This window comes from Pseudomonas fuscovaginae SE-1 (assembly GCF_000364705.1).
Lineage (GTDB): Bacteria > Pseudomonadota > Gammaproteobacteria > Pseudomonadales > Pseudomonadaceae > Aquipseudomonas > Aquipseudomonas fuscovaginae_A.
In genome coordinates, this window is the sequence record NZ_AQOH01000067.1 from 1 (window position 1) to 55,695 (window position 55,695).

At 64.3% G+C, this 55,695-nt stretch carries 53 protein-coding genes and 1 riboswitch (1 of these 54 only partly in view); of the genes, 30 read left to right on the top strand and 23 right to left on the bottom strand.

The window, feature by feature from the left end; translation table 11 throughout:
* Nucleotides 1-100: 100 nt before the first annotated feature.
* The 7 genes from K675_RS0107655 to gshB form a co-directional block, all read right to left on the bottom strand.
* On the bottom strand, nucleotides 101-1,372 hold the full coding sequence (locus K675_RS0107655) for a dihydroorotase (RefSeq protein ID WP_017902921.1): 1,272 nt from the start codon (nucleotides 1,370-1,372) through the stop codon (nucleotides 101-103).
* The gene (locus K675_RS0107660) at nucleotides 1,369-2,373 is read right to left on the bottom strand and encodes an aspartate carbamoyltransferase catalytic subunit (RefSeq protein ID WP_017902922.1); all 1,005 of its coding nucleotides are present in this window, start codon (nucleotides 2,371-2,373) and stop codon (nucleotides 1,369-1,371) included. The genes K675_RS0107655 and K675_RS0107660 overlap by 4 nt, the downstream gene beginning before the upstream one ends.
* A 15-nt stretch (nucleotides 2,374-2,388) precedes the next feature.
* On the bottom strand, nucleotides 2,389-2,904 hold the full coding sequence (pyrR, locus tag K675_RS0107665) for a bifunctional pyr operon transcriptional regulator/uracil phosphoribosyltransferase PyrR (RefSeq protein WP_017902923.1): 516 nt from the start codon (nucleotides 2,902-2,904) through the stop codon (nucleotides 2,389-2,391).
* Between the two features lie 67 nt (nucleotides 2,905-2,971).
* A complete protein-coding gene (ruvX, locus tag K675_RS0107670) occupies nucleotides 2,972-3,412 on the bottom strand; it encodes a Holliday junction resolvase RuvX (RefSeq protein WP_017902924.1) in 441 nt (146 codons plus the stop codon).
* Nucleotides 3,412-3,981 carry a YqgE/AlgH family protein gene (locus K675_RS0107675; RefSeq protein ID WP_017902925.1) on the bottom strand — a complete coding sequence of 190 codons (570 nt, stop codon included), beginning with the start codon at nucleotides 3,979-3,981 and terminating at the stop codon, nucleotides 3,412-3,414. Before K675_RS0107675 ends, ruvX begins: the two co-directional genes overlap by 1 nt.
* A gap of 48 nt (nucleotides 3,982-4,029) precedes the next feature.
* Nucleotides 4,030-4,929 carry an energy transducer TonB gene (locus K675_RS0107680; protein ID WP_017902926.1) on the bottom strand — a complete coding sequence of 300 codons (900 nt, stop codon included), beginning with the start codon at nucleotides 4,927-4,929 and terminating at the stop codon, nucleotides 4,030-4,032.
* Nucleotides 4,930-5,006: 77 nt separating this feature from the next.
* A complete protein-coding gene (gene gshB / locus K675_RS0107685; protein ID WP_026145014.1) occupies nucleotides 5,007-5,960 on the bottom strand; it encodes a glutathione synthase in 954 nt (317 codons plus the stop codon).
* A 236-nt stretch (nucleotides 5,961-6,196) separates the two neighbouring features.
* Between gshB and pilG the strand changes: the two genes are divergently transcribed.
* From pilG to madM, 15 genes are all read left to right on the top strand, one after another.
* Nucleotides 6,197-6,604 (top strand): twitching motility response regulator PilG, encoded by a 408-nt coding sequence (gene pilG / locus K675_RS0107690; protein WP_026145015.1) that lies wholly within the window; start codon nucleotides 6,197-6,199, stop codon nucleotides 6,602-6,604.
* A gap of 45 nt (nucleotides 6,605-6,649) precedes the next feature.
* Nucleotides 6,650-7,015, top strand: coding sequence for a twitching motility response regulator PilH (pilH, locus tag K675_RS0107695; protein WP_017902929.1), 366 nt, complete (start codon nucleotides 6,650-6,652; stop codon nucleotides 7,013-7,015).
* Nucleotides 7,016-7,027: 12 nt separating this feature from the next.
* Nucleotides 7,028-7,567, top strand: a complete 540-nt coding sequence (locus tag K675_RS0107700) for a chemotaxis protein CheW (RefSeq protein WP_017902930.1) — start codon at nucleotides 7,028-7,030, stop codon at nucleotides 7,565-7,567.
* Between the two features lie 57 nt (nucleotides 7,568-7,624).
* Entirely contained in the window at nucleotides 7,625-9,682 is a 2,058-nt protein-coding gene (locus K675_RS0107705) for a methyl-accepting chemotaxis protein (protein WP_017902931.1), read from the top strand.
* Between the two features lie 7 nt (nucleotides 9,683-9,689).
* Complete coding sequence (locus tag K675_RS0107710; RefSeq protein ID WP_017902932.1) at nucleotides 9,690-15,587, top strand: Hpt domain-containing protein; 5,898 nt, start codon at nucleotides 9,690-9,692, stop codon at nucleotides 15,585-15,587.
* A complete protein-coding gene (locus K675_RS0107715) occupies nucleotides 15,580-16,035 on the top strand; it encodes a chemotaxis protein CheW (RefSeq protein WP_026145016.1) in 456 nt (151 codons plus the stop codon). The genes K675_RS0107710 and K675_RS0107715 overlap by 8 nt, the downstream gene beginning before the upstream one ends.
* Nucleotides 16,036-16,225: 190 nt before the next feature.
* On the top strand, nucleotides 16,226-17,902 hold the full coding sequence (gene mdcA / locus K675_RS0107720; protein ID WP_017902934.1) for a malonate decarboxylase subunit alpha: 1,677 nt from the start codon (nucleotides 16,226-16,228) through the stop codon (nucleotides 17,900-17,902).
* The gene (locus K675_RS0107725; RefSeq protein WP_017902935.1) at nucleotides 17,903-18,931 is read left to right on the top strand and encodes a triphosphoribosyl-dephospho-CoA synthase; all 1,029 of its coding nucleotides are present in this window, start codon (nucleotides 17,903-17,905) and stop codon (nucleotides 18,929-18,931) included.
* Entirely contained in the window at nucleotides 18,931-19,230 is a 300-nt protein-coding gene (locus tag K675_RS0107730) for a malonate decarboxylase subunit delta (protein ID WP_017902936.1), read from the top strand. The genes K675_RS0107725 and K675_RS0107730 overlap by 1 nt, the downstream gene beginning before the upstream one ends.
* Entirely contained in the window at nucleotides 19,223-20,074 is an 852-nt protein-coding gene (locus tag K675_RS0107735; protein ID WP_017902937.1) for a biotin-independent malonate decarboxylase subunit beta, read from the top strand. The genes K675_RS0107730 and K675_RS0107735 overlap by 8 nt, the downstream gene beginning before the upstream one ends.
* Complete coding sequence (gene mdcE / locus K675_RS0107740) at nucleotides 20,071-20,874, top strand: biotin-independent malonate decarboxylase subunit gamma (RefSeq protein WP_017902938.1); 804 nt, start codon at nucleotides 20,071-20,073, stop codon at nucleotides 20,872-20,874. The genes K675_RS0107735 and mdcE overlap by 4 nt, the downstream gene beginning before the upstream one ends.
* A gap of 6 nt (nucleotides 20,875-20,880) precedes the next feature.
* Nucleotides 20,881-21,507, top strand: coding sequence for a malonate decarboxylase holo-ACP synthase (locus tag K675_RS0107745; RefSeq protein WP_017902939.1), 627 nt, complete (start codon nucleotides 20,881-20,883; stop codon nucleotides 21,505-21,507).
* Complete coding sequence (gene mdcH / locus K675_RS0107750) at nucleotides 21,504-22,433, top strand: malonate decarboxylase subunit epsilon (RefSeq protein WP_017902940.1); 930 nt, start codon at nucleotides 21,504-21,506, stop codon at nucleotides 22,431-22,433. Before K675_RS0107745 ends, mdcH begins: the two co-directional genes overlap by 4 nt.
* Nucleotides 22,434-22,498: 65 nt before the next feature.
* Nucleotides 22,499-22,909 (top strand): malonate transporter subunit MadL, encoded by a 411-nt coding sequence (madL, locus tag K675_RS0107755; protein WP_017902941.1) that lies wholly within the window; start codon nucleotides 22,499-22,501, stop codon nucleotides 22,907-22,909.
* A 1-nt stretch (nucleotide 22,910) separates the two neighbouring features.
* Nucleotides 22,911-23,675, top strand: coding sequence for a malonate transporter subunit MadM (madM, locus tag K675_RS0107760; protein WP_017902942.1), 765 nt, complete (start codon nucleotides 22,911-22,913; stop codon nucleotides 23,673-23,675).
* 53 nt (nucleotides 23,676-23,728) lie between these two features.
* Here the strand turns inward: madM and K675_RS0107765 are convergent, their stop codons facing one another.
* Entirely contained in the window at nucleotides 23,729-24,643 is a 915-nt protein-coding gene (locus K675_RS0107765) for a LysR family transcriptional regulator (protein WP_017902943.1), read from the bottom strand.
* 76 nt (nucleotides 24,644-24,719) lie between these two features.
* The gene (locus tag K675_RS0107770) at nucleotides 24,720-25,784 is read right to left on the bottom strand and encodes a TauD/TfdA family dioxygenase (RefSeq protein WP_017902944.1); all 1,065 of its coding nucleotides are present in this window, start codon (nucleotides 25,782-25,784) and stop codon (nucleotides 24,720-24,722) included.
* Between the two features lie 207 nt (nucleotides 25,785-25,991).
* Between K675_RS0107770 and trhA the strand changes: the two genes are divergently transcribed.
* A complete protein-coding gene (trhA, locus tag K675_RS0107775) occupies nucleotides 25,992-26,609 on the top strand; it encodes a PAQR family membrane homeostasis protein TrhA (RefSeq protein ID WP_017902945.1) in 618 nt (205 codons plus the stop codon).
* Between the two features lie 15 nt (nucleotides 26,610-26,624).
* Here trhA and K675_RS0107780 read toward each other — a convergent pair whose 3' ends face one another.
* Complete coding sequence (locus K675_RS0107780; RefSeq protein WP_017902946.1) at nucleotides 26,625-27,344, bottom strand: 16S rRNA (uracil(1498)-N(3))-methyltransferase; 720 nt, start codon at nucleotides 27,342-27,344, stop codon at nucleotides 26,625-26,627.
* Nucleotides 27,345-27,390: 46 nt separating this feature from the next.
* On the bottom strand, nucleotides 27,391-28,797 hold the full coding sequence (locus tag K675_RS0107785; RefSeq protein ID WP_017902947.1) for an adenosylmethionine--8-amino-7-oxononanoate transaminase: 1,407 nt from the start codon (nucleotides 28,795-28,797) through the stop codon (nucleotides 27,391-27,393).
* A gap of 344 nt (nucleotides 28,798-29,141) precedes the next feature.
* Here K675_RS0107785 and K675_RS0107790 point away from each other — a divergent pair, with 344 nt between their 5' ends.
* Nucleotides 29,142-29,693 (top strand): cytochrome b, encoded by a 552-nt coding sequence (locus tag K675_RS0107790; protein ID WP_026145017.1) that lies wholly within the window; start codon nucleotides 29,142-29,144, stop codon nucleotides 29,691-29,693.
* Nucleotides 29,694-29,724: 31 nt separating this feature from the next.
* On the top strand, nucleotides 29,725-30,303 hold the full coding sequence (locus tag K675_RS0107795; RefSeq protein WP_017902949.1) for a YceI family protein: 579 nt from the start codon (nucleotides 29,725-29,727) through the stop codon (nucleotides 30,301-30,303).
* A gap of 154 nt (nucleotides 30,304-30,457) precedes the next feature.
* Here K675_RS0107795 and K675_RS0107800 read toward each other — a convergent pair whose 3' ends face one another.
* The 5 genes from K675_RS0107800 to ahcY form a co-directional block, all read right to left on the bottom strand.
* Nucleotides 30,458-32,293: a DEAD/DEAH box helicase gene (locus tag K675_RS0107800; protein WP_017902950.1), complete on the bottom strand. Its 1,836-nt coding sequence runs from the start codon at nucleotides 32,291-32,293 to the stop codon at nucleotides 30,458-30,460.
* A gap of 306 nt (nucleotides 32,294-32,599) precedes the next feature.
* Complete coding sequence (locus tag K675_RS0107805) at nucleotides 32,600-33,358, bottom strand: substrate-binding periplasmic protein (RefSeq protein WP_017902951.1); 759 nt, start codon at nucleotides 33,356-33,358, stop codon at nucleotides 32,600-32,602.
* 69 nt (nucleotides 33,359-33,427) lie between these two features.
* Nucleotides 33,428-34,504, bottom strand: a complete 1,077-nt coding sequence (locus tag K675_RS0107810) for a hypothetical protein (RefSeq protein WP_017902952.1) — start codon at nucleotides 34,502-34,504, stop codon at nucleotides 33,428-33,430.
* Nucleotides 34,505-34,585: 81 nt separating this feature from the next.
* On the bottom strand, nucleotides 34,586-35,431 hold the full coding sequence (metF, locus tag K675_RS0107815; RefSeq protein ID WP_017902953.1) for a methylenetetrahydrofolate reductase [NAD(P)H]: 846 nt from the start codon (nucleotides 35,429-35,431) through the stop codon (nucleotides 34,586-34,588).
* Between the two features lie 155 nt (nucleotides 35,432-35,586).
* Nucleotides 35,587-36,996: an adenosylhomocysteinase gene (gene ahcY, locus K675_RS0107820; protein ID WP_017902954.1), complete on the bottom strand. Its 1,410-nt coding sequence runs from the start codon at nucleotides 36,994-36,996 to the stop codon at nucleotides 35,587-35,589.
* Nucleotides 36,997-37,017: 21 nt separating this feature from the next.
* Nucleotides 37,018-37,124: riboswitch (S-adenosyl-L-homocysteine riboswitch) on the bottom strand.
* A gap of 196 nt (nucleotides 37,125-37,320) precedes the next feature.
* Here ahcY and K675_RS0107825 point away from each other — a divergent pair.
* The 3 genes from K675_RS0107825 to K675_RS0107840 all read left to right on the top strand — a co-directional run bounded on the left by K675_RS0107825 (nucleotide 37,321) and on the right by K675_RS0107840 (nucleotide 39,244).
* Nucleotides 37,321-37,728, top strand: coding sequence for an acyl-CoA thioesterase (locus K675_RS0107825; RefSeq protein ID WP_017902955.1), 408 nt, complete (start codon nucleotides 37,321-37,323; stop codon nucleotides 37,726-37,728).
* 73 nt (nucleotides 37,729-37,801) lie between these two features.
* The gene (locus tag K675_RS0107830; RefSeq protein WP_017902956.1) at nucleotides 37,802-38,656 is read left to right on the top strand and encodes a formate/nitrite transporter family protein; all 855 of its coding nucleotides are present in this window, start codon (nucleotides 37,802-37,804) and stop codon (nucleotides 38,654-38,656) included.
* A gap of 201 nt (nucleotides 38,657-38,857) precedes the next feature.
* Nucleotides 38,858-39,244 carry an MAPEG family protein gene (locus K675_RS0107840; RefSeq protein WP_017902958.1) on the top strand — a complete coding sequence of 129 codons (387 nt, stop codon included), beginning with the start codon at nucleotides 38,858-38,860 and terminating at the stop codon, nucleotides 39,242-39,244.
* A 62-nt stretch (nucleotides 39,245-39,306) separates the two neighbouring features.
* On the opposite strand, the gene mltA is transcribed toward K675_RS0107840, so the two are convergent.
* Nucleotides 39,307-40,455, bottom strand: a complete 1,149-nt coding sequence (gene mltA, locus K675_RS0107845; RefSeq protein WP_017902959.1) for a murein transglycosylase A — start codon at nucleotides 40,453-40,455, stop codon at nucleotides 39,307-39,309.
* 146 nt (nucleotides 40,456-40,601) lie between these two features.
* Between mltA and K675_RS0107850 the strand changes: the two genes are divergently transcribed.
* On the top strand, nucleotides 40,602-41,051 hold the full coding sequence (locus K675_RS0107850) for a c-type cytochrome (RefSeq protein WP_017902960.1): 450 nt from the start codon (nucleotides 40,602-40,604) through the stop codon (nucleotides 41,049-41,051).
* Nucleotides 41,052-41,070: 19 nt separating this feature from the next.
* Here the strand turns inward: K675_RS0107850 and K675_RS0107855 are convergent, their stop codons facing one another.
* The 5 genes from K675_RS0107855 to K675_RS0107875 form a co-directional block, all read right to left on the bottom strand.
* The gene (locus K675_RS0107855; protein ID WP_017902961.1) at nucleotides 41,071-41,466 is read right to left on the bottom strand and encodes a DUF1090 domain-containing protein; all 396 of its coding nucleotides are present in this window, start codon (nucleotides 41,464-41,466) and stop codon (nucleotides 41,071-41,073) included.
* Between the two features lie 96 nt (nucleotides 41,467-41,562).
* Complete coding sequence (gene ligB, locus K675_RS0107860) at nucleotides 41,563-43,236, bottom strand: NAD-dependent DNA ligase LigB (RefSeq protein WP_017902962.1); 1,674 nt, start codon at nucleotides 43,234-43,236, stop codon at nucleotides 41,563-41,565.
* A gap of 98 nt (nucleotides 43,237-43,334) precedes the next feature.
* Nucleotides 43,335-43,718 carry a DUF1090 family protein gene (locus tag K675_RS0107865; protein ID WP_017902963.1) on the bottom strand — a complete coding sequence of 128 codons (384 nt, stop codon included), beginning with the start codon at nucleotides 43,716-43,718 and terminating at the stop codon, nucleotides 43,335-43,337.
* A gap of 190 nt (nucleotides 43,719-43,908) precedes the next feature.
* On the bottom strand, nucleotides 43,909-45,099 hold the full coding sequence (gene metK, locus K675_RS0107870; protein ID WP_017902964.1) for a methionine adenosyltransferase: 1,191 nt from the start codon (nucleotides 45,097-45,099) through the stop codon (nucleotides 43,909-43,911).
* Nucleotides 45,100-45,118: 19 nt separating this feature from the next.
* Entirely contained in the window at nucleotides 45,119-46,114 is a 996-nt protein-coding gene (locus K675_RS0107875) for an ArsR/SmtB family transcription factor (protein WP_017902965.1), read from the bottom strand.
* A 262-nt stretch (nucleotides 46,115-46,376) separates the two neighbouring features.
* Here K675_RS0107875 and tkt point away from each other — a divergent pair, with 262 nt between their 5' ends.
* From tkt to K675_RS0107910, 7 genes are all read left to right on the top strand, one after another.
* Nucleotides 46,377-48,374, top strand: a complete 1,998-nt coding sequence (gene tkt, locus K675_RS0107880; RefSeq protein ID WP_017902966.1) for a transketolase — start codon at nucleotides 46,377-46,379, stop codon at nucleotides 48,372-48,374.
* A 232-nt stretch (nucleotides 48,375-48,606) separates the two neighbouring features.
* On the top strand, nucleotides 48,607-49,656 hold the full coding sequence (epd, locus tag K675_RS0107885) for an erythrose-4-phosphate dehydrogenase (RefSeq protein ID WP_017902967.1): 1,050 nt from the start codon (nucleotides 48,607-48,609) through the stop codon (nucleotides 49,654-49,656).
* 17 nt (nucleotides 49,657-49,673) lie between these two features.
* Entirely contained in the window at nucleotides 49,674-50,837 is a 1,164-nt protein-coding gene (locus tag K675_RS0107890) for a phosphoglycerate kinase (protein WP_017902968.1), read from the top strand.
* 32 nt (nucleotides 50,838-50,869) lie between these two features.
* Nucleotides 50,870-51,094: a hypothetical protein gene (locus tag K675_RS0107895; RefSeq protein ID WP_017902969.1), complete on the top strand. Its 225-nt coding sequence runs from the start codon at nucleotides 50,870-50,872 to the stop codon at nucleotides 51,092-51,094.
* Between the two features lie 58 nt (nucleotides 51,095-51,152).
* Entirely contained in the window at nucleotides 51,153-51,488 is a 336-nt protein-coding gene (locus tag K675_RS0107900; RefSeq protein ID WP_017902970.1) for an MliC family protein, read from the top strand.
* 79 nt (nucleotides 51,489-51,567) lie between these two features.
* Nucleotides 51,568-52,632: a class II fructose-bisphosphate aldolase gene (gene fba / locus K675_RS0107905; RefSeq protein ID WP_017902971.1), complete on the top strand. Its 1,065-nt coding sequence runs from the start codon at nucleotides 51,568-51,570 to the stop codon at nucleotides 52,630-52,632.
* A gap of 187 nt (nucleotides 52,633-52,819) precedes the next feature.
* Nucleotides 52,820-53,071: a hypothetical protein gene (locus tag K675_RS0107910; RefSeq protein WP_026145018.1), complete on the top strand. Its 252-nt coding sequence runs from the start codon at nucleotides 52,820-52,822 to the stop codon at nucleotides 53,069-53,071.
* Nucleotides 53,072-53,115: 44 nt separating this feature from the next.
* Here K675_RS0107910 and K675_RS0107915 read toward each other — a convergent pair whose 3' ends face one another.
* Nucleotides 53,116-53,787, bottom strand: a complete 672-nt coding sequence (locus K675_RS0107915; protein ID WP_017902973.1) for a polysaccharide lyase family 7 protein — start codon at nucleotides 53,785-53,787, stop codon at nucleotides 53,116-53,118.
* Nucleotides 53,788-54,190: 403 nt separating this feature from the next.
* On the opposite strand from K675_RS0107915, the gene K675_RS0107920 reads away from it, so the two are divergent.
* A protein-coding gene (locus K675_RS0107920) for a putative bifunctional diguanylate cyclase/phosphodiesterase (RefSeq protein ID WP_026145019.1) crosses the window boundary here: on the top strand, nucleotides 54,191-55,695 show its 5' portion. The gene runs 619 nt beyond the window's last position; the window shows 1,505 of its 2,124 coding nt (coding positions 1-1,505); its start codon is at nucleotides 54,191-54,193; its stop codon lies off the right edge, out of view.

The following is a 55,695-nucleotide window of genomic DNA, read 5'->3' on the forward strand; positions in this document are numbered from 1 at the left end:
GCCTTGCCTGACCTTCGTCTCAAGACTTTTCAGACAAAGCCTAGCCCATTCGGCACAGGGTCATGGGAGCGGGCTTGCCCGCGAAGGGCACACTGTGGTCTTACGCCTGGTGCGTAATCCGCCCATCCATCAGCGTATAGCGCACCGTACCTGGCAGCGCATGGCCGATGAACGGGCAGTTCTCGCCACGCGACAGCCATTGCTCTCCGGCCACGGTGGAGGTACCCGGATCGAACAGCACCAGGTCCGCCGCGGCACCTACCGCCAGCTTGCCCGCCGGCAGGCGCAGGGCGTCGGCGGGGCCGGCGCTCAGGCGAGCCAGCAGGGTCGGCAGGTCGAGCAGGCCGTCTTCCACCAGGGTCAGGGCCAGCGGCAGCAGCAGCTCGACGCTGCTGATGCCTGGTTCGGTCGCACCGAACGGGGCCAGCTTGGCATCACGCTCGTGTGGTTGGTGGTGGCTGGAGATGGCACTGATCACCCCGGACTTCACCGCTTCGCGCAGGCCGTCGCGATCGGCGCGGGTGCGCAGTGGCGGTTGCACGTGGTACAGGCTGGAGAAGTCGATCAGCGCCTCGTCGGTCAGGATCAACTGATACAACGCCACGTCGGCGGTGACCCGCAGACCCTTGGCCTGGGCCTGGGCGATCAGGGCCGCGCCACGGGCGCTGGTCAGTTGGCTGAAGTGTGCGCGTACGCCGGTCTGCTCGACCAACAGCAGGTCACGGGCCAGGGCCACGGTCTCGGCGGTTTCCGGAATCCCCGGCAGGCCGAGGAAGCTGGCGGTCGGGCCTTCGTGGGCCAGGCCGCCTTCAGCCAGGTCATGATCCTGGGAGTGGAACACCACCGTCAGGTCGAACGTGGCCGCGTATTCCAGTGCACGGCACAGGGTGCGGGTGTTGCGGAAACTGTCCAGGCCGTTGCCGAACGCCACGCAGCCGGCATCGCGCAGGGCCACCAGCTCGGCCAGTTGCTCGCCTTCCAGGCCCTTGCTCAGGGCGCCGATCGGAAACACCTTGGTATTGCCGGCCTCGCGGGCGCGGTCGAGGATCAGCTCGGCGACCGCCGAGGTATCCAGTACCGGCTTGGTCCGGGGTGGGCAGCACAGGCTGGTGACACCGCCGGCGGCGGCGGCACGGGTTTCGCTGGCAATGCTGCCCTTGCGGCTGTAGCCCGGCTCGCGCAGGGCGACGTTCAGGTCGACCAGCCCGGGGGCGGCGACCAGGCCCTTGGCGTCGAGGGTTTCAGCCGGCTCGAAGCCAGCCGGAGCGGCACCGATGGCGACGATCCTGCCGGCTTCCAGGTGCAGGTCGCTGACCTGGTCCAGGCCGCTGCTCGGGTCGATGACGCGGGCGCCGATAATGCTGAGCTTCACTGGGCGTTCTCCTGCTCGAATTGGCGCTGGGCAGTCTGTCCGCTCATGGCCATGGACAGCACGGCCATGCGTACGGCGATGCCGTAGGTAACCTGGTTGAGAATGACCGAGCGCGGACCGTCGGCCACCGCCGATTCGATCTCCACGCCGCGGTTGATCGGGCCCGGGTGCATCACGATGGCATCCGGCTTGGCGCCGGCCAGGCGCGTGGTGGTCAGGCCGAATAGGCGGTAGAACTCGCCTTCGCTGGGCAGCAGGCCACCGGTCATGCGCTCGCGCTGCAGGCGCAGCATGATCACCACGTCGACGTCCTTCAGGCCTTCGGTCATGTCGGTGTAGACCTTCACGCCATACTGTTCGATGCCGATCGGCACCAGCGTCTTCGGCGCGATCACGCGGATATCCGGGCAGCCCAGGGTCTTGAGCGCGAGCATGTTCGAGCGGGCGACCCGCGAGTGCAGGATGTCGCCGACGATCGCCACCGAGAGGTTTTCGAAGCCGCCCTTGTGCCGACGGATGGTCAGCATGTCGAGCATGCCCTGGGTCGGGTGCGCGTGGCGGCCGTCCCCGCCGTTGATGATCGCCACCTGCGGGCAGACGTGTTCGGCGATGAAGTGTGCGGCACCGGAGTCGGAATGGCGCACCACGAACATGTCGGCGGCCATGGCTTCCAGGTTGCGCAGGGTGTCGAGCAGGGTTTCGCCCTTGCTCGCGGACGAGGTCGACACGTTCAGCGTGATCACGTCGGCCGACAGCCGCTGGGCTGCCAGCTCGAAGGTGGTGCGGGTACGGGTGGAGTTCTCGAAGAACACGTTGCACACGGTCTTGCCGCGCAGCAGCGGGACTTTCTTCACCGCCCGGGCACCGACTTCGAGGAACGAGTCGGCGGTGTCGAGGATTTCGGTCAGCAGCTCGCGGGGCAGGCCGTCGAGCGACAGGAAGTGGCGCAACTGGCCCTGATCATTGAGCTGCAGGGGGCGCTTGGCGTCTGAGGGCGTCATCGCAGAGGACTCTTTTTAAGGTGCTTGAAGGGCCAGATCTTGAAGTTCAAGCTGGAGCGGCGCGGGGCCGGACAATTTTACCCGTTCCGTGGGGGCCAGGGACAGGGTTGCCCCCACCACATTCGGCCGGATCGGCAGCTCGGCGGCCTCCAGGTCCAGCAGGCAGACCAGGGTCACGCTGGCCGGGCGGCCATAGTCGAACAGTTCATTGAGGGCGGCACGGATGGTCCGGCCGCTCATCAGCACGTCGTCGATCAGCACCAGGTGCTGGCCTTCGATCTCGAAAGGCAGCTCCGAAGGCCGTACCTGCGGGTGCAGGCCGTTCTGGCTGAAGTCGTCGCGGTAGAAGGACACGTCCAGGGTGCCCAGCGGCGAGTCGCTGCCCAGGGCCTTGAGCAGTGCCTGGGCGACCCAGACGCCGCCGGTGCGGATGCCGATGTAGCGCGGGGTGTCGATGGCTCGCTGCTGCAGATGGGCCTTTAGGCGGTCGGCCATCTGGTCGATCAGTTCGGCGGGATTGGGCAGGCTCATGATGGCTCCTTCAAGGGCCCCGCCCGACAGGCGCGGCGAGGCTGAGACGGTACGACGCACGGCGCCGTCAGGATTCGGGGGATACGGGGTTTTCTTCGATCCAGCTTTGCAGCAGCAGTTTGGCGGCGATGGCGTCCACCGGGTTGTCGCGGTAGCTGCCTTTCTGCCCGCCCTTGGCCATGCGCTCGCCCTTGGCCTCGAAGGTGGTCAGGCGCTCGTCCTGGGTGAAGAACGGCACGTTGTAGCGGCCATTGAGGCGGCGGGCGAATTTTTCCGCGCGGGCGCACATCTCGCTGGGCGTGCCATCCATGTTCAGGGGCAGGCCGACCACCACCGCGTCGGGTTTCCACTCCTTGATCAGGGCTTCGACCTGGTGCCAGTCGGGCACGCCGTTCTGTGCCTTGAGGGTGCACAGCTCGCGGGCCTGGCCGGTGACCATCTGGCCGACGGCAACGCCGATCTGCCGGGTACCGTAGTCGAAACCCAGCAGCAGACGAATATTGGCCATCAGGCGTGGCCCGCCTGGCTGGTGAGCAGGCTGAGGTTGACGCCCAGGTGCGCGGCGGCGGCGGCCAGGCGGTCTTCGCTATCGGTGTTGAAAAGGATTTCCGGCGAGAACGGGCAAGTCAGCCAGGCATTGTCGGCCAGCTCGGCCTCCAGTTGCCCGGCTTCCCAGCCGGCGTAACCGAGGGTGATCAGGCTGCGTTCGGGGCCGACGCCATCGGCGATGGCGAACAGCACGTCCTGGGAGGTCGACAGCGCCAGCCCTTCGAGTTCGACGGTGGCCTGGTAGGTCTTGCCGATGGGATGCAGGACGAAGCCGCGATCGGTCTGCACCGGGCCGCCGGAGTAGATCGGAATATGCTGGCACAACGCCGGTGGGTCGATATCGGGGCGCAACTGTTCGAGGATATCGGCCAGGTTCAGCGATTGCGGACGGTTGATCACCAGTCCCATGGCACCGTTTGCGCTGTGCTCGACGATATAGGTCACCGTCTGCGCAAAGTTCGGGTCGGCCATATGCGGCATGGCGATCAGGAAGTGATGCTTGAGGTACGTCGGGGCGAGGTTTTTCATGAACCCTAGTGTGGCGTTGGGCAGCCGAACTGACAAGCACGATGGCGCTCAATTGCTGGACAGCCGGTCCCCCCGGGCGAAACGCCAGGTGCGGATGATCTCCAGGCGGTCGATGTCCGACAGGTCGCCGGTAAACGGCGCGAACGGCGCCGCCAGGCGGACGATGCGCTGCGCCGCCTGGTCCAGCAGCGGCTGGCCGGACGATTCCAGCACCAGCACCTCGTACAGCGAACCGTCGCGGTTGATCGACACCATCAGCCGCAGGCTGCCATAGATCTGCTGGCGACGGGCCTCCTCGGGGTAGTTGAGGTTGCCGATCCGCTCGACCTTCTTGCGCCATTCGTCCTTGTACCAGGCACCCTTGTCGCGCATGGTCGAGGCTGCGCTCAGGCGATGGATACGTGGCCGCTTGGCATAGAGCTGGCGTTCCTTGGCCAGTTCCGCCTCCAGGCTGGCAATGTCGCTGGACAACTGCGAGCTGTCGAAGGTCGGCGTCTCGGCCTTGGGCGTGGCTTCGGGCTTGGGTTCTTCGTGGCGGGTGACGGTTTTCTTCGGTTTGGGCGCGACGGTGGCGACCGCCGCCTTGGGCGTCGCCTCGGTGACCTGCGGCTTGGCCGGCGGTGGCGTGGCCACCTTGTTGACGGCGTTGTCCTGGAACGGCGCGACCTCGGTGGTGGTCGGGATCGCCTTTTTATCCAGGGTACCGCTGCCTTGCTGGTTTTCCTGGGCGAGGAAGTCGGCCTTGGCCGGCTTGGTCTCGCTCTTGAAGGTGGCCAGGGTGATTTCCAGGGTCCTGCTGACCTGCTTGGGCTCGACGAAGCTGAATCCCACCCCGAGCAGCAGCGCCAGGTGGATCAGCGCGGCGAGAAACAGGGTAAAGCCGAGCCTGTCGGCCGGGCGCACGCCGGTGCGGTAGAGTTCGGGAGGCAGATCGGCGGGGAGAGTCATGACCAGAAAACCAACATCACGCGTATCGGAGGCGGTGCATCATAGCGCAATGTTGGTTCCATCTCGGCTGTTCTACATCAACGGCTCTTGAGCTTCTGCTCAATGGCATCCATCAGCAGGCTGCCGATGTGGGTGCCGAAGGCGTTGTCGATCTCGCGGATGCAGGTCGGGCTGGTGACGTTGATCTCCGTCAGGTGCTCGCCGATGACGTCCAGTCCTACGAACAGCAGGCCCTTTTCCCGCAAGGTCGGTCCGACCTGGGCGGCGATCCAGCGGTCGCGCTCGGTCAGTGGCCGGGCTTCGCCACGGCCGCCAGCGGCCAGGTTGCCGCGGGTTTCGCCGCTGGCCGGGATGCGCGCCAGGCAATAGGGGACCGGTTCGCCATCGACCATCAGGATGCGCTTGTCGCCGTCCTTGATCGCCGGCAGGTAGGCCTGGGCCATGATCTGCTGGCTGCCCAGGGCGGTCAGGGTCTCGAGGATCACCGACAGGTTCGGATCGCCGACCCGGTGGCGGAAGATCGAGGTGCCGCCCATGCCGTCCAGCGGCTTGAGGATCACGTCACCGTGTTTGGCGGCGAATTCACGCAGCACGTCGGCGCGGCGGCTGACCACGGTCGGTGGCGTGCACTGCGGGAACTGGGTGGCGAACAGTTTCTCGTTGCAGTCGCGCAGGCTCTGGGGCTTGTTCACCACCAGCACGCCGGCCCGTTCGGCCTGCTCCAGCAGGTAGGTGGAGTAGACGAACTCCATGTCGAACGGCGGGTCCTTGCGCATCAGGATCACGTCCAGGTCGCTCAGGGCCGTATCGGTTTGCGCTTCCAGTTCGAACCAGTGCTCGGGGTTGGCGAACACCTTCAGCGGTTTCATCCGGGCCCGGGCCACGCCGGCGTCCTGGTAAAGGTCCTGCTGTTCCATGTAGAACAGGCTCCAGCCGCGCTCCTGGGCGGCCAGCAGCATGGCCAGCGAGCTGTCCTTCTTGTAGGAAATGCTCGCGATGGGGTCCATGACAATCCCGAGACGAACGCTCATGGGCTATATCCTCTGTAGGCCGTGATGGCCGTAATGACTTGAAAAGTGGCGTCAGAGTGGCGCTGCGAATGTTTGCGGTCAAGGAAAAGCTCGGTCTCGGGCCGCGCATGGATTGCGTAGGGAGACTGTGCTAAAAAGGTTCGCATCCTGTACGAAATCCTTCCACATCAAGGGTTTCGCGCCCGAAAACCGGGCATCCCCGGAAAACGCGTCGCTGTGGCGATGGTAGAGCAGATATGGAACAGCATTCCACAGCCTTGAAAGTCATGGTCATCGATGACTCCAAGACGATTCGTCGTACCGCCGAGACGTTGCTCAAGCATGTCGGTTGCGAGGTCATCACCGCCGTCGACGGTTTCGAAGCATTGGCCAAGATTGCCGATCACCATCCGGGCATCATCTTCGTCGATATCATGATGCCGCGCCTGGATGGCTATCAGACCTGCGCGGTGGTCAAGAACAACAGTGCGTTCAAGTCGACGCCGGTGATCATGCTGTCTTCCAAGGACAGCCTGTTCGACAAGGCCAAGGGGCGTATCGTCGGTTCTGATCAGTTTTTGACCAAGCCTTTTAGCAAGGACGAGTTGCTGAACGCGATCAAGGCGCATGTCCCGGGGTTCGCGGCAGTAGAACAAGCACTTTGACGGGCGGCCGCCGGGCCGCCTGCTTTATAAGAAATGGGGAGCACCATGGCACGCATCCTGATCGTCGATGATTCGCCGACTGAAATGTACAAACTGACCGGCATGCTGGAAAAACACGGTCATGAAGTCCTCAAGGCCGAGAACGGTGCCGACGGCGTGGCCCTGGCTCGCCAGGAAAAGCCCGATGCGGTGCTGATGGATATCGTCATGCCTGGCCTCAATGGCTTCCAGGCGACCCGGCAACTGACCAAGGACCCGGAAACCGCGGCGATCCCGGTGATCATCATCACCACCAAGGACCAGGAAACCGACAAGGTCTGGGGCACGCGCCAGGGTGCCAGGGACTACTTGACCAAGCCGGTCGAAGAGGAAACCCTGCTCAAGACCCTGAACAGCGTCCTGGCCGGTTGACGGCCGGCAGCCATGGCCGAATCGCAGACCGCCTTTGCCCTCCTGCTGGAGATCGACCAGCGCTGTCGGGCGCTGGCGGCCGACCTGCCGTCCCAGGAAACCCGTCAGGATACCTGGAGCGGCATCGGTTTCCGCTTGGGCGAGCAGTGGTACGTGGCACCCATGGGCGAAGTCGCCGAAGTGCTGCATGAGCCGCGCTACACCCTGTTGCCGGGGGTGAAGCCCTGGGTCAAGGGCGTGGCCAACCTGCGTGGACGGCTGCTGCCGATCATGGATCTGTGCGGTTTCTTCGGTCATGAATTGTCGGTGTTGCGCAAGCAGCGCCGGGTACTGGTGCTGGAGTACAAGGATGTGTTCGCCGGCTTGCTGGTGGATGAGGTGGCGGGCATGCAGCATTTTCCCCGGGACAGCCGGCAGATGCAGTCGCTCGAGTGTCCGGAACCGATGGTCGCGCCCTTCGTGCAGGGCCGTTTCGAACGTGGGCGCAACTGGTGGGTGTTCAGCCCGTTCAGCCTGGCGCAGGCTCCGGGGTTTCTTGATGTTGCAGTCTAATCATGTGTCCGGCTTTCGCGGGGCCCGTTCCCACGGCAGTACAGGCAGAGGCCTGAGATGATCAAAGGCAAAACCGGCAATCCCGAGCAGGCCTCGCGCAGTCGTTCACAGATCATCGTGCTCTTCATCGCGCTGATCGTGTTCATCATGCTGTTGTTCGCCAACTTCGCCTACCTGAACACCCAGGCCACCTACGACAAGCAGTACATCAGCCACGCCGGCGAGCTGCGCGTGCTGTCCCAGCGTATCGCCAAGAACGCCACCGAGGCGGCTTCCGGCAAGGCCGCGGCGTTCAAGCTGCTCAGCGACGCGCGCAACGATTTCGCCCAGCGCTGGGGCTACCTGAAGAAGGGCGACCCGTCCACCGGCCTGCCCGCCGCGCCGCCGACCGTGCGCAATGAAATGCATGCGGTGCAGCAGGACTGGGAAAGCCTGCTGAAAAACACCGACGCGATCCTCGCCAGCGAACAGACCGTGCTGTCCCTGCACCAGGTGGCGGCGACCCTGGCCGAAACCGTGCCGCAGCTGCAGGTCGAGTACGAGAAGGTCGTGGAAATCCTGCTGCAGCGTGGAGCGCCGGCGGCCCAAGTGGCCATGGCCCAGCGCCAGTCGTTGCTCGCCGAGCGCATTCTCGGCGCGGTGAACACCGTGCTGGCCGGCGACGAGACCTCGTCCCAGGCCGCCGACGCGTTCGGTCGCGATGCGGCGCGTTTCGGCCAGGTGCTCAATGGCATGCTGCAGGGCAATGCCGCGCTGAAGATTTCCCAGGTCGAGGACAAGGACGCCCGGGCCCGCCTCGGCGAGATTGCCGAACTGTTCGAGTTCGTCTCCGGCTCGGTCGACGAGATCCTCGAAACCTCACCGGAACTGTTCCAGGTCCGTGAATCCGCCAGCAGTATCTTCAGCCTGTCGCAGACCCTGCTGGACGAAGCCTCGCACCTGGCCAACGGTTTCGAGAACCTGGCGGGCGGGCGCTCCCTCGATACCATCGGCGGTTATGTGCTCGGCCTGCTGGCGCTGGCCTCGATCATCCTGATCGGCCTGGTGATGGTCCGCGAGACCAACCGTCAGTTGCGCGAGACTGCGCAAAAGAACGAGCGCAACCAGCATGCGATCATGCGCCTGCTGGATGAAATCGAGGACCTGGCCGACGGCGACCTGACCGTGACCGCCTCGGTGACCGAAGACTTCACCGGGACCATTGCCGACTCGATCAACTATTCGGTGGACCAGTTGCGCGACCTGGTCGCGACCATCAACCTCACCGCCGGCAAGGTCGCCGCCGCCGTGCAGGAAACCCAGGCCACCGCGATGCAGTTGGCCGAGGCCTCCGAGCACCAGGCCCAGCAGATCAGCGAAGCGTCCGCGGCGATCAGCGACATGGCCCAGTCCATCGACCAGGTGTCGGCCAACGCCGCCGAATCCTCGGCGGTGGCCGAGCGTTCGGTGGAAATCGCCAACAAGGGCAACGAGGTGGTGCACAACACCATCCACGGCATGGACAACATTCGCGAGCAGATCCAGGACACCGCCAAGCGTATCAAGCGCCTGGGCGAGTCTTCCCAGGAGATCGGCGATATCGTCAGCCTGATCGACGACATTGCCGAACAGACCAACATCCTCGCGCTCAACGCGGCGATCCAGGCTTCCATGGCCGGCGACGCCGGCCGCGGTTTTGCGGTGGTCGCCGACGAAGTCCAGCGCCTGGCGGAGCGTTCGTCCGCCGCCACCCGGCAGATCGAGACGCTGGTGCGGGCGATCCAGGCCGACACCAACGAAGCGGTGATCTCCATGGAGCAGACCACCACCGAAGTGGTGCGTGGTGCGCGCCTGGCGCAGGATGCCGGGGTGGCGCTGGAAGAAATCGAAGGGGTCTCGAAAACCCTGGCCGCCCTGATCCAGAGCATCTTCAACGCCGCCCAGCAGCAAACCTCGTCGGCCGGGCAGATCTCGTTGACCATGAACGTGATTCAGCAGATCACCACCCAGACATCCTCCGGTTCGACCGCCACCGCCGAAAGCATCGGCAACCTGGCGAAGATGGCCAGCCAACTGCGGCGCTCGGTCTCCGGCTTTACCTTGCCCCAGGCGCAAGATGCGCGTGAAACCCGGTAGTACGAGCATGAGCGACCAGCAGCATGACTACGTGGCCCTGGAGTGGGTCAAGGGCGAGATCGCCGACACCCTGAAGCAGGCCCGGCAGGCCCTGGATGGCCTCGACGAGCCGGAGCATGGGGGCGAGGAAATCGCCGATTGCCTGGCCTGCATCCACCAGGTGCATGGCAGCCTGCAGATGGTCGAGTTCTACGGTGCGGCACTGCTGGCCGAGGAAATGGAGCAACTGGTGCTGGCCCTGCAGCAGGGCCGGGTCAGCGAGCCCGCCGAAGCCGTCAGCCTGTTGCGCCAGGCGTTTGCCCAACTGCCCCTGTACCTGGACCGGGTGCACGGTGCCCGGCGTGACCTGCCGCTGGTGGTGCTGCCGTTGCTCAACGACCTGCGCAGTGCCCGAGGCGAAAGCCTGCTCTCGGAAACCAGCCTGTTCAGTCCGGTGCTGCCGGAACTGCCGCCGCTCGCTGCCGAGGCGCTGTCCCAGCGGGCTCCGGCGGAACTGCCGGGGCTGCTGCGCAAGTGGCGGCAGATGCTGCAGACCGCTCTGGTCGGGCTGTTGCGCGAACAGGACGACGCGACCAACCTGGGTTACATGGCCAAGGTGTTCAACCGTCTCGAAAGCCTTTGCCAGGACGCACCGCTGGTACCGCTCTGGCAGGTCGGCTCGGCGTTGGTCGAAGGCATGCTCGCCGGTGCGATCGGCAACAGCCCGGCACTGCGCAGCCTGCTCAAGGATGCCGACCGGGAGCTCAAGCGCCTGCTGGAACAGGGCATCGGGGGCATCAACCAGGCGGCACCGGACGAATTGCTCAAGAGCCTGCTGTTCTACATCGCCAAGGCCGAGCAGCCCACCGCGCAGATGCGCGTGCTCAAGGAGCGCTACGGCCTCGACGAAGCGCTGCCGGACACCCGCGTGGTTGACGAGGAGCGCGCGCACCTGGCCGGTCCCGACCGTGACGCCATGCGCTCGGTGGTCTCGGCGCTCTGCGAGGAACTGGTGCGGGTCAAGGAGCGGCTGGAGCTGTTCGTGCGCAGCGACCGCCAGCACGCCGACGACCTGACCGGCCTGCTGGCGCCGTTGCGGCAGATCGCCGATACCCTGGCGGTGCTCGGCTTCGGCCAGCCGCGCAAGGTGATCATCGACCAACTGGCGGTGGTCCAGGGCCTGGCCCAGGGCCAGCGCGCCCCCAATGACGCAGTGCTGATGGATGTCGCCGGGGCCCTGCTCTATGTCGAGGCGACGCTGGCCGGGATGGTCGGCACGGTTGAACCGCAGGGCCGTGAAGAAAGCGGCCTGCCGACCACCGACCTGACCCTGATCCACCAGATCGTGATCCGCGAGGCACTGCTTTGCCTGCAGCAGGCCAAGGATCTGATCGTCGACTACATCGATGCCAACTGGGACCGCGAGCGCCTGGGGCCACTGCCCGAGCTGCTGACCCAGGTGCGGGGGGCGCTGTCGATGATTCCCCTGGGCCGCGCCGCGAGCCTGCTGGAAACCTGCAACCACTATATCCGCGAGCACCTGATCGAGGAGTCGGCCGCACCGCCCTGGCAGCAGCTCGATCGTCTTGCCGATGCGCTGAGCGGAATCGAGTACTACCTCGAACGCCTGGCGCAAGACCACGAGGCCCTCGGCGAGCAGGTGCTGGACAAGGTCGAGCAGAGCCTGGACGCCCTGGGCTATGCGCCAGTGGAACTGGAGGTGCCGTTGCTCGAAGAGGCGCTGAGCCCTACCGAGGCACTGGTGATGCAGGATCTGCAGGAGCTGGACGACCCCCATGTGGTGCAGTCCCTGGCCGATATGCTGGCCACTCCGGTCTCGGAGCTCAATCCGCCGGCCCGCCAGGTGCCCCGCAGCCTGCTGCCGCCGCCGTCCGACGAGCCGCCGGTGGATGACGAATTGCGCGAGGTGTTTCTCGAGGAGGCCGCCGAGGTCCTCGATGCCCTGCGTGACTACCTGCCACGTTGGGTCGCCGACCTTGAAGGCAAGTCGGCCCTGGGCGAATTGCGCCGGGCCTTCCATACCCTCAAGGGCAGCGGCCGGATGGTCCGCGCACTGGTGCTGGCCGAGCTGGCCTGGGCCATGGAGAACCTGCTCAACCGGGTACTGGAGCGCAGCCTGGAGCCCGCGCCCGAGGTATCGCAAGTGATCGAGGAAGTTCTGCGCCTGCTGCCGGAACTGATCGACGAATTCGCCGCCGGTGCCCAGCGCCAGCGTGACGATGTCGACCAACTGGCGGCCCGCGCCCATGGCCTGGCGAGCACTGGCGATGGGCCAGAAGGCGATGACGCGCAAGAGCTTGACCGGCAGTTGCTGGAAATCTTCCGCGCTGAAGCCGAGTCCCACCTCGACAGTCTCAATCATTTTCTCGAACAGGCAGCCGAACACCTGCCGTTGCAGGTCAGCGACGAGTTGCAGCGGGCCTTGCACACCCTCAAGGGCAGCGCCTACATGGCCGGCGTGCTGCCGATGGCCGAACTGGCCGCGCCGCTCTACTACCTGGTGCGCGAGTTCAAGGCCCATCTGCTGGCGCTGGACCTGGACGAAGTCGAACTGCTGTTCGAGGCCGAAGATCTGTTTCGCCGGGGCCTGCAGCAACTGGCGGACGATCCGCTGATCGCCATCGACGGTGCACCGGCACTGATCCGCCGGGCCGAGGACCTGCTGGCGCAGCGGCTCGAAGCCCTGTTGAGCGTACCGGTCGGCGCCCAGCGGGCGCGCCGCGATCCGCAACTGATCAACAGCTTCCTGGCCCAGGGCATGGACATCCTGCTGGATGCCGAGAGCCTGCTGCAGCGTTGGCAGCAGCATCCTGGCGAGCGCCAGGAACTCAACGACCTGTTGGACGAACTGACCACGCTCGGCCAGGGCGCGCATCTCGCCGATCTGGAGCCGGTGGACGAGCTGTGCGAAGCCCTGCTGGATATCTACGGGGCTGTCGAGGAAAGCAGCCTGGCGGTCAGCGAGCGGTTTTTCCATGAGGCGCAGCAGGCCCATGAAGCGCTGATCAACATGCTCGATGAACTGGCCGCCGGCCAGGCGATCCATCCGCAGCCGATCCGCATCCGCGCCTTGCGCGAATTGCTCGACGAGGCGCTCGAGCCGTCCGCCACCGGGCTGATCAGGTCCGGCGGCGGTCATGCGCCGAGTATCAGTGAACTGGGCGCGGCCACCGCCGCCGCTCAGCTCGAAGAGCGGGTGGACCTGGACGACGAGATCGTCGCGATCTTCCTCGAAGAGGCGGCGGATATTCTCGACAGCGCCGGGCTGGCCCTGCAGCGTTGGCTCGACGAGCCGGACAACGGCGCCTCGCTGCTGGCCCTGCAGCGCGACCTGCATACCCTCAAGGGGGGCGCACGGATGGCCGAGGTGGGCCCGGTCGGCGACCTGGCCCATGAGCTGGAGAACCTTTACGAGGGCCTGTTGGACCGGCGTTTCAGTCATTCGCCGGCACTGGCCTGGCTGCTGCAGAAAAGCCATGACCAACTGGCCGTCATGCTCGAGCAGTTGCAGGCACAGCAGCCGCTGAACGATCCGGCACCCTTGATCGACAGTCTCCAGGCGTTCCGCCAGCAGGGCGTCGAGCCGCCTGCGCCGGCACCGGTCGAGCCGCCCGTGAGCGGCGGCGACCCGGAACTGCTCGAGGTTTTTCTCGAGGAAGGCTTCGACATCATCGAAAGCTCCGGCGCGGCCTTGCAGCGCTGGCGCGCCGAGCCGTCGAGCCGCCAGGAAGTGGAAACCCTGCTGCGCGACCTGCATACCCTCAAGGGAGGGGCGCGGATGGTCGAGATCGCGTCCATTGGCGACCTGGCCCACGAGCTGGAGTTTCTCTACGAAGGTGTGTCGACCATGCTCCTGCAGCCTGGCGAGGCGCTGTTCGACCTGCTGCAGGCCGGTCACGACCGTCTGGCACAGATGCTCGATGCCGTGCGCGCCGAGCAGCCGGTGCCGCCGGCCGATGCACTGATCGCCGAGATCCAGGCGTTTGGTCGGCAGCCGCCGCCCGAGCCACCGCCGGTGGTGGAGCCGCCGGCACCTGCGGTGCTCAAGAGCGAGCCGGAGGCTGAGCGTCCACCCCAGGACATGGTCAAGGTGTCCGCCGATCTGCTGGAGGACCTGGTCAACCTCGCGGGCGAGACGTCGATCTTCCGTGGGCGCATCGAGCAGCAGGTGAATGACGCCAAGGTCGCGCTCAATGAAATGGAAACCACCATCGAGCGGATGCGCGACCAGTTGCGCCGGCTCGACACCGAGACCCAGGGGCGGATTCTCAGCCGCCAGCAGGTGGAAGCCGAGCGCCTGGGCTACGAGGAATTCGACCCCCTGGAGATGGACCGCCATTCGCAGTTGCAGCAGTTGTCCCGCGCCTTGTTCGAGTCGGCGTCCGACCTGCTGGATCTCAAGGAGACGCTGGCCGGGCGCAACCAGGACGCCGAGAACCTGCTGTTGCAGCAGGCACGGGTCAACACCGAATTGCAGGAAGGCCTGATGCGCACGCGCATGGTGCCGTTCGAGCGCATGGTGCCGCGGTTGAAGCGGGTGGTGCGGCAGGTGGCGGCGGAGCTGGGCAAGGACGTCGATTTCGTCGTCGGCAATGCCGAGGGCGAGGTTGACCGCAACGTGCTCGAACGCATGGTCGCGCCGCTGGAACACATGCTGCGCAACGCCGTCGACCACGGCCTGGAAAGCACCGAAGTGCGGCGTGCGGCCGGCAAGCCGGAGCAGGGGCGGATCACTCTCGACCTGTCCCATGAAGGCGGTGACATCGTTTTCGACATCCATGACGACGGCGCCGGGGTCCCGCTCGACGCGGTGCGGCGCAAGGCGATCAAGCGCGGGATGATCGACGAGGACACGCCGATCAGCGACCGCGATGTGTTGCAGTTCATCCTTCAGCCGGGCTTCTCCACCGCCGAACGCATCACGCAGATTTCCGGGCGTGGCGTCGGCATGGACGTGGTCCATGAGGAAGTGCGGCAGTTGGGCGGGACCATGACCATCGACTCGATCAAGGGCCAGGGCGTGCACTTCCAGATTCGCCTGCCGTTCAGTGTCTCGGTGAACCGGGCACTGATGGTGCAATGTGGCGATGAACAGTATGCGGTGCCGCTCAATACCGTCGAAGGCCTGGTGCGGGTCCTGCCCAATGAGCTGGAGGGGTATTACCAGGTCAATCCGCCGCGTTACGAGTACGCCGGGCAGACTTATGAACTGCGCTACCTGGGCGAACTGCTGAAAACCGTCAGCAAGCCCAGGCTGCTGGGGCTGAGCCAGCCGCTGCCGGTGCTGCTGGTGCACTGCAACGAGCAGCGGGTGGCCCTGCATGTCGACAGCCTGGCCGGCTCCCGCGAGATCGTGGTGAAAAGTCTGGGCCCGCAGTTCGCCGCGGTCTCGGGGCTGTCGGGGGCGACGATCCTCGGTGATGGTCGGGTGGTGCTGATCCTCGATCTGCTGGCTCATGTCCGCACCTCTCAGGCCTGGGTGCCGGTGCCACGAGCGCTGAGCGACCTGGCGGGCGACCTCGCACCGCTGCGGCCGCGACTGGTGCTGGTGGTGGACGATTCGGTCACCGTGCGCAAGGTCACCAGCCGCCTGCTGGAGCGCAACGGCATGAACGTGCTCACCGCCAAGGATGGTGTCGATGCGATGAGCCTGTTGCAGGAGCACACCCCGGACCTGATGTTGCTGGACATCGAAATGCCGCGCATGGACGGCTTCGAGGTGGCGACCCGGGTACGCAGCGATCCGCGCCTCAAGGATCTGCCGATCATCATGATCACCTCCCGTACCGGCCAGAAACACCGCGACCGGGCCATGGCCATCGGCGTCAACGACTACCTGGGCAAGCCGTACCAGGAGTCGGTGCTGTTGGAGAGTATCGCCCAGTGGAGCCATGCCCATGCATGAACACCGTGCCAGCAGCCTGACCGGGTTGATGTTGCCCCTGGCCGATCGCTACCTGCTGCTGCCGAACGTGGCGGTGGCCGAGCTGATCGACTTCCAGCGCGGCGAGCCGGCCAGCGACGCACCGCCGTGGTACCTGCGGCAGGTGACCTGGCGCGATCGCCAGTTGCCGCTGATCAGCTTCGAAGCAGCCTGTGGCGGGGCGATCGCCGTGGGCGAGCGGGCGCGAATCGTGGTCCTCAACACCCTTGGCGGGCGCCCTGAACTGCGCTTTATCGCCCTGGTGATCCAGGGCATTCCGCGCTCCTACAAGCTCGACAGCCAGCTGAGTTTCGTCGACGTGCCGCTGTGCCCGCTGGAAAAGGCTGCGGTGCAGGTGGGTGAACTGGTGGCAAAGATTCCGGATCTGCCGGGGTTGGAACGCCTGGTGCTGGCGTCGGGTCTGGCTTGAGGCCGGGTTCTGCGGATGAAGGCTCTTGCGCGGCGCGGCGGTGTCCGTACTCGATGCCAGCCTTTGAAAAGCCCCTCCTTGTCTGAATCAATCGTTAACCTCAGCGTAATAGTTCGCCGCCGGGCTTGATTGATGCCCTGTGCAATCGCTCCTACTGTCTAGTCCACGACAGCGAACCCGTGGAGCGAGCATGACAACCCCCAATTCCCCCGACCCGCGCTGGACGCGGCGCCGTGCCGAGAAGCAGCGCCGTCTCGAACAGGTGCGGGCACTCGCCGATGGCGTGGTGTTACCGACCGTGCAGATCGTCGCCGCCCTGGAAGCCCTGATCATGCCCGGCGATCGGGTGGTGCTGGAGGGCAACAACCAGAAGCAGGCGGATTTCCTCTCCCGTTCCCTGGCCCAGGTCGACCCGGGCCGGCTCCACGATTTGCACATGATCATGCCCAGCGTCGGTCGTGCCGAGCACCTGGACCTGTTCGAGCGCGGTATCGCCCGCAAGCTGGACTTTTCCTTCGCCGGCACCCAGAGCTTGCGCATCAGTCAGTTGCTGGAAGACGGCCTGCTGGAAATCGGCGCGATCCACACCTACATCGAACTGTACGCGCGGCTGGTGGTGGACCTGATTCCCAACGTGGTGCTCAGCGCCGGCTTCATGGCCGACCGCGCCGGCAACATCTACACCGGCCCCAGCACCGAAGACACTCCGGCGCTGATCGAGCCGGCGGCGTTCAGCGACGGCATCGTGATCGTCCAGGTCAATCAGTTGGTCGACGATGTCAGTGAGTTGCCACGGGTGGACATTCCCGCGTCCTGGGTCGATTTCGTCGTGGTGGCCGACCGGCCGTTCTACATCGAACCACTCTTCACCCGCGACCCGCGGCATATCAAGCCGGTGCATGTGCTGATGGCGATGATGGCGATTCGCGGGATCTACGAAAAACACAACGTGCAGTCGCTCAACCACGGGATCGGCTTCAACACCGCCGCCATCGAACTGATCCTGCCGACCTATGGCGAGTCCCTGGGCCTGAAGGGCAAGATCTGCCGCAACTGGACGCTCAACCCGCATCCGACGCTGATTCCGGCGATCGAAAGCGGCTGGGTCGACAGTGTTCATTGCTTCGGTACCGAACTGGGCATGGAGAACTACATCGCCGCCCGGCCGGACGTGTTTTTCACCGGGCGCGACGGTTCGCTGCGCTCGAACCGGATGGTTTGCCAACTGGCCGGGCAGTACGCGGTGGACCTGTTCATCGGCGCGACCCTGCAGGTCGATGGCGACGGTCATTCCTCCACGGTCACCCGTGGTCGCCTGGCCGGCTTCGGCGGAGCACCGAACATGGGCCACGATCCCCGTGGCCGGCGGCATGGTACCCCGGCCTGGCTCGATATGCGTCTGGACAGCGGCGATGCCCCCGAGGCCCTGCTCGAACGCGGCAAGAAACTGGTGGTGCAGATGGTCGAGACCTTCCAGGAAGGCGGTAAGCCGACTTTCGTCGAAACCCTCGATGCCGTCGAGGTGGCACGCAAAAGCGGCATGCCGCTGGCACCGATCATGATCTATGGCGACGATGTCACTCACCTGTTGACCGAGGAGGGCATCGCCTACCTGTACAAGGCCCGCTCCCTGGAGGAGCGTCAGGCGATGATCGCCGCCGTGGCCGGGGTCACCGCCATCGGCCTGCGACACAAGCCCGAGGACACGGCACGGCTGCGGCGCGAAGGGCTTATCGCCCTGCCCGAGGACCTGGGCATCCGCCGCACCGACGCCAGCCGTGAACTGCTCGCGGCCAAGAGCGTGGCCGACCTGGTGGAGTGGTCCGGTGGCCTCTACAACCCGCCCGCACGGTTCAGGAGCTGGTAAATGCACGCCTTCAATCTGCAGCCCCAATCCCTTTCATTGTCCGAGCGCCTGGCGGACTTCGCGGTGGAAGCGCTGATCGACGAGGCCGACCTGTCGCCCAAGCCGGCCCTGGTGGACCGGCGTGGCAGCGGTGCGCACAGCGACCTGCACCTGGGCCTGATGCATGCCTCGGCACTGTCCTTGTGGCCGATGTTCAAGGAAATGGCCGATGCGGCGATATCCAGCCGAGAGCAAACCTTGTGGCGAGCGGGCTTGCCCGCGTCGGGTTGCGAAGCGACCCTGAAACCTGAGATCACGGAGTGTCAGGTTGATCTGGACGCCAGGGTTTACGACGGCTGCGCCGCCGAACGCGGGCAAGCCCGCTCGCCACAACAAGCCCGTTCGCCACATTCAGTTACCGCAATCGACTTGCCGTTGCGCGAAGCCCTTGGACGTATCGGCCGCGAAGGCGAGCAGGCAATGCTCAAGACCACTGGCGGGGTCAATACCCACCGTGGGGCGATCTGGGCCCTGGGTCTGCTGGTGGCTGCCGCGGCTCTGGAGCCTGCCACCCATTGCGCCGAGAGCCTGACACTGCGGGCCGCGCGCCTGGCCTTGCTGGAAGATCGGCATGCGCCGCAGGGAAACAGCCACGGACAACAAGTGGCCCGGCGTTATGGGGCCCGAGGCGCGCGGGAAGAGGCGCAGCTCGGTTTCCCGGTTGTCACCCGGCTCGGCCTGCCACAACTGCGGCGCAGCCGCCAGGCCGGTCACGGAGAGCAGAACGCCCGGCTGGATGCGTTGCTGGCGATCATGACCTGCCTGGCCGACACCTGCGTGCTCTACCGCGCCGGCCTGCCGGGCCTGCAGGCCATGCAGCAGGGTGCCCGCGCGGTGCTGGAAGCCGGCGGCAGTGCCAGCCTGGCCGGCCGGCGCCGCCTGCATGAACTGGATCAACAGCTTTTGGCGATGAATGCGTCACCCGGCGGCGCGGCGGACCTGCTCGCGGCCTGCCTGCTGATCGATCGTCTCGAACAGGAAGCCTTGTGATGGAAAAACTGTCCTTCGAATTCCCCGCCGGGCAACCGCCCAAGGGTCGTGCCCTGGTGGGTTGCGTCGGCTCCGGCGACCTGGAAGTGCTGCTCGAACCCGGTCGCCCCGGCACCTTGTCGATTCAGGTGACCACTTCGGTCAATGGCAGCGCCATCCGCTGGCAGCACCTGTTCGATCGCCTGTTCGACGGCCGTCTGCCACCGGCGCTGGCGATCGATATCCACGACTTCGGCGCCACTCCGGGCGTGGTCCGCCTGCGCCTGGAACAAGGCTTCGAGGAGATCGGCCATGACTGACAGCGCACATCTGTTGAACAAGCACAGTTTCGTCGAACTCGGTGCCCGGCAGCGGGCGCGGGCGTTGCTCGACAGCGGCAGTTTCCGCGAGCTGCTCGACCCCTTTGCCCGGGTCATGTCGCCCTGGCTCGAACGCCAGGGGGTGGTGCCCCAGGCCGATGACGGCGTGGTGATCGCCAAGGGCAGTGTCGATGGCCTGCCGGTGGTGATCGCCGCCATCGAGGGCGCCTTCCAGGGTGGCAGCCTCGGTGAGGTGGGGGGCGCGAAGATCGCCGGCGCCCTGGAACTGGCTGCCGAGGACAACCGCAAGGGCATCCCGACCCGTGCCGTGCTGCTGCTTGAAACCGGTGGCGTGCGCCTTCAGGAAGCCAACCTGGGTTTGGCGGCCATTGCCGATATCCACGCGGCGATCGTCGATCTGCGCCGCTACCAGCCGGTGATCGGCGTGGTGGCCGGCAGTGTCGGCTGCTTTGGTGGCATGTCCATCGCGGCGGCGCTGTGCAGCTACCTGGTGGTGACCCGGGAGGCCCGTCTGGGCCTCAATGGGCCGCAGGTGATCGAACAGGAGGCGGGGCTGGAGGAATACGACTCCCGTGACCGGCCCTTCATCTGGAGCCTGACCGGTGGCGAGCAGCGTTTCGCCAGTGGCCTGGTGGATCGTTATGTGAGTGATGACGTGGCCTCGATCCGGCAACAGGTCGCTGCCCTGCTGGAGGCCGGCCTGCCCGAGGTCCAGCGTAGCCGGCAGGCGGACTGGTACCTGCAACGGCTGGCCGCGCTGGATGCCGCACCGCAGATCGACCCCGCCACCGTTCGCCGTCTTTTCCAAGGAGATCGTCCATGAGCGCCCCGTCACTGCGCGGTTTGCATTGGTTCCAGGCCCTGGCTGGCGACGCCGCCGAGATCGCCGGCCTGCCGGCTTCGTTGAGGGTCGCCGATATCCGCCTGGGTGACCAGCCGGCCCGGCTGCTGGCGGTGGTACCCGATGCGGCCAACCGTTTTGCCCGTGCCCGCAGCGGCGAAGTCGGCCTGCTGGAAGGTTGGAACCTGGCCAGGGCGGTGGATCAGGTCATCGACGCCGATGCTGCCAGCACACGCAAGCGTGCACTGATCGCCATCGTCGATGTGCCGAGCCAGGCCTATGGGCGTCGCGAGGAAGCCCTGGGCATCCACCTGGCCCTGGCCGCGGCCGCCGACAGCTATGCCCGCGCCCGCCTGGCGGGGCATGCGGTGATCGGGTTGCTGGTGGGCAAGGCGATGTCCGGGGCGTTTCTCGCCCACGGCTACCAGGCCAACCGGCTGATCGCCCTGCGCGATCCGGGGGTGATGGTGCATGCCATGGGCAAGGCGTCGGCGGCGCGGGTGACCCTGCGCAGTGTCGAGGAGCTGGAAAGCCTGGCCGCCAGCGTACCGCCGATGGCCTATGACATCGACAGCTATGCCAGCCTGGGTCTGCTCTGGAAGGTCCTTGATGTGCAGCGGATCGAGCAGCCGACAGCGGAGGATCTGGCGAGCGTGCAGGACTGCCTGGCCGCCGCCATCGGCGACGCGACGCAGCGCGGCACGGACCTGGGCGGACGGCTGGGGGCGCAAAACCGCGCTGCGTCCAGCCGGGTCCGGCAACTGCTGCGCGAGCAGTGGTGAGTGACGATGCGTAGCGATACCTATCTTCCCCACGACCTGCTCTGGGGGCTGAGCCCGGAGCAACTGCCGGCGCAGGCGCCGGCTTGGGTGGCCGAGGCCCTGGACCAGGGGCAGCCGGTGGTGCTGCGGCGGGCGCCGGCGAGCGCGGAGCAACTGCCGGTGGGCGTACGCGGGGCGTTGCGTGAGCAGCGTTTTGCCACGTTGCTGCCGCGGGCACGGGTCGAGCGCCGGGTCTGCCCGGAGGCACTGGTCGACAGTCCGCTGGCCACGCGGGATTGGCCGGCGTTGCGGGCGCTACGCCAGTTGCGGCCGTTGCTCGATGCCTTGGGATTGGCCTGGGGCGTCAGCGGCAGTGCCGGTTTCGAATTGGCGACCGGTCTGCCGACCCTGCATGCGCAGAGCGACCTGGACCTGATCCTGCGCACGCCCCACGTGCTGTCGCGGCGCGAGGCTGCCGCTTTGCTGCAACAGCTCGACAACCCGTTCTGCCGTGTCGACCTGCAATTGCAGACCCCGCTGGGTGCGGTGGCGCTGGCTGAATGGGCGGGCCAGGCGCAACGGGTGCTGCTCAAGGCGGACTCGGGCGCACGGCTGGTGGCCGATCCCTGGAACCGGCCGGAGCAGGCAGCGTGAGCAGCCTGCTGGCGTTTCCCGGCCAGGGCGCGCAACAGCCCGGCATGCTGCGGCGCCTGCCCGATGCGACGGTGGTTCGCCAATGCCTGGTCGAAGCCGGCGAGGTGCTGGGAGAGGACCTGGCGCTGCTGGACACGGAACAGGCGCTGGCCTCGACCCGCGCGGTTCAGCTCTGCCTGCTGATCGCCGGCGTGGCCGGTGCCCGGCTGCTGCTGGAGGACACCTCGTCACCGGCTTATGTCGCCGGCCTGTCGATCGGCGCCTACCCGGCGGCGGTGCTGGCCGGGGTACTGGAGTTCAGCGATGCCCTGCGCCTGGTCAGCCTGCGCGGGCAACTGATGCAAACGGCTTATCCACAGGGCTATGGCATGACCGCGTTGATCGGTCTGGAACTGGCGGCTGTGGATAAGTTATTGGCCCAGGTCCATGGCCCACAGACGCCGGTCTACCTGGCGAACATCAATGCCGACAACCAATGCGTGATCGCCGGCAGCGATGGCGCGATGGCCGCGGTTGGCGCCGCGATGAAACAGGGCGGTGTGGCCCGGCGCCTGGCGGTCAGTGTGCCGTCCCACTGTCCGTTGCTGGAGGAGCCGGCACAGGCGTTGGCGGCCGCATTCGCCGATGTTCCGATGCGGGCGCCGCGCCTGGGCTACTTGAGCGGCAGCAGTGCCCGGCTGCTGCGGACTGCCGAACAGATTCGCGATGACCTGGCCTTCAACATGTGCCGGCTCGTCGATTGGCGCGGCACCGTGCAAAGCGCCTACGAGCGCGGTGTGCGCCTGCAGATCGAACTGCCACCGGGCTCGGTGTTGACCGGCCTGGCGCGACGGGTATTCGAACAGGGCAGCGTGATCGCCTTCGACGGTGCCCGGCTGGACAGTCTCAAGGCACTGCTGGATGAGGAGGGACGCCGCCACCGATAGAGACCGGCTGCTGCTTCGAAGGACAAAAACAACAACTTCGACAATGCGATGCGAGGATAACAACAATGATTATTTACGGTGTGGCACTGCTGGCGGCCTGTACCTTGGCCGGGGTGGTTCTGGGAGACATGCTCGGCGTGTTGCTGGGGGTCAAGTCCAATGTCGGCGGGGTCGGGATCGCCATGATCCTGTTGATCTGCGCCCGGTTGTGGATGCACAGGCACGGCGGCATGAGCAAGGAGTGCGAAATGGGCGTCGGCTTCTGGGGCGCCATGTACATCCCGGTGGTGGTCGCCATGGCGGCCAACCAGAACGTGGTCACCGCGCTGCACGGTGGCCCGGTGGCGGTGCTGGCGGCCGTCGGTTCGGTGCTGCTGTGTGGCTGCACCATCGCCCTGATCAGCCGGACCAACAAGGGCGAGCCGTTGCCGGCCGAGCCGTCGGTGGCGGATGCCCATGTCGCGGGAGGTCGCTGACATGTGGGCTATCGTCGAGAAGGCATTGGAGCACAATGGGCTGATCACCGCGTTCGCGCTGGTCGGAGTGGTGATGTGGCTGTCGGTGCTGCTCTCCCGGCACCTGACTCTGGGCCGCATCCATGGTTCGGCGATCGCCATCGTGATCGGCCTGGTACTGGCCTGGATCGGCGGCACGTTGACCGGTGGGCAGAAGGGCCTGGCCGACATGGCGCTGTTTTCCGGTATCGGCCTGATGGGCGGCGCCATGCTGCGTGACTTCGCGATCGTCGCGACCGCCTTCGAGGTACAGGCCACCGAGGCGAGGAAGGCCGGACTGATTGGCGCGGTTTCCCTGTTGCTCGGTACCGTGCTGCCGTTCATTGTCGGTGCGGGCATGGCCTGGGCCTTCGGTTATCGCGATGCGGTGAGCATGACCACCATCGGTGCCGGGGCGGTGACCTATATCGTCGGCCCGGTGACCGGCGCGGCGATCGGTGCCAGTTCCGATGTGATCGCCTTGTCGATCGCCACGGGGCTGATCAAGGCGATCATCGTGATGGTCGGCACGCCGGTGGCCGCGCGCTGGATGGGCCTGGACAACCCGCGCTCGGCGATGGTGTTCGGTGGACTGGCCGGTACGGTCAGTGGTGTCACGGCCGGCCTGGCCGCCACGGACCGGCGGCTGGTGCCCTACGGTGCGTTGACGGCGACCTTCCACACCGGGCTGGGCTGCCTGCTTGGGCCATCGGTGCTGTTCTTCATCGTGCGTGGCCTGGTGGGTTGACCCTTCTGTAGGAGACGGCCGGGCGGCGCTCCTACAGAAATGCAGTGGCGAGCTCAGGGGCGGTGGTTGGCGTACATCCGGCACTCGGCCAGGAGCGCCAGCAGGTTGGGGTCGCGTTCCTTGGCCTTGAGGAACACCACGCCGATGTGCTGCTGCAGGTGGTAGCGCGCCTGCAGTGGAATCAGCTTCACCCGGTTCTCGTACACCGCGGCGATCCGCCCGGGCAGCAGGGCGTAGCCGACGCCGGAACTGACCATGCTCAGCAGGGTGAAGATGTCGTTGACCTGCATCGCCACCTTGGGCTCGAAACCCGCCTGTTCGAACACCCGGTTGCCGTCGCGATGGGTGGCGAAGCCCTGGGTCAGGGTGATGAAGGTCATGTCGCGCAGGTCCGCCAGGTCGACCTCGGCCTGCTGGGCGAACGGCGAGTCGGCGGGCGTGGCGAGAAAGATATCGTCGGAGAACAGCGGCAGGTGCCCGCAGTCCGGATCATGGGTGGTTTCGTCCAGCGACACCAGGATCGCATCCACTTCCATGTTCCTGAGCTTGTACAGCAGGTCGATGTTCGAGCCGAGGATCAGGTCGATGTTCAGCTCGCTGCGGCGGATCTTCAGGCCCATGATCAGCTGCGGCACGGTCTTCACCGTCAGCGAATAAAGCGAGCCGAGCTTGAAGCGCTCGGCGGAGAAACCGGCGGCCTCGCGGGTCATGCGCACGCTTTCGACCACGTCCTGGATCAGTTTCTGTGCCCGCTCCTCCAGCACATAGGCGCTCTCCAGCGGCGTCAGGTTACGTCCCTCGTGCTTGAACAGCGGGCAGCGCAGGGCGTTTTCCAGGGAATGGATGGCGCGGTGCACGCTGACGTTGCTGGTCTGCAGCTCGGCCGCCGCCCGGGCCAGGTTGCCGGTGCGCATGAAGGCCAGGAACACTTGCAGCTTTTTCAGGGTCAGTTCTTCATCGATCAACATGGGACGGGCTCATTTTCGAATGCTCCGATTGTGCCCAAGTCCCGGCGAGTTGGCTGGGGCTTTTTGTCGTCGTCACTCAACCGGACAGGCCGTTGCGGGCCGCGAGCCGCTGTTGGAAGGCTCGCAGCGGCTCATCGACCGGACACCCCTGGTAGCCGCCGCGCAGGGCCTTGGCCCTGACGTTGCCGTAGGCCGGCAGAAAGCTCTCAGGCAGTGCCCGGCTGCAGGCGGTGGCATGCCACTGGCGCAGCAGGTGGCGCTGGCGGCCGGGCTGGCTGCTGTCGGTAAAGCTGGTGCGGGCGTGGCAGACCAGGTGGTTGTTGAGAAACTGCAGGTCGCCGGGCAGCAGTTCCAGTTCCAGGCACATGTCCGGCAGGCAGGCGGTGTCATGCACCGCGTTCAGTGCGGCACGGGCCATGTTGCTCAGGCGCGGCGCCCCCGGCAGGCGCTCGCAATCGAGGTTGCGCTGGCGATAGAAGCGGCTGGCGAACACGCCATGCTCCAGGGCGAACACCGGGCAGAGGAAGAAGCGCCGCTCGCTGGCGCTGTCGTGAGTCGGGTCGTAGAACGCCAGAGGCTGGTAGAGCGCCTGGCACAACGCCGGGTTCTCGCGCATCAGGCGGTCGTGCACGGCCCGCAGGCTGGCCAGGCGGAACAGCCCGCCGCGGGCCGCCTGACGCAGGCAGAGCAGGGTGGTCAGGTCGCAGGCATCGGTGTGGAACTCCATGGACCGGCTGGTGATGTGATTGCGATGGGTCGCCTGATGCGGCTGCTGGCGGTCACGGACATCAACCAGTAACTCGCCTGCATGATTCTGTACCAGCGGTACGCCCAGGTGCAGGCCGATGCCCCAGGCGAGCAGGCGGGCCTGTTCGGGGGTCTTGTCGGCCACGGGAAAGCCGGTGATCAGGAATACTCCGAAGCCGTGCTCGGTCTCCAGGACGGCCCGTTGCAGCAGTTCATGTACCGTCGGCAGGGGGAAGTCACGCGGGGTCATGTCCAGCGGCGATTTGCCCCGGCGTGTTGCATAGTCCAGGGCGCAATCGATCTCGATGACCTGGGCGCGGTCGAGGCGGTGTATCCAGGACAGCGAGTGCTCGATCAGCTTTTCTCGGTTCCAGGCCTGGAGGGTGCGGGTCATGGTGGGCTTCCGTGGGCTGATGATTCGGGACTCCCATTTTCTGTATCACCCGGTATTTTTTTTTTAATCTATGGAGCGAAATCCGGAAGCCTGTTTCCTCTTTCAGGGTAGGAAGCGGCTGTACAGGGTATCGGGCGCCTGGGCCAGGCATGACCCTCCGGTACCGAACCTGATGAAGTGTCCTGAAGCATAGGAGGTGGGCGGTACATGTATCACGGGGAACGACTCAACGCCTGGACCCATCTGGTCGGGGCGGTACTGGCGAGCATCGGCGCGATCTGGCTGCTGGTGATGGCAAGCCTCGATGGCAGCCCGTGGAAGATTGTCAGCGTGGCGATCTACGGGGTCACGCTGATGACCCTCTACAGTGTTTCGACCGTGTACCACAGCGTGCGCGGGCGGGCGAAGGTGATCATGCAGAAGGTCGATCATCTGTCGATCTACCTGCTGATCGCCGGCAGCTACACGCCGTTCTGCCTGGTGACCTTGCGCGGGCCTTGGGGCTGGACGCTGTTCGGCATCGTCTGGGGCCTGGCGGTGATCGGCATGCTGCAGGAGATCAAGCCGCGCTCGGAGGCGCGGATCCTGTCGATCGTGATCTATGCGGTGATGGGCTGGATCGTGCTGGTGGCGATCAAGCCGTTGCTGGCGGCACTGGGCATGGCCGGTTTCATCTGGCTGGCCACGGGTGGCGCGTTGTACACCCTGGGCATCATCTTCTTTGCCCTGGACCACCGCCTGCGGCACTCCCACGGGATCTGGCACCTGTTCGTGATCGCCGGCAGCGCGCTGCACTTCGTGGCGATCTTCTGGTACGTGATCTGAGACCCCGGCAAAGGATCAGAAGTCGCCCCACAGCTGTTGGGCCACCGCCAGGGCCACGACCGGCGCGGTCTCGGTGCGCAGCACGCGCGGACCGAGGCGGGCTGGCAGGTAGCCGGCCTTGGCCGCCTGTTCGACTTCGGAGTCGGACAGGCCGCCCTCCGGACCGATCAGGAACGCCAGGCTGGCCGGCCTGGGGTGGCTGGTCAGCGGTTCGGCCACCGGGTGCAGCACCAGCTTCAGGTCGGCCTGGGTCTGCTTCAGCCATTCGCCCAGCGTCAGCGGCGGATGAATCACCGGCAGGGTGGAGCGGCCGCACTGTTCGCAGGCACTGATCGCGATCTGCCGCCAGTGGGCCAGGCGCTTGTCGGCCCGCTCGTCCTTGAGCCGGACTTCGCAGCGTTCGCTGACGATCGGGGTGATTTCGCTCACGCCCAGTTCGGTGGCTTTCTGGATCGCCCAGTCCATCCGTTCGCCACGGGACAGTCCCTGGCCGAGGTGGATGTGCAGCGGCGAGTCCGGCTGGCCGGCGAAGCTTTCGGTCAGTTGCACGCGTACGTGCTTCTTGCCGACTTCCAGCAGGCTGCCGAGGAATTCGTTGCCCGAGCCGTCGAACACCTGCAGCGCGTCGCCCTCGGCCATGCGCAGCACGCGGCCGATGTAGTGGGCCTGGGCTTCCGGCAGTGCGTGTTCGCCGAGGCTCAGCGGGGCGTCGATGAAGAAGCGGGACAGTCTCATGGTGGATCTCTGAATATCGGAATGATGTGTAGCCTGGGCCGGCATCCTAGCCCGGATCACGGAAATCCGGGTGGAAATTCTCCGGCACCGCCACGCTGATCGTGCTGCGGGTGGCGATATCGATCCCCTCGCTGGCCACTTCGGCGAGGAAGTCGATCTGCTCCGGGGTGATCACGTAGGGCGGCAGGAAGTACACCACGTTGCCCAGCGGGCGGAGCAGGGCGCCGCGTTCCAGGGCATGCTGGAACACCTTGAGGCCACGGCGTTCCTGCCAGGGGTAGGCGGTCTTGCTGGCCTTGTCCTGGACCATCTCGATCGCCAGGGCCATGCCGGTCTGGCGGACTTCGGCGACGTTCGGGTGATCGACCAGGTGGGCGGTGGAACTGGCCATCCGCCGGGCCAGGGCCCGGTTGTTCTCGATGACGTTGTCCTGCTCGAAGATATCCAGGGTCGCCAGCGCCGCCGCACAGGCCAGCGGGTTGCCGGTGTAGCTGTGGGAGTGGAGGAACGCGCGCAGGGTCGGGTAGTCGTCGTAGAACGCGTCGTAGACCTCGTCGGTGGTCAGGCACGCCGCCAGGGGCAGGTAGCCACCGGTGAGCGCCTTGGACAGGCAGAGGAAGTCCGGACGGATACCGGCCTGCTCGCAGGCGAACATCGTGCCGGTGCGGCCGAAGCCCACGGCGATTTCATCGTGGATCAGGTGCACGCCGTAGCGGTCGCAGGCCTCGCGCAGCAGCTTGAGGTAGACCGGATGGTACATGCGCATGCCGCCAGCGCCCTGGATCAGCGGTTCGACGATCACCGCGGCGACGCTCTGGTGGTTGTCCGCCAGGGTCTGTTCCATCACCTGGAACATATTACGCGAATGCTCTTCCCAGCTCATGCCTTGCGGACGCAGGTAGCAGTCCGGGCTTGGTACCTTGAGGGTGTCCAGCAGCAGCGCCTTGTAGGTTTCGGTGAACAGCGGCACGTCGCCCACCGACATCGCCGCCACGGTTTCGCCGTGGTAGCTGTTGGTCAGGGTGATGTAACGCTTTTTCTGCGGCTGGCCACGGTTGAGCCAGTAGTGAAAGCTCATCTTCAGCGCGACTTCGATGCAGGACGAGCCGTTGTCGGCGTAGAAGCACCGGGTCAGCCCCTCGGGCGTCAGCTTCACCAGACGCTCGGACAGCTCGATCACCGGCTGGTGGCTGAAACCGGCAAGGATCACGTGCTCAAGCTGGTCGACCTGGTCCTTGATGCGCTGGCTGATGCGCGGGTTGCAGTGGCCGAACACGTTGACCCACCAGGAACTGACGGCATCGAGGTAGCGCCTGCCATCGAAATCCTCCAGCCACACGCCTTCGCCGCGCTTGATGGGGATCATCGGCAGTTGCTCGTGATCTTTCATCTGGGTGCAGGGATGCCACAGCACCGCGAGGTCGCGTTGCATCCACCGGTTGTTCAGGCTCATTTCCAATCTCCCACGGGCGCCTCGCGACAGGCGCGGGCCAACAATCGCGCAAGCCTATGCAATGCCGGGCAATGGGACAACCCGTGCAAGGCATCCAGGCACAACGTAGCGGATGAAACGCCCGGTCGGCGTGGCACGCAGCATTTGCCGCGATGATCTTCCGGCACGCCGAATAAAGTCGCGTCCTGGCGTGTTCCGGATAGGCGGCGACCTTAATATTTTCTTAACCCGCTCGTTTCAGACTTATGATCGTATTTCTCGATATTTCAAAGCGAAATTTTTCGCTTTAATTCGATAGGTAAACCATTAGTCTTGGGCGCAGTACTTACAGGATGTCTTCGACCATGCAGCTACGTAATTCCTCTTCCCGCTACGGTGCAGTCAGCATGTTCCTGCACTGGGGCGTGGCTCTGGTGGTCTTCGGTCTTTTTGCGCTGGGCTTGTGGATGGTCGGTCTCGACTACTACAGCGAGTACCGCAAGGCCGCTCCGGATCTGCATAAAAGTATCGGCTTGACCCTGTTCGCGGTGATGGTCGTACGGCTGGTCTGGCGCTTCGTCAGCCCGCCGCCGCCGGCACCGTCCAATCATGGCCGCCTGACCCGACTGGGGGCGAAGTTCGGCCATGCGTTCCTCTATCTGGGCCTTTTCGCCCTGATGTTCTCCGGGTACCTGATTTCCACCGCAGAAGGTGTCGGGATTCCGGTGTTCAATCTGTTCGACGTGCCGGCCTGGATTTCCAGCATCCCCGACCAGGCGGATGTGGCTGGCACGGTGCACCTGTACCTGGCCTGGACCGTGGTTATCTTTGCCGTTCTCCATGGCCTGGCCGCGCTGAAACACCACTTTATCGATCGTGATGCGACGCTGACCCGCATGCTGGGTCGCAAAGCCTGATGTTCAACCTCGACTCAAAAGGAATAGAAGTATGTTGAAAAAGACTCTCGCCGCCCTGGCAATCGGTACTGCACTGTTCACTGCCGGTCAGGCGATGGCCGCTGACTACGTGATCGACAAGGAAGGCCAGCACGCCTTCATCGACTGGAAGATCAGCCACCTGGGCTACAGCTTCGTACACGGTACCTTCAAGGACTGGAGCGGCAAGTTCAGCTTCGACGCCAAGGCGCCTGAAGCGAGCAAGATCGAGGTCGAACTGAAGACCGCCAGCCTGTTCTCCAACCACGCCGAGCGTGACAAGCACATCGCCAGCAAGGACTTCCTGGACGTTGCCAAGTATCCGGAAGCCAAGTTCGTCTCCACCAGTGTCAAATCCACTGGCGAGAAGACGGCTGACGTGACCGGTGACCTGACCCTGCACGGCGTGACCAAGCCGGTGACCTTCAAGGCCACCTTCAACGGTGAAGGCAAGGACCCATGGGGCGGCTACCGTGCCGGCTTCAACGGTACCACCACCCTCAACCTGAACGATTTCGGCATCAAGGGGCCGGGCCCGTCTTCCCAGACCCTGGACCTGGACATCTCCTTCGAAGGCGTACAGGCCAAGTAACACCTTCCCGGCATGAGCAGAGCTTGCTCGCGAAGGGGCCGATGGGCATGGCTTCGCGGGCAAACCCTACTCCTTCCTGCCGGAGAAGCGGGCCACAATGAAAAACGCCCCCGGTTCTCGCGAGCCGGGGGCGTTTTTCATTGCCTGGGAAACATCAGCGGTTGCGGGTCAGCAACGCCGGTTTTTCACCGCGTGGGCGGTTCGGCAACTGGTCCAACTGTTCAGGCGTCAGGGAGCGATCGATTTTCGACTCCTTGTGCATGATTTTCGGCTGGTTCTCACGTGGGCTTTTCACCGCCGGTTCCTGGCGGAACGCCTGATCGTCACGGGCCGGACGACGGTTGCGCGAGTCGTCGCGACGCGGCTGACCATCGCGCGATGCGCCATTGCGGCCATTGCGCTTCTGGGTGCCCGTGCCAGCACCTGCGCCGTTGCTGCCGCGCTGGCCATTCTGCCGGCCCTGGCCCTGGGGGGCACCGCCACGGGCTGCGCCTTGTCCGCCGCCGCCAGGACGACGCCCACGGCCCTGTGGCTTGGCGGCCTGGGGTACGTAGTCGACACGGTTACCGAAGTTGTCCACGTCATCATCGAGGAACTCTTCCGGGTCACGATCCGGCGCCGGGCGCGGGATTTGGCGCTGCTGGGGCTGCTGCTCGCGAGGTTTGTGCTCGCGGGCCGGACGCTCGCCGCGACCACTGTTCGCCGACTTCTCCTTGCCCCCCTTGTCCTTGCCCTTGTCCTTGCGGCCACTGCCGCCGCCGTCGCCACGCGGAGCCCGGGCGTTGCGCGGGTTGCGGCCTTCCGGACGCTCGCGCGCTTCCGGCTTTTCCGCTTCCACGGCGCTGGCGTCGAAGCCCATCAGGTCGCCGTCGGCGATCTTCTGCCTGGTCATGCGCTCGATGCTTTTCAGCAACTTCTCTTCGTCCGGGGCGACCAGGGAAATCGCCTCGCCCGAACGACCGGCGCGGCCGGTACGACCGATGCGGTGCACGTAGTCTTCATCGACGTTCGGCAGTTCGAAGTTGACCACATGTGGCAATTGGTCGATATCCAGGCCGCGGGCGGCGATATCGGTGGCGACCAGGATGCGGATCTCGCCGGCCTTGAAGTCGGCCAGGGCCTTGGTGCGGGCGTTCTGGCTCTTGTTGCCGTGGATCGCCGCGGCGGTCAGGCCGTGCTTGTCCAGGTACTCGGCCAGGCGGTTGGCGCCGTGCTTGGTGCGGGTGAACACCAGCACCTGTTCCCAGGCGCCGGTGGTGATCAGGTGGGCCAGCAGGGCGCGCTTGTGGCTGGCGGCCAGGCGGAACACACGCTGTTCGATACGCTCGACCGTGGTGTTCGGCGGCGTCACCTCGATGCGTTCCGGGTTGTGCAGCAGCTTGCTGGCCAGGTCGGTGATGTCCTTGGAGAAGGTCGCCGAGAACAGCAGGTTCTGCCGCTTGGCCGGCAGCCGCGCGAGGACCTTCTTCACGTCATGGACGAAGCCCATGTCGAGCATGCGGTCGGCTTCGTCCAGCACGAGGATTTCCACGTGGGACAGGTCGACACTGCCTTGCCCGGCCAGGTCCAGCAGGCGCCCCGGGCAAGCGACGAGCACGTCGACGCCACGGGCCATGGCCTGGATCTGCGGGTTCATGCCGACACCGCCGAAAATGCAGGCACTGACGAATTTCAGGTCGCGGGCATAGAGCTTGAAGCTGTCGTGCACCTGGGCGGCCAGTTCGCGGGTCGGGGTCAGGACCAGAACGCGCGGTTGGCGCGGGCCGTGACGCTGGGATTTGTCCGGGTGACCGTTGGGGAACAACCGCTCCAGAATCGGGAGGGCGAAGCCGCCGGTTTTACCAGTACCTGTCTGTGCCGCGACCATCAGGTCGCGACCTTGCAACACGGCGGGAATGGCCCGCTGTTGCACCGGAGTAGGCTCGGTATAGCCGGCAGCCTCGATGGCGCCGACCAAAGCCTCGGAGAGACCGAGGGAAGCAAAGGACATGAGTAATCCTGTTCAGTTAGGGCAAAGCCCGATGGGAATCTTGCCTGGCGCGAATGGCATCTGGGAGCTGAACGAAAGCGGCCGGCAGCGTGTGCGGCGTTTTCCTGTTCGGTCCTGGAGGACGCAATCCCGTCCGGTAATGCTGGATCTTGAGGCTCTACGCACGGCGCGCGCTGGCTCTTGGGCGGCGCAGGTCACTGTGTCGGAATACCTGATGCAAGGTCGAGCGTCCGGGCGTAAGCCTGGCGGGAACACCGGAGTATAACAGAGCAATCGGTCTGTGCCGCTTTCCTGCTGCTCAACGGTTCACTGCTTTTTTCCGCTGTCGGGCGAGCCGGCATAGCGGACGTTGAGTTCGGCATAGGCCGGTTCGCGCTTGAACCGCTTGAGTTCGGCGTTGAATCGCTGCATCAGCAGGTCCATGCCGGTATTGCGGCGCAGGGCCAGGTATTGCCGGTTACGGCTGATCACGGTCGGGTACTGGACGATCCGCTCCTGCAGATTCAACTCGTTGAGCACATGCTGGCCGACGCGGCGGTCGGTGATCAGCAGGTCGATGCGCCCCAGCGCGAGCTTGCCGAAGTTGGATTCCTGGCTGGGAGCCGGTTCGCGTCGGAACAGGCGCGATTCATTGAATTGCGGGCTGTACTGGTAACCAGGGGAGACGCCCACGGTCAGCCCGCGCAGGTCATCCAGGCTGTCGAACGGGTGGGGGTGGGCCTTGGCGTAGAAGAGCACGAATTCCACTTCGGAGAGGGCTTCTGCGGGATAGAGCAGCTTGTCGTCGCGCTGACTGCTGTGAAAGATGTCCAGAACACCGTCGGCCTTGCCCTGTTCGAGCATCGCCAGGCAGCGTTTCCAGGGCAGGAACTGCCATTCCACCTCGATCCCCAGGCGCTGGAAGACGATCGCCGTGGTCTCGTAGTCCAGTCCCTTGGTCTGGCCATTCTCCTCGAAGACATAGGGCGCCCAGGGTTCGGTGACGATACGCAGTCGCTCGCCGCGGGCCGTCAGGCTCAGGCAAGTCAGGAGAATGGCTGTCAGAAGCTGGGCAATGACGGGCATTGCCAGAGAGTACGCTGGAGAGGCGACAAATAGCCAGAGGCCCGTGACAGCTCTGCTCCGGGAGTATTGTCAGGTGGTCCGGATCAGGTGCTGGTAGATAGTGTCGCGTCGTTTTCCCAGTACCAGACGGATGATCGGCTGATTGAACCAGCGCTCCAACTGATGAGCGTCCAGGTCTTCCTTTTGGCGGCTCTGGGCGTTTTCACGCGCTTTGTCCCACCAGACCGGCGAGCAGGCCTGGTCGAACTCGTTGGTGTGCCGGTAGCAGCCGTAGAGAATCTCGCGCATGAACTGGCGTTGATTTCCTGGCAGTGCCAGTGTGACCAGCTTGTAAAGCATGCGCTGCAAGGCGGGAGGGCGTGGCAGGGTTGCTGTTACCTTGGCTGTGTCATCGAGGGCGGCCTGGCTGGTCGGTGCGTCCCCATGTTTTTTCAGCCACGCCTGGGTTTTCGCCCGGAACAACTGCTTGCGACTCCAGTAATGGTGGATCAGGTCGGGGCACTCACGTACTTCACGGTTCCTGTAGGCCGCCACCGACAGGCAGAACTCTTCGAGCGTATAGGCGCCGTTGGCCAGTGGGAACAGTTCGTCCATCAGTTGGATCGACCGATCCAGCACTTCGGCATCGCTGCGCATCAGACCGATGACACCTGAGTTGAGCAAGGGCATCTGGTCGTCGGCGAGCTGTCTTTCCAGAAGCTGCGGTGCCAATGCCTTATACAGGATCGAGTCCTTGTTGGCTCCATAGTGCAGGCCGAAGGCGTTGCATAGCACTACGCCTGGCTGAACCCGGCGAAACAGCTCCAGCGGTGAAACGTGGAAAAAAGTGTCCGTGTCGATCAACAGGGCCTTTTCATGTTGCTCCAGCACTGTGCGCAGCAGGACGTGCTTGGTTCGGAAATGGTAGCCGTGAGGTGCGCTCCACTGCGTACGAGTGGCGGCATCCAGAAGGTGAACATGGACCGGCAGTTGCCGATAAGGCTGGGGATCATCCGTGAACACCTGGATGTCGAGCGCCTCGTCTGGTGTTTCCCTGAGGCCTGCCAGGGCGCTGCAGATACTGAAGATTGCTTCCTGGTGGTAGGTATGGGCCCCGAATACCAGGTAGACCAGTTGAGGGGTGGCGGTTGACGGGACGCTGGACATTGGATTGTGGTCTTCCATGAAGTGCTTGGGCAGTAAAAAAGGCCTTGGGTTCTCCAAGGCCTCTGCTGGGTTGTCGCCGAATCAGCGCGGCAGCTTGAGGTTGTTCCACACCGCGAGGCTCGGTTCGGCCAGGTTCAGGGTATAGAAATGCAGCCCCGGGGCACCGCCTTGCAGCAGGCGTTCGCACATCTCGGTGATCACCTGCTCGCCGAAGGCCTGGATGCTCTGACTGTCATCGCCGTAGGCTTCCAGCTGCTTGCGGATCCAGCGTGGGATTTCCGCGCCGCAGGCGTCGGAGAAGCGTGCCAGCTTGCTGTAGTTGGTGATCGGCATGATGCCCGGCACGATCGGGATGTTCACGCCCATTGCCCGTACGCGGTCGACGAAGTAGAAGTAGCTGTCGGCGTTGAAGAAGTACTGGGTGATCGCGCTGTCGGCACCGGCGTTGGCCTTGTGCACGAAGTGCCGGATGTCGTCTTCGAAATTGCGCGCCTGCGGGTGCATTTCCGGGTAGGCGGCGACTTCGATGTGGAAATGGCTGCCGGTCTCTTCACGGATGAAGCTGACCAGGTCGTTGGCGTGGCGCAGCTCGCCGCTGGCCATGCCCATGCCGGAGGGCAGGTCGCCGCGCAGGGCAACGATACGCTGGATACCGGCGTCCTTGTATTGGCTCAGCAGGCCGCGCAGGTCGTTCTTGCTGTCGCCCACGCAGGACAGGTGGGGAGCGGAAGGAATCTTCACTTCGTTCTCGAGTTGCAACACGGTGTTGAGCGTGCGGTCGCGGGTCGAGCCGCCGGCACCGTAGGTGCAGGAGAAGAAGTCGGGGTTGTGGCTGGCCAACTGGCGGGCAGTGGCGAGCAGCTTTTCATGCCCAGCATCGGTCTTGGTCGGGAAGAACTCGAAGCTGTAGCGACGATCTTGGGACATGGTAATACCTGTGGAAGCTCAGAATACCAGTGTGGGAGCCGCTTGCCCACGATGCGGGGGCCTCGGTTGTGCAACCGTACCGAGGCGCCGCCATCGCCGGCAAGCCAGCTCCCACAACAGCCTGCTCTCGCCGGGAGAGCAGGCAACCAGGCCGATCAGTAGCGGTAGGCGTGCGGCTTGAACGGACCTTCGACGCTCACGCCGATGTAGTCGGCCTGGGTCTTGGTCAGTTGGGTGACCACGCCGCCGAAGCCGCGGACCATTTCCAGGGCCACTTCCTCGTCGAGCTTCTTCGGCAGTACTTCAACGGTCAGGCGCTCGGCTTTCTGCGCGGGCGACAGGTCGGCGTACTTCTGGCCGAACAGGAAGATCTGCGCCAGTACCTGGTTGGCGAACGAACCGTCCATGATGCGGCTCGGGTGACCGGTGGCGTTGCCCAGGTTCACCAGGCGGCCTTCTGCCAGCAGGATCAGGTAGTCGTCGTTCTGTGGGTCGAAAGCTCCAGGGCCGGTGCGGTGGATCTTGTGCACCTGTGGCTTCACCTCTTCCCATGCCCAGTTCTTGCGCATGAAGGCGGTGTCGATCTCGTTGTCGAAGTGGCCGATGTTGCAGACCACGGCGCGCTTCTTCAGGGCCTTGAGCATGTTCGCATCGCAGACGTTGACGTTACCGGTGGTGGTGACGATCAGGTCGATCTTGCCCAGCAGGGCCTTGTCGATGCTGGCTTCGGTGCCGTCGTTGATACCGCCGATGAACGGCGAGACCACTTCGAAACCGTCCATGCAGGCCTGCATGGCGCAGATCGGGTCGACTTCGGTGACCTTGACGATCATGCCTTCCTGGCGCAGGGACTGGGCCGAACCCTTGCCCACGTCGCCGTAGCCGATCACCAGGGCCTGCTTGCCGGACAGCAGGTGGTCGGTACCACGCTTGATCGCGTCGTTCAGGCTGTGACGGCAGCCGTACTTGTTGTCGTTCTTGCTCTTGGTGACCGAGTCGTTGACGTTGATGGCCGGGATCTTCAGCTCGCCCTTGGCCAGCATGTCCAGCAGGCGGTGTACACCGGTGGTGGTTTCTTCGGTGACGCCGTGGACTTTCTCCAGAACCTGCGGGTATTTCTTGTGCAGCAGTTCGGTCAGGTCACCACCGTCGTCGAGGACCATGTTGGTGTCCCATGGCGCGCCATCCTTGAGGATGGTCTGCTCCAGGCACCACTCGTACTCCTGCTCGGTTTCACCTTTCCAGGCGAAGACCGGGATGCCGGCAGCGGCGATGGCGGCAGCGGCCTGGTCCTGGGTGGAGAAGATGTTGCAGGACGACCAGCGGACTTCGGCACCCAGGGCAACCAGGGTCTCGATCAGCACGGCGGTCTGGATGGTCATGTGGATGCAGCCCAGGATCTTGGCGCCCTTGAGCGGTTGCTCGGCCAGATACTTGCGGCGCAGACCCATCAGGGCCGGCATTTCCGACTCGGCGATGATGATTTCGCGACGGCCCCAGGCAGCCAGGGACATGTCGGCGACCTTGTAGTCGGTGAAATCTGCAGGCGTGTTGACAGCGCTCATGAAGAGCCTCCATTCGTAGTGTGCGAATGGGCGCCGTTGTGCGTTTAGTATCCGGACGCATCATCGCGACCGGAGAACGCCCCATCCGAGCCTGACAGGTCGAACCTGCTGCAGCGCCCCTCGGACAGGTGGCGGGAAAACGGTATCAGGGAAAGATGACCGTTTTGATCGGCGCTGAGTATAGCGGCCTGTGGTGGACTTCCCAAGGGTTTCCGTCGGTTCGATGAAGAATGCCCATGGCGACCATAGTCGAGTGTTCATGGAGCTTGACCGTACGGTCTGCCATCATGGTCGGCATCAATGGCAAGACGGTCAGGAGCGCGCATGAATTTCCACACCCGCAAATGGGTCAAACCCGAGGACCTCAACCCCAACGGCACGCTGTTCGGCGGCAGCCTGCTGCGCTGGATCGACGAGGAGGCGGCGATCTACGCCATCGTCCAGCTGGGCAACCAGCGGGTGGTGACCAAGTACATCTCCGAGATCAACTTCGTCAGTGCCTCGCGCCAGGGTGACATCATCGAGTTGGGTATCACCGCCACCGAATTCGGCCGCACCTCGATCACCCTGACCTGCGAAGTGCGCAACAAGATCACCCGCAAGAGCATCCTGACCGTGGAGAAGATGGTTTTCGTCAACCTGGGTGAAGATGGCCTGCCGGCGCCCCACGGGCGGACCGAGATCAAGTACGTCAAGGACCAGTTCAAGGAAGACGAAATCAGCCCGAACTGATCGCCGGCACCACTGAACAGCCGCGAACCCGTGGTGTCCCACTCTCAGGCACACCTCAGGGTTCAGGCGCTCGATGAATACACCAGATGACGGCAAGACCCCGGACCTGTCGCCCGAAGAGCGGCAGGACGTCACACGCAACCAGCCGCCCCGGGCGGCGGTGCTGCATGAAATCATCCGCCTGCAGGGCGACCAGGAGCTGGAGCGCAGCGTCGCCGCGCTCGGCTGGTCGGCGCTGGCCGCCGGCCTGACCATGGGCCTGTCGCTGATGGCGATGGGCCTGCTCAACTCCCGGCTGCCGGAGGGCGAGGCATTCAGGGTGATCGCCAGTTTCGGCTACTGTGCGGGCTTTCTCGCGGTGATCCTCGCACGCCAGCAGTTGTTCACCGAAAACACCCTGACGGCGGTGCTGCCGCTGATGAGCCAGCCGACCCTGAGCAACGTCGGCCGCCTGCTGCGGCTGTGGGGCGTGGTGCTGGCGGGCAACCTCTGCGGCACGCTGCTGGTGGCCTACGTGATGCTGCACCTGCCGATCTTCGACAGCAAGACCGACCTGGCCTTCCTCGAGATCGGCCGCAAGGTCATGGAGCATGAGCCGGCGCAGATGTTCGCCAAGGGCATCGTGTCCGGCTGGATGATCGCCACCATGGTCTGGATGATCCCGTCCATGGAGAGCGCGAAGATGTGGATCATCATCCTGATCACCTACCTCATGGCGTTGGGCGATTTCACCCATATCGTGGCCGGCTCGGCCGAGGTCTCTTACCTGGTATTCGCCGGGGAACTGTCATGGCGTGAGTTCTGGCTGCACTTCGCCGGCCCTACGCTGGCCGGCAATATCATTGGTGGCAGTTGCATCTTCGCCCTGATCAGTCATGCGCAGATCCGCAGTGAGAGCGGGGCGCCGAGGGATTCGCATGATGCTTGAAAAGTGACCGACCGGTTCCGGTGAGTGAGCAACGCATTCGTGTGGCGGCAGGTTTGTCAGAGTGTGAACGTATTTGCCCCGTGAGCCATCAGATGCGCTAGTGTTGTGTGCGCCGTGGCCGACTGCACCGGCTTGCGCGAAACCGGCGTGCCGGCATGCCGGTCGACATGTTCATCCAACTCCAAGAACAAGGACTTTGTCATGACTCCAGCCCTCTGGTGTGTGTTGATCGCAATCTTCCTGCCTTACCTGTGTACCGGGATCGCCAAGTTCAGTGGTGGTAAGTTCGGGCCGCGGCAGAACCACGACCCGCGGGCTTTCCTGGAAACCCTCGAAGGCTTCGCCCGGCGCGCGCACGCGGCGCAACTGAACAGTTTCGAAGTGACTCCGGCCTTTGCCGCGGCAGTGATCATCGCGCATCTGGTCGGTCATGCCTCGCTGGTGACGATCAACGTGCTGGCGGTGCTGTTCATCACCAGCCGGCTGCTGTACATCATCTGCTACCTAGCTGACTGGGCAGTACTACGCTCGGTGGTATGGGCAGTGGGGATGGCCTTGATCGCGAGTTTCTTCTTCGTTTCCATCTGAGGCCTGGCGAAGGCTTTTTCGCGGGCGTGCCCGCGAATAGGTCCCCACGGCCTGCATCGCAATCAGCTACCGACATCCGGCACCTGGGGCAACGCCATGCCCTTGGGCCAGAGCATCCAGATATTGCCCTTCTGCTTCATGTCCCCCGCCAACTGCCCGGCGGCCTCGCCGGTGCCCCAGAACAGGTCGGCCCGGACCTCGCCGGCAATCGCCCCGCCGGTGTCCTGCGCGGCCACCGGCCGGACCAGCGGCGTGCCGTCCGGGCGGGTCGTCGACAGCCACAGCAAACTGCCCAGCGGAATCACCTTGCGATCCACCGCGACGCTGTAGCCGGCGGTCAGCGGTACATTCAGCGAGCCGCGCGGGCCTTCGTTGCTGTCCGGGTTGCGGGCGAAGAACACATAGCTGGGGTTGCTGGCCAGCAGTTGCGGAATGCGTGTCGGATGCGCCTTGGCCCAGGCACTGATGGTGCCCATGGTGACGTCTTCCTTCTTCAGCTCGCCCTGTTCCACCAGCCAGCGACCGATGGCCCTGTAGGGGTGGCCGTTCTGGTCGGCGTAGCCGATCCGCAGTTGCCGGCCGTCATCCAGGCGGATGCGTCCCGAGCCCTGGATCTGCAGGAACTGCAGGTCCATCGGGTCGGTCAGCCAGGCCAGCACCGGAGCCTTGACGCCCTGGGTGGCGATCAGCGCGGCGTCGTCATAGGGCTTGACCACCCTGCCTTCCAGTCGCCCGCGCAGGCGTTTGCCCTTGAGCTCCGGGTAGACGCTGTCCAACTGGACGATGATCAGGTCGTCCGGTACCCCGTAGACCGGCACCGTGGCCTTGTCCGTGCGGGTCAGGCTGCCGGAGTAGACGGGTTCGTAATAGCCGGTGATCAGTCCGTCGGCACTGTTTTGTGCCGAGCGCAGTCCATAGACCTCGAGGTTCTGCTGAAGGAAACCACGAATGGCTGCGGGGTCGCTGGGCACATTGGCCGCGGCGGCACAGGTGGCCGCCCAGGTGGCGTCGTTCTTCAGCCGGGCACAGGCGCTGCGCCACGAGGCGAAGCCGGCCTGCAGGTCGGCGTCGGAAACGTTCGGCAGGGCTTTCCAGTCGGCCTTGACGTAGGTGGTCACCGGCGCATGGGGCTGGTTGTCCTTGCCATTGCAGCCAGCGAGCAGGGCCAGGGCGAGCAGGCCCCAGCCCAGGCGTTTATAGGTGGTATTCATGAACCGGCGTATTCCTTGAGTGACTACCTGTTCAGTCATTGTTCAGGTAATCCATTCGTTTAGTGAGGTTATTGGTGGCGTGGCCTATTGGTCTTTGATCTTCAGGCGAGGATACTGGCCGCCGTCTCCCGTGACCTGATGCCATCATGACTATCAAGAAAATTTTCGTTGTATTGCTGGCTGGCCTGAGTCTTGCCGCCTGTGGCGGTATCGATCCGAACTCGCCACTGGGCCAGCGCAAGGCCATTTTCAAGCAGATGCTCAAGACCAGCGAAGACCTGGGTGGCATGCTTCGAGGCCGAATTCCTTTCGACGGCCCGCGTTTCGCCGAGGGCGCGATCAAGCTGGACAGCCTGTCCCATGAGCCTTGGAAACACTTCCCGCAGGTCAAGGAAACGGAGCATACCAGCGCGAAGGCCGATGTCTGGCAAAAGCAGGCGCGTTTCCAGGAACTGGCGCGCTCGCTGGAGAGTGCCACCGGCGAGTTGCTGGTGGCCAGCAAGGTCCAACCCTACCAGGCCAGCCTGCTCAGGCCGGCGGTGGAGCGGGTCGAGGATGCCTGCGATGCCTGCCACAAGGAGTTTCGCGATCACTGACTGAGTGGGGCGGGCCGGTCTACTTGTCCAACTCGTCCAGGGCGTCCTGCAACTCCTTGCGGGACTCGGCGAGCTTGTCCTTGCGCTTGTTGATCTTCTCCGGGTCGCCCTTTTTCATCGCCTTGTCGAGGTCGGCCTGACGGCGGCTGACCTCGTGCCTGGCATCGAGCACCTTGTTCTCGCGCTCCTTTTTCAGCGAGGCGTCGGTGCAATGGGTGCTGACTTCCTCCAGCGCCTTCTCCAGAGCGGCCTGTTGCTCGCTGTTGCCCTGGGCCCTGGCGCTCTCGATCTGGTTGCTGATGGCCTGTCGCTTGGCGGCGCAGCCGGTCAGTTCGGGTTGTTCCTCGGCGGCCAGGAGCGGGGCGGCCATGACTGTGCACAGGGTGAAAGGCACCAGTGAAGAGGGAAGTTTCATGAAAGGCTCCGTGCTGAAAAATATTGAAAGTGACAATGAACAAATAAAAGCCGACTCGGTTGTACGAAAATCCCGATTCGGGTTGTAGCTTTTTCCTCAGAACCCATCGACCCCGGCGACACGTAATGATTCAGCCAGGGCCACTACCTGCGGGTCCCGAAAGAAAGCCCCCAGGCGTGCGGCCCGTTCGGGGCCGACCCCGGGTTCAGCCTGCCAGTCCCCGACGTTTCGACCGGCCAGTGCCTGCCAGTTGCCGTCCAGCCTGGTACCGGTGCTGGCGGGTACGCCCAGGGCCTTCAGCCAGCGCTCGAATGGCCGTTGTCGGGCCAGTTGGATGTTATCGAGCAACTGCCGGGCACCGAGGGGACCCAGGCCGGCAATGTTAGCAAGCTCGCGGGCATCGAGGGTCAGCCAATCGAGCAGTTGTTCAAGATGACCTGCGCGAGCCAGCTTTTCCCACGTGCCGGGGCCCAGTCCTGGCAGTTCCAGGCCCTGCTTGCCGCTCAGCCAGGTCAGTCGGGCGAGAAACTGGCTTTCGCAGCCCGGACCGTAGCGCCAGCAACTCGACTCGTGGAAGTTGTCCGGGTGGGGGACGTCGAGTGGTTCGCGTTCGACGCTGCGCCAGACCACTTCGTCCAGGCGCGGAATGGTCAGGCCGGCCAGGCTGATCGCCACCTGATCTCCGGGACGGATATCCAGTTCCCGCCAGCGTTGCAGCGAGCCTGCGCTGACCCGCTTGATCTGCCGGTCATCCAGGCGTACCGGGATCAGCTCGAGCATCGGCGTGATCCGGCCGGTGCGGCCGATCTTGAAGCTGACCTTGCGCACATGGGCCAGGGCCTGGCCGTGGGGGTATTTCCAGGCGACGCTCCAGTACGGTGCCCGGGGCTGCCAGAGGTGGGCGGCGGGTCGCCGGCTCTGGCGCAGGACCACGCCGTCGCTGACAAAGGGTAGGGGATGGCGGAACCAGTGCTCGCGCCAGTCGCGCGCCTGGGCGAACCCCTCGATCGGCCGGCTGTAGAGGGTGCTATCCCTGAAACCCAGGGCGCTCAGCCCCTGCAGGCGTTCGAGCTGGTTCGGTGGGCCATCGGGCCAGTCCCAGACGAACAGGCCAATGCCTCTGGCCTCATCGGGTCGCAGGCGGTGCCGGGCCATCAGGCCGGCAACCTTGCCGCGGGCGTTCAGGCCACCGTGCTCGGCCTGCACGTGGTGGTTCTGGCGCCAGTACAACTCGCCCTGCAGCACCAGGTCGAGCGGCTGCGGCAGTCGGGCGGGAATGGCTGCGATCCTGCGGGCCCGATCGGTCCAGTCCTGGCCCCTGAGTCCGTCGCCACGGCTGATGACCTGCTGCAGGCGACCGCGCCGGTAGCTGAGCGTTACGGCCACACCGTCGACCTTGGGCTGGATCCAGAGGTCCTTGCGGGTGCTGATCCAGTCCCGGACCGCCTGTTCGTCCGGCAGCTTGTCCAGCCCGGTATGGGCAATCGGATGGGGTGTCGGCCCGCGTGCCTTGAGCAACGGGTTGTCCGGCTGGCTCCCGTTGGCGGCGAAGCAGCCGCGCCAGCCTTGCAGGGTCTGGCGGGACTGATCGTAGAGTTCGTCGGCGACCGGCGAGACGCCCTGTTGGTGGTAGCGCTCGTCCCACTCGGCGATCTGCTGCTCCAGCGCCTTGATTTCGCGCAGGGCGCGTTCTGTCGACCACTCCGGGCAGGGCGCGGCCAGGGCTGCGAAACAGCAGATGAAAAGGGCAAAACCCGGGAGCAAACCCATGTCGCAGCATCCTTGCTCGACTCAAAAACACAGCCTAGATCAGCTCCCGGCATTAAAAAGCCCCGCCGTGGCGGGGCTTTCTTACGACATGTGTCGGCTTACTTGAACAGGCCGCCCAACGCCTTGATACCGGCATCGATCGCCTGCGCCTTGGGATCCTGGGGCGCCGCGGTATTGGTGATGGGCTGCTGGGAACTGGCCACGCCGCTGCAACTGGCGGTGATATGGTCCACGGCCATCTGCAGACCGTTGGCCTTGACGGTGTCCCCCTTGACCTTGGCGGCATAGATCTGTTTCTGCAGATCCTGCACCTGCTTGGGATTGCAACTGCCGGCGTCGGCGGTGTTGCCGGTGGTCTGTGTCGTGGAGCCACCGCCCAGCTGTGTCGCCAGGTTGGTAAGTGCACTCAGGTCGGCGGCCTGGGCTGGAAGGGTGAACAGGCCGAGCAGAACCGCGGTGGGCGCGAAAGCGGAAGTACGCATGGCAAACCTCAATGTTCGATTGCCGACGCATCAGGAAGGTTCTCGAACAGGCGCCGTGCAATATCCAAGGGAGAAACAGGGTTCGAGAGGGCGAAATATAGGGAAACAGGTTTGTACAGGGAATGACCGGTGGTCATGAAAAAGCCCTTCATGGCAAACCATGAAGGGCTTTTGTGACGCAACCGACAAATTACAGGCCGGCAGCGGCTCGCAGGGCGTCGATGCGGTCGGTTTTTTCCCAGGTGAAGGTGGTGAAGGTGTCGTCGCCGACGGTCTTCAGTTCCGGGGTACGACCGAAGTGGCCGTAGGCCGCGGTGTCCTGGTACATCGGGTGCAGCAGGTCGAGCATGGTGGTGATCGCGTATGGGCGCAGGTCGAAGATCTGGCGGACCAGCTGGATGATCTTCTCGTCGCTGATCTTGCCGGTGCCGAAGGTGTTCAGCGAGATCGAGGTCGGCTGGGCCACGCCGATGGCGTAGGAAACCTGGATTTCGCAACGGTCGGCCAAGCCGGCGGCGACGATGTTCTTGGCCACATAGCGACCGGCGTAGGCGGCGGAGCGGTCGACCTTGGACGGGTCCTTGCCGGAGAAGGCGCCGCCGCCGTGACGGGCCATGCCGCCGTAGCTGTCGACGATGATCTTGCGCCCGGTCAGGCCGCAGTCGCCCACCGGGCCACCGATGATGAAGTTGCCGGTCGGGTTGATGTGGAACTGGGTGTCCTTGGTCAGCAGGTTGGCCGGGATGACGTGCTTGACGATCAGTTCCATCACGCCTTCGCGCAGGTCGTTGTAGGACACGTCAGGGTTGTGCTGGGTCGACAGGACGATGGCGTCGACACCCACCACCTTGCCGCCTTCGTAGCGGCAGGTCACCTGCGACTTGGCGTCCGGACGCAGCCACGGCAGCAGGCCGGACTTGCGGGCTTCGGCCTGGCGCTGGACCAGTTGGTGCGAGTAGGCGATCGGGGCGGGCATCAGCTCCGGGGTTTCGTTGCTGGCATAGCCGAACATCAGGCCCTGGTCGCCGGCACCCTGGTCTTCCGGCTTGCTGCGGTCAACACCCTGGGCGATGTCCACCGACTGCTTGCCGATGATGTTCATCACACCGCAGGTGGCGCCATCGAAACCGACGTCGGAACTGTTGTAGCCGATGTCGAGGATCACGTTGCGGACGATGTCTTCCAGGTCGACCCAGGCCGAAGTGGTCACTTCGCCAGCGATGATCGCCACGCCGGTTTTCACCAGAGTTTCGCACGCGACGCGGGCAAACTTGTCCTGGGCAATGATGGCATCCAGCACCGCATCGGAAATCTGGTCGGCAATTTTGTCCGGATGCCCTTCAGACACGGACTCGGAGGTGAAAACGGAATATTCGCTCATATCGATGGTTTTCCTGAGTTTACCGATGTTGAGTGGCGCCAGTCGGTCCCTGAAAGTGGCGAACCTGAATCTGGAAACCATTACGTAAGCCTACATAGAGGCTGTCCCCGGGGACGAGCCCCGCAGCGATGGCCCAACGGGCCAGGTCTTCCTGTTCGAACCCCAGCCAGAGATCACCGCAGGCCTCCCTGGCCCAGCTCTGGTTGTGGCTGCATAACTCGGTTATCAGCAGGCTGCCGCCGGGTCGCAGCAACCCGGTCATCTGCTTCAAGGCTTCGGCCGGCGCGGCGAAATGGTGCAGGACCATGTTCAGGACCACGCAATCGGCCTGGATACTGTTGTTCTGCAATGCATCGGCCAGTTGCAGGCTGACATTAGTCAACGCCTCGCGTTCGCACAGTTGGCGGGCCAGCTCGAGCATGGCCGGGCTGTTGTCGAGCGCCGTGACCTGCTGGAAACGGCGCGCCAGCTCGGGCAGGAAGCCTCCGTCGCCGGGGCCGATTTCCAGGGCGGTGGCGGCCGGCGCGAAGTTGAGCTTGTCGAGCAGCGCCAGGACGCTTTCGCGGTATTGCGCCAGGCCGGCGATCAGATCCTGCTGGGCGCGGAACTTTTCCGCGACCTTGGCGAAGAAATCCTGGCTGGCGGCGGCCCGTTGGCCGTGCACCTGGGTGATGCGGGCCTGCACCTCGACCGGCAGTTGCAGGGCGTCGACTTCGTCCAGCAGCGCGGCGTGCAGCCGGCCACCCGGCAATTCGGTGTGGGGCAGGGCGCGCCGATAGAAGATCGCATTACCTTCCCGGCGGGTCGCCACCAGCCCGGCCTGGGCCAGCACCTTGAGGTGGTGGCTCATGCCCGACTGACCGATGGCAAAGATCTGCGCCAGCTCCAGCACGCCGAACGAGTCGTTGGCCAGTGCCCGCAATACGTTGAGCCGCAACGGATCACCGCCGGCCTTGCACAGGGCGGACAGCTCGTCGCAGCGATCATGAAGCAGGGCGGGCGCAGGTAGGTTCATAAGGCCAGCAGTCTAGTCAGCGTCACGGCACCCCGCAAGTTCAATATCAAAAACTTTTGATATTGAATGATAAATGGCACTTTCGCGTTTTCCCGTTGCTCTACAGACGATGCGCGGAAAGGATTCATCAGCACGATGCGCAATTATCGGCGGGAAAAACGCGGTCGAACGACTATCTGTCATTGCCCCGAAGGCTCTCCCTGAGGGAAAATACACGCCTTTTTTCCGTTTCGTTTCAATATCAAATCCCAGGAGATCAGCGATGCCCAGCCGTCGTGAGCGTGCCAACGCCATTCGTGCCCTCAGCATGGATGCCGTGCAAAAAGCCAACAGCGGCCATCCCGGTGCCCCCATGGGTATGGCGGATATTGCCGAAGTACTGTGGCGTGACTACCTGAAACACAACCCGAGCAACCCGTCCTTCGCCGATCGCGACCGGTTCGTCCTGTCCAACGGCCACGGCTCGATGCTGATCTATTCGCTGCTGCACCTGACCGGCTACGACCTGTCGATCGACGACCTGAAGAACTTCCGTCAGTTGCACAGCCGTACCCCGGGCCACCCGGAGTTCGGCTACACCCCAGGCGTGGAAACCACCACCGGTCCGCTCGGCCAGGGCCTGGCGAACGCCGTCGGTTTCGCCCTGGCGGAAAAGGTCCTGGGGGCACAGTTCAACCGTCCCGGCCACAACATCGTCGACCATCACACCTATGTGTTCCTGGGTGACGGTTGCATGATGGAAGGCATTTCCCACGAAGTCGCCTCCCTGGCCGGCACCCTGGGCCTGGGCAAGCTGATCGCCTTCTACGACGACAACGGCATCTCCATCGACGGCGAAGTCGAAGGCTGGTTCACCGACGACACGCCGAAGCGTTTCGAATCCTACAACTGGCAGGTGATCCGCAACGTCGACGGTCACGATCCGGAAGAGATCAAGACCGCCATCGAGACCGCCCGCAAGAGCGAGCAGCCGACCCTGATCTGCTGCAAGACCACCATCGGCTTCGGTTCGCCGAACAAGCAGGGCAAGGAAGATTGCCACGGCGCCCCGCTGGGTGACGCGGAAATCGCCCTGACCCGCGCGGCGCTGAAGTGGAACCACGGCCCGTTCGAAATCCCGGCCGACATCTATGCCGAGTGGGACGCCAAGGAAGCCGGTCGTGCCGTCGAGGCCGAGTGGGACCAGCGTTTCGCCGCCTATTGCGCCGCTTTCCCGACCGAAGCCAAGGAGCTGGCGCGTCGCCTGAGCGGCGAACTGCCGGCCGACTTCTCGGAAAAAGCCTCGGCCTACATCGCCGAAGTCGCGGCCAAGGGCGAAACCATCGCCAGCCGCAAGGCCAGCCAGAACACCCTGAACGCCTTCGGCCCGCTGCTGCCCGAGTTCCTCGGTGGCTCGGCCGACCTCGCCGGCTCCAACCTCACCCTGTGGAAAGGTTGCAAGGGCGTCAGCGCTGAAGATGCCAGTGGCAACTACATGTATTACGGCGTACGCGAATTCGGCATGACCGCAATCATGAATGGCGTGGCCCTGCACGGCGGTCTGGTGCCGTACGGCGCGACCTTCCTGATGTTCATGGAATACGCCCGCAACGCTGTGCGCATGTCGGCCCTGATGAAGCAGCGCGTGATCCATGTCTACACCCACGACTCCATCGGTCTGGGCGAAGACGGTCCGACCCACCAGCCGATCGAGCAACTGGCGAGCCTGCGGACCACGCCGAACCTCGATACCTGGCGTCCTGCCGACGCGGTGGAATCCGCCGTGGCCTGGAAGCACGCGATCGAGCGCAAGGACGGCCCTTCGGCGCTGATCTTCTCCCGCCAGAACCTGCAGCACCAGGTACGTGATGCCGTGCAGATCGACAACATCAGCCGTGGTGGCTACGTCCTCAAGGATTGCGCTGGCGAGCCCGAGCTGATCCTGATCGCCACCGGTTCGGAAGTCGGCCTGGCGGTACAGGCATTCGACAAGCTGACCGAGCAGGGCCGCAAGGTCCGCGTGGTGTCCATGCCATGCACCAGCCTGTTCGATGCCCAGGACGCCAGCTACAAGCAGGCGGTCCTGCCGCTGGAAGTCGGCGCGCGTATCGCCATCGAGGCGGCACATGCCGACTACTGGTACAAGTACGTGGGCCTGGAAGGCCGCGTCATCGGCATGACCACTTATGGTGAGTCGGCGCCGGCGGCAGCGCTGTTCGAAGAGTTCGGCTTCACCCTGGAAAACATCCTGGGTCAGGCCGAGGAACTGCTGGAAGACTGAGGCCGGTGACAGGCCGGGTGTCCGGGCCGGTCTCTTCGCGGGCAAGCCCTGCTCCTACAGGCTGTTTGTCGTACATGGGTTCCATGTGCGACCGCCTATTGTAGGAGCGGGGCTTGCCCGCGAAGGCGGCAGCCCAGGCACCGCCCATCTAGCAGGTTCACAGACAGTCCCGTTTTCACAGAACCCATGCCCCGGCATGGGTTCTTGATGTTCAAGCTCCGGCGAGATCCCCATGCCTCAACCGCGTCCCTACAGAGTTGCCCTCAACGGCTATGGCCGTATCGGTCGTTGTGTCCTGCGTGCGCTGTTCGAGCGGGGCGACCGGGCCGGGCTGGAAATCGTCGCCCTCAACGATCTGGCCGACATGGCCAGCGTTGAATACCTGACACGTTTCGACTCCACTCACGGCCGCTTCCCCGGCGAAGTGCGGGTCGAGGACGATTGTCTGCATATCAATGGCCGCTGCGTGAAGGTCCTGCGCAGCGCCAACCCGGAAGACATCGATTGGGCTGCCCTCGACGTCGACCTGGTGCTGGAGTGCTCCGGCGCCTACCACACCCGCGAAGACGGCCAGCGCTTTCTCGCGGCCGGCGCGCCACGGGTGCTGTTCTCCCAGCCGATGGCCAGCGAGGCCGCGGTTGACGCCACCATCGTCTATGGGGTCAACCAGGATTGCCTGACCGGCGACGAACTGCTGGTGTCCAACGCCTCCTGCACCACCAATTGCAGCGTGCCTTTGCTGCGCCTGCTGGATCAGGCGATCGGCCTGGAACACGTGTCGATCACCACCATCCACTCGGCGATGAACGACCAGCCGCTGATCGACGCCTACCACGCCGAGGACCTGCGGCGTACGCGCTCGGCCTTCCAGTCGATCATTCCGGTGTCCACCGGCCTGGCGCGTGGTATCGAGCGACTGCTGCCGGAACTTGCCGGCCGAATCCAGGCCAAAGCGGTACGGGTGCCGACCGTGAACGTGTCCTGTCTCGACATCACGATGCAGACCGTCAGCGACACCGATGCCGTGGAGGTCAACCGGATCCTGCGCGAAGCCGCCACCCGCGGTCCGCTCAAGGGCCTGCTGGCCTATACCGAGCTGCCCCACGCCAGCTGCGATTTCAACCATGACCCTCATTCGGCGATTGTCGATGCGAGTCAGACCCGCGTTGCCGGCCCGAGGCTGGTCAACGTGCTGGCCTGGTTCGACAACGAATGGGGTTTTGCCAACCGAATGATCGACGTTGCAGGGCATTACCTGAACGTTGTCCACCAAAAACCGTAAACCAGAGATTGCGACCCATGACCGTGTTGAAGATGACCGACCTCGATCTGCAAGGTAAGCGCGTACTGATCCGCGAAGACCTCAACGTCCCCGTCAAGGACGGTGTTGTCACCAGCGATGCGCGTATCCTGGCTTCGCTGCCGACCATCAAGCTGGCCTTGGAAAAAGGCGCGGCAGTCATGATCTGCTCGCACCTGGGCCGTCCGACCGAGGGCGAGTTCTCGGCCGAGAACAGCCTGAAACCGGTGGCCGACTACCTGAGCAAGGCGCTGGGCCGCGAAGTGCCGCTGGTGGCCGACTACCTGGATGGCGTCGACGTCAAGGCCGGTGACCTCGTGCTGTTCGAGAACGTGCGCTTCAACAAGGGCGAGAAAAAGAACGCCGATGAGCTGGCGCAGAAGTACGCCGCCCTGTGCGACGTATTCGTGATGGACGCCTTCGGCACCGCGCACCGTGCCGAGGGTTCCACCCATGGCGTGGCCAGGTTCGCCAAGGTCGCCGCGGCGGGCCCGCTGCTGGCTGCCGAACTGGACGCACTGGGCAAGGCGCTGGGCGCGCCGGCCAAGCCAATGGCGGCGATCGTCGCCGGCTCCAAGGTGTCGACCAAGCTCGACGTACTCAACAGCCTGAGCCAGATCTGCGACCAGTTGATCGTCGGTGGCGGCATCGCCAACACCTTTCTGGCCGCTGCCGGCCACCCGGTCGGCAAGTCGCTGTACGAGCCCGACCTGCTGGACACCGCCCGTGCCATCGCCGCCAAGGTCAGCGTCCCACTGCCAGTGGACGTGGTGGTTGCCAAGGAGTTCGCCGAGAGCGCAGCGGCTACCGTCAAGCTGATCGCCGACGTGGCCGCCGATGACATGATCCTCGACATCGGCCCGCAGACCGCCGCCCAGTTCGCCGAGCTGCTGAAGTCGTCGCAGACCATCCTTTGGAACGGCCCGGTCGGTGTGTTCGAGTTCGACCAGTTCGGTAACGGCACCAAGGTGCTGGCCCAGGCCATCGCCGAGAGCGCCGCGTTCTCCATCGCCGGTGGTGGCGACACCCTGGCTGCCATCGACAAGTACGGCGTTGCCGCGGATATCTCCTACATTTCTACCGGTGGTGGCGCTTTCCTCGAGTTCGTCGAAGGCAAGGTGCTGCCGGCCGTGGAAGTGCTGGAAAGCCGCGCCAGGGCCTGAGCTGGGGCCGACCGTTGAAAGGGAGTCTTCATATGGTCAAGCCGCTCGCGCTGTGGTTTGCCGCCGCCGCGCTGGCCGGATGTGCCGGCCAGGCTGCGCTCGAGCCGGCGGGGCCTGCCTCCGAACCGGCCGGCAAGGGTTGCCACCAGGCCGACTGGCAGGCGGAAACCGCGCCGCTGTTGAACAAGCGCCTGGGCCCCGAGGGCCTGGAGAAATACGACACCCCGTCCCCGGCTCGGGAACAGGGTTGCCCCTGACGGGTCTGATTCATCACATGCAGCACTGGCGGCCTGGGTCGCCAGTCGAGGAACCGGCATGAAAGGCTTTATCGCCCTGGCTTCATTGGCACTGCTCGGCGGTTGCACCGCCTTCAATCTGTCGTCGAAACCGGCGACCGACAACTGGACCCGCTGGGTTTGCGACAGCCAGACCGAAGTGCTCTGGCGTTACACCGACAGCAGCCAGCAGGAGGTCGACGTACGCCTCGGCGGCGGCGACCAGGTCTATCGCCTCAAGCCGGAAGTCGGCGCCGTCGACAGCGGTGTGCTGTACAGCGACAACATGTTGGCGTTTCACAAAAAAGGTGAGGAAGGCCTGGTCTACTGGGTCGCCACCAATGATCTGATCGGTCGTGCCTGCAAGGCGCCCTGATCCGCAATGACTTGAATAGCGGCCGCCGCTACGGCAGGCTTGCACGATTAACGACCCTCGTCCGGGAGAGAGATACACAATGGCACTTATCAGCATGCGCCAGATGCTGGACCACGCAGCCGAATACGGCTACGGCGTTCCGGCTTTCAACGTCAACAACCTTGAGCAGATGCGCGCCATCATGGAAGCCGCTGACAAGACTGACTCCCCGGTGATCGTCCAGGCTTCGGCCGGTGCCCGCAAATACGCTGGCGCGCCGTTCCTGCGCCACCTGATCCTGGCGGCCATCGAGGAGTTCCCGCACATTCCGGTGTGCATGCACCAGGACCACGGTACCAGCCCTGACGTCTGCCAGCGCTCGATCCAACTGGGCTTCAGTTCGGTGATGATGGACGGCTCCCTCGGCGAAGACGGCAAGACCCCGACCGACTACGAGTACAACGTCCGTGTGACCCAGCAGACCGTGGCCATGGCCCACGCCTGCGGCGTTTCCGTGGAAGGCGAATTGGGCTGCCTGGGTTCGCTGGAAACCGGCATGGCCGGTGAAGAAGACGGTATCGGCGCCGAAGGCGTGCTGGATCACAGCCAGATGCTGACCGATCCGGAAGAGGCCGCCGATTTCGTCAAGAAAACCCAGGTCGACGCCCTGGCCATCGCCATCGGCACCAGCCACGGCGCCTACAAGTTCACCAAGCCGCCGACCGGCGACGTGCTGGCGATCGACCGCATCAAGGAAATCCACAAGCGCATCCCCAACACCCACCTGGTGATGCACGGTTCCTCCTCGGTACCGCAGGAGTGGTTGGCGATCATCAACCAGTACGGCGGCGACATCAAGGAAACCTACGGCGTGCCAGTCGAGGAAATCGTCGAGGGCATCAAACACGGCGTGCGCAAGGTCAACATCGACACCGACCTGCGTCTGGCGTCCACCGGTGCGATGCGTCGCCTGATGGCCACCAACCCGAGCGAGTTCGACCCACGCAAGTTCCTCGGTGCCACCGTGGTTGCGATGCGTGACGTGTGCATCGCCCGTTACGAGGCCTTTGGCACCGCCGGTAACGCCTCGAAGATCAAGCCGATCTCCCTGGAAGGCATGTTCCAGCGCTACCTGAAAGGCGAACTGAACGCCAAGGTCAACTAAGACCGACCGCTCTGAAGGAACCCGTCGCGAGACGGGTTTTTTCATGGGCGCCGCCCAGGTTTCGCTAGACGCGAACGCACTTGGCGCTATGAAGAAACGATATAGCGGACTGTCAATTATGACAGTGGTGTGCCAGGGCGCCCATGCGCCACGCTGACGGTTCATTCAGCCATTGAGGCCAATGACCATGAGCGAAGAGGAAGAAAGCGATCCAAACCGTCTGAAGTACTTCAAGACCCGCCAGAAAATCAACGTGACCCGGCGTGTTCCGGGCGTACAGCCGGCCTGTGAGCGCGGTGAACTCTGCAGTATCGACTGGAGTGCACGAGTGCTCGTCTACTGTGCCGAAAGTGGCCTGTACCGAAGCGTGAAGTTCGATGAGATCGAGCAGATCGACCCCATCGCCAGTTATCGCAAGTCGTCCCTGTTCCACCCCTGATCGGCAGGTCATCTCCCGCAAGCCCCGCCCTGTATTCGGGGCCGTCAGCCTTTCTCGTGATCGATATCGAGTTTGTAGAAGGTCACCATCCCGCCTTCGCTGGTATACCCGGTGTTGTCCTGCACATAGACCCCCGCCTTGAAGTACAAGGGCTTGTCGCGCCAACTGCTGCTGACCTGGGTGTTCCACGCCGCGTCGGCGGCGTGCACGCTGAGGTAACCGCCCCGGCTGAGGTGGATCACGTAGGTGAAACTCTTGTTCAGCGGCACATTGTCGGCGATCTGGATGACCCGGCTCTCCTTGTCGTCCGGGTGGTTGCGGATCTTTACCACGATGATCCCGGTCTTGCGGCTGTCCTTGTACTGGTACTCGACCTTGAGCATCGGCTGAGTGCTGTTGAAGGCATGGATCTGGCCGATGACGATCTTGCCCGAGGACGGCACCTGGTTCACCGCCAGGGTCGCGCGCAGGTAATTGTTGGCCTCGCTGTACAGCCAGTTGCGCAGGCGGCCGTCGGGATAGGTTTCGCGCAGTTCGCTGCGCGGGTAGATGGCGTTCTCGGTCTTGGAACCGGTCACCGGTGACCAGAAGAACAGGGTGCCGGTATCGGAATGGAAATACTGGTCCTTGAAGCCTTGCACCAGTTTGGGGGTGTCGATGGTTGCCGGCGGAGTACCGACGGGGACGCTGAGGTTCCAGGTCGTGAGGTCGATCATGATCGTGTGTTCCGTGGAAAACGTGGGACTCGCGCAGCCGCAAGCTCGCCCGGAAATTTCGGATAAACCGCTTTGGCCCGCGCTTTTGCGCGCTCTTTATAAAGGTTGAAAGATAGTTTGTTAATGCCGGAACGGCGAACGGCTGACGTCAATTCGTCGACGAAATGCGCGACTCCCGATTGACGGCGGTTTGGCTGAACGACCGCTAGTCGGATTGGCAGGGTGCTATTACGAAAGATGGCCTATTGCTTCTATCGACCGTTAGTCGGAGAGACGAGGCCGGGTTAAATGATGGCGTAGTGATCACTACGCTTTGTGCAAACTCGGACTAGAGTTGTTTTTGGTAATAACGTCCGGTTCCGTCTGACATGGGTGGAGTCCCCTGAACCTATAGAGATGCAGCATGGATTGCGCTCAACTCAAGGCTGGTGATAGCAGTTCTGTCCTTTTGGTGGTCGACGACTATCCTGAAAACCTGATCAGCATGCGGGCCCTGCTGGAACGGCAGGACTGGCAGGTGGTCACGGCGGCGTCCGGTATCGAAGCGCTGACACTACTGCTTGAACATGAAATCGACCTGGTGCTGCTGGATGTGCAGATGCCCGGCATGGACGGCTTCGAAGTCGCCCGACTGATGCGTGGCAGCCAGCGTACCCGGCTGACCCCGATCATATTCCTCACGGCGAACGAACAGTCCCAGGACGCCGTGATCAAGGGTTATGCCAGCGGCGCGGTGGACTACCTGTTCAAACCGTTCAACCCGGACATTCTCAAGCCCAAGATCCAGGCGCTGCTCGAACAACAGCGCAATCGGCGAACCTTGCAGCGCCTGACCCGCGATCTCGAAGCCGCCCGGGCCTTCAATGCCTCGGTGCTGGAAAACGCCGCCGAAGGCATTCTGGTGGTCAACGACGATGGCAGCATCCGCTTCGCCAACCCGGCGATTTCGCGTTTGCTCGGGGCGCCACTGGAGATGCTGGTCGGCATGCCGTTCCTGCACTTCATGCAGACACCGCATTTCGCCGAATGGCCGACCTCGCCGTTCTACGAGAACTACTGCAAGGGTGAGATCTACCGCCTGCATGACGCGCTGTTGTGCACCAGTATCGGTGATTCGCTGCCGGTGGCGATGTCCTTCGCGCCATTGCCCAGCGACCAGAAGGCCATGGTAGTGACCGTGCTCGACATGTCGGTGGTGCGCCACCTGCACCAGCAACTGGAGTTCCAGGCGGTGACCGATCCGCTGACCGGCCTGCTCAATCGCCGGGGCTTCTACCAGACGGCGGAAAATACCCTGCTGCGCAGCGATCCGACCCACAAGTCGATGGTATTGATGTACCTGGACCTCGACGGCTTCAAGCGGGTCAACGACTCCCTCGGTCACGATGCTGGCGACCGCGTGCTGCGCTGGGTTTCCGAGCAGTTGAAAGCCTGCCTGAAACCCTTCGACATTCTTGCGCGCATGGGGGGAGACGAATTCACCGCCCTGCTGGAACTGGAGCGCCCGGAGCAGGCGGCGAAGGTCGCGGAGAAGCTGATCGAGCGCGTGTCGATCCGTCAGCAGATCGACGGCATGGAGATGACCCTGGGGGTCAGCATCGGTATCGCCATCTACCCTGACTGCGGTGCCGACCTGGAGGGCCTGTTACGGGCGGCGGACATTGCCATGTACGAGGCCAAGCGCGCCGGACGCCAGCAGTATCGCTACTACGACCATGAAATGAACGGCCGTGCCCGTTCGCGGCTGATGCTTGAGGAAAGCGTCCGTTCGGCTATCGAGAGCCGTGAGTTCAAGATGGTCTATCAGCCCCAGGTGTCCCTGGAAGACGGCCATCTGCGCGGTTTCGAGGCGTTGCTGCGCTGGCATCATCCCAGCGTCGGCGATGTCCCTCCGGGGTTGTTCCTGCC

Coding starts and splice junctions, on each gene's coding strand:
- K675_RS0107660 (WP_017902922.1), bottom strand. CDS start 2,373: ATGACGCCCTCAGACGCCAAGCGCCCCCTGCAGCTCAATGATCAGGGC.
- pyrR (WP_017902923.1), bottom strand. CDS start 2,904: ATGAGCCTGCCCAATCCCGCCGAACTGATCGACCAGATGGCCGACCGC.
- ruvX (WP_017902924.1), bottom strand. CDS start 3,412: ATGGCCAATATTCGTCTGCTGCTGGGTTTCGACTACGGTACCCGGCAG.
- K675_RS0107675 (WP_017902925.1), bottom strand. CDS start 3,981: ATGAAAAACCTCGCCCCGACGTACCTCAAGCATCACTTCCTGATCGCC.
- K675_RS0107680 (WP_017902926.1), bottom strand. CDS start 4,929: ATGACTCTCCCCGCCGATCTGCCTCCCGAACTCTACCGCACCGGCGTG.
- gshB (WP_026145014.1), bottom strand. CDS start 5,960: ATGAGCGTTCGTCTCGGGATTGTCATGGACCCCATCGCGAGCATTTCC.
- pilG (WP_026145015.1), top strand. CDS start 6,197: ATGGAACAGCATTCCACAGCCTTGAAAGTCATGGTCATCGATGACTCC.
- pilH (WP_017902929.1), top strand. CDS start 6,650: ATGGCACGCATCCTGATCGTCGATGATTCGCCGACTGAAATGTACAAA.
- K675_RS0107700 (WP_017902930.1), top strand. CDS start 7,028: ATGGCCGAATCGCAGACCGCCTTTGCCCTCCTGCTGGAGATCGACCAG.
- K675_RS0107705 (WP_017902931.1), top strand. CDS start 7,625: ATGATCAAAGGCAAAACCGGCAATCCCGAGCAGGCCTCGCGCAGTCGT.
- K675_RS0107710 (WP_017902932.1), top strand. CDS start 9,690: ATGAGCGACCAGCAGCATGACTACGTGGCCCTGGAGTGGGTCAAGGGC.
- K675_RS0107715 (WP_026145016.1), top strand. CDS start 15,580: ATGCATGAACACCGTGCCAGCAGCCTGACCGGGTTGATGTTGCCCCTG.
- mdcA (WP_017902934.1), top strand. CDS start 16,226: ATGACAACCCCCAATTCCCCCGACCCGCGCTGGACGCGGCGCCGTGCC.
- K675_RS0107725 (WP_017902935.1), top strand. CDS start 17,903: ATGCACGCCTTCAATCTGCAGCCCCAATCCCTTTCATTGTCCGAGCGC.
- K675_RS0107730 (WP_017902936.1), top strand. CDS start 18,931: ATGGAAAAACTGTCCTTCGAATTCCCCGCCGGGCAACCGCCCAAGGGT.
- K675_RS0107735 (WP_017902937.1), top strand. CDS start 19,223: ATGACTGACAGCGCACATCTGTTGAACAAGCACAGTTTCGTCGAACTC.
- mdcE (WP_017902938.1), top strand. CDS start 20,071: ATGAGCGCCCCGTCACTGCGCGGTTTGCATTGGTTCCAGGCCCTGGCT.
- K675_RS0107745 (WP_017902939.1), top strand. CDS start 20,881: ATGCGTAGCGATACCTATCTTCCCCACGACCTGCTCTGGGGGCTGAGC.
- madL (WP_017902941.1), top strand. CDS start 22,499: ATGATTATTTACGGTGTGGCACTGCTGGCGGCCTGTACCTTGGCCGGG.
- madM (WP_017902942.1), top strand. CDS start 22,911: ATGTGGGCTATCGTCGAGAAGGCATTGGAGCACAATGGGCTGATCACC.
- K675_RS0107765 (WP_017902943.1), bottom strand. CDS start 24,643: ATGTTGATCGATGAAGAACTGACCCTGAAAAAGCTGCAAGTGTTCCTG.
- K675_RS0107770 (WP_017902944.1), bottom strand. CDS start 25,784: ATGACCCGCACCCTCCAGGCCTGGAACCGAGAAAAGCTGATCGAGCAC.
- trhA (WP_017902945.1), top strand. CDS start 25,992: ATGTATCACGGGGAACGACTCAACGCCTGGACCCATCTGGTCGGGGCG.
- K675_RS0107780 (WP_017902946.1), bottom strand. CDS start 27,344: ATGAGACTGTCCCGCTTCTTCATCGACGCCCCGCTGAGCCTCGGCGAA.
- K675_RS0107785 (WP_017902947.1), bottom strand. CDS start 28,797: ATGAGCCTGAACAACCGGTGGATGCAACGCGACCTCGCGGTGCTGTGG.
- K675_RS0107790 (WP_026145017.1), top strand. CDS start 29,142: ATGCAGCTACGTAATTCCTCTTCCCGCTACGGTGCAGTCAGCATGTTC.
- K675_RS0107795 (WP_017902949.1), top strand. CDS start 29,725: ATGTTGAAAAAGACTCTCGCCGCCCTGGCAATCGGTACTGCACTGTTC.
- K675_RS0107800 (WP_017902950.1), bottom strand. CDS start 32,293: ATGTCCTTTGCTTCCCTCGGTCTCTCCGAGGCTTTGGTCGGCGCCATC.
- K675_RS0107805 (WP_017902951.1), bottom strand. CDS start 33,358: ATGCCCGTCATTGCCCAGCTTCTGACAGCCATTCTCCTGACTTGCCTG.
- K675_RS0107810 (WP_017902952.1), bottom strand. CDS start 34,504: ATGTCCAGCGTCCCGTCAACCGCCACCCCTCAACTGGTCTACCTGGTA.
- metF (WP_017902953.1), bottom strand. CDS start 35,431: ATGTCCCAAGATCGTCGCTACAGCTTCGAGTTCTTCCCGACCAAGACC.
- ahcY (WP_017902954.1), bottom strand. CDS start 36,996: ATGAGCGCTGTCAACACGCCTGCAGATTTCACCGACTACAAGGTCGCC.
- K675_RS0107825 (WP_017902955.1), top strand. CDS start 37,321: ATGAATTTCCACACCCGCAAATGGGTCAAACCCGAGGACCTCAACCCC.
- K675_RS0107830 (WP_017902956.1), top strand. CDS start 37,802: ATGAATACACCAGATGACGGCAAGACCCCGGACCTGTCGCCCGAAGAG.
- K675_RS0107840 (WP_017902958.1), top strand. CDS start 38,858: ATGACTCCAGCCCTCTGGTGTGTGTTGATCGCAATCTTCCTGCCTTAC.
- mltA (WP_017902959.1), bottom strand. CDS start 40,455: ATGAATACCACCTATAAACGCCTGGGCTGGGGCCTGCTCGCCCTGGCC.
- K675_RS0107850 (WP_017902960.1), top strand. CDS start 40,602: ATGACTATCAAGAAAATTTTCGTTGTATTGCTGGCTGGCCTGAGTCTT.
- K675_RS0107855 (WP_017902961.1), bottom strand. CDS start 41,466: ATGAAACTTCCCTCTTCACTGGTGCCTTTCACCCTGTGCACAGTCATG.
- ligB (WP_017902962.1), bottom strand. CDS start 43,236: ATGGGTTTGCTCCCGGGTTTTGCCCTTTTCATCTGCTGTTTCGCAGCC.
- K675_RS0107865 (WP_017902963.1), bottom strand. CDS start 43,718: ATGCGTACTTCCGCTTTCGCGCCCACCGCGGTTCTGCTCGGCCTGTTC.
- metK (WP_017902964.1), bottom strand. CDS start 45,099: ATGAGCGAATATTCCGTTTTCACCTCCGAGTCCGTGTCTGAAGGGCAT.
- K675_RS0107875 (WP_017902965.1), bottom strand. CDS start 46,114: ATGAACCTACCTGCGCCCGCCCTGCTTCATGATCGCTGCGACGAGCTG.
- tkt (WP_017902966.1), top strand. CDS start 46,377: ATGCCCAGCCGTCGTGAGCGTGCCAACGCCATTCGTGCCCTCAGCATG.
- epd (WP_017902967.1), top strand. CDS start 48,607: ATGCCTCAACCGCGTCCCTACAGAGTTGCCCTCAACGGCTATGGCCGT.
- K675_RS0107890 (WP_017902968.1), top strand. CDS start 49,674: ATGACCGTGTTGAAGATGACCGACCTCGATCTGCAAGGTAAGCGCGTA.
- K675_RS0107895 (WP_017902969.1), top strand. CDS start 50,870: ATGGTCAAGCCGCTCGCGCTGTGGTTTGCCGCCGCCGCGCTGGCCGGA.
- K675_RS0107900 (WP_017902970.1), top strand. CDS start 51,153: ATGAAAGGCTTTATCGCCCTGGCTTCATTGGCACTGCTCGGCGGTTGC.
- fba (WP_017902971.1), top strand. CDS start 51,568: ATGGCACTTATCAGCATGCGCCAGATGCTGGACCACGCAGCCGAATAC.
- K675_RS0107910 (WP_026145018.1), top strand. CDS start 52,820: ATGAGCGAAGAGGAAGAAAGCGATCCAAACCGTCTGAAGTACTTCAAG.
- K675_RS0107915 (WP_017902973.1), bottom strand. CDS start 53,787: ATGATCGACCTCACGACCTGGAACCTCAGCGTCCCCGTCGGTACTCCG.